Source organism: Novosphingobium sp. (assembly GCF_025351285.1).
Lineage (GTDB): Bacteria > Pseudomonadota > Alphaproteobacteria > Sphingomonadales > Sphingomonadaceae > Novosphingobium.
On sequence record NZ_JANXWG010000034.1, the window covers coordinates 1 to 54,802 of the forward strand.

Annotated in this window: 54 protein-coding genes and 1 pseudogene; 23 read left to right on the top strand and 32 right to left on the bottom strand. The window is 65.0% G+C overall.

All coding sequences use genetic code 11. From position 1 onward, the window contains the following. The 4 genes from Q0R16_RS03925 to Q0R16_RS03940 all read right to left on the bottom strand — a co-directional run. On the bottom strand, positions 1 to 585 hold a 585-nt coding region (locus Q0R16_RS03925; RefSeq protein ID WP_295632209.1), incomplete at its 3' end, for a RuBisCO large subunit C-terminal-like domain-containing protein. Between the two features lie 11 nt (positions 586 to 596). After that, a complete protein-coding gene (gene fba / locus Q0R16_RS03930; protein WP_295632212.1) occupies positions 597 to 1,676 on the bottom strand; it encodes a class II fructose-bisphosphate aldolase in 1,080 nt (359 codons plus the stop codon). A gap of 20 nt (positions 1,677 to 1,696) precedes the next feature. Then, positions 1,697 to 2,569 carry a phosphoribulokinase gene (locus Q0R16_RS03935; protein ID WP_295632215.1) on the bottom strand — a complete coding sequence of 291 codons (873 nt, stop codon included), beginning with the start codon at positions 2,567 to 2,569 and terminating at the stop codon, positions 1,697 to 1,699. 5 nt (positions 2,570 to 2,574) lie between these two features. Next, on the bottom strand, positions 2,575 to 3,624 hold the full coding sequence (locus Q0R16_RS03940; protein ID WP_295632218.1) for a class 1 fructose-bisphosphatase: 1,050 nt from the start codon (positions 3,622 to 3,624) through the stop codon (positions 2,575 to 2,577). A gap of 118 nt (positions 3,625 to 3,742) precedes the next feature. Between Q0R16_RS03940 and Q0R16_RS03945 the strand changes: the two genes are divergently transcribed. Further along, positions 3,743 to 4,663 (top strand): LysR family transcriptional regulator, encoded by a 921-nt coding sequence (locus Q0R16_RS03945; RefSeq protein WP_295632221.1) that lies wholly within the window; start codon positions 3,743 to 3,745, stop codon positions 4,661 to 4,663. 7 nt (positions 4,664 to 4,670) lie between these two features. On the opposite strand, the gene Q0R16_RS03950 is transcribed toward Q0R16_RS03945, so the two are convergent. Further along, positions 4,671 to 5,723, bottom strand: a complete 1,053-nt coding sequence (locus Q0R16_RS03950; RefSeq protein ID WP_295632224.1) for a BLUF domain-containing protein — start codon at positions 5,721 to 5,723, stop codon at positions 4,671 to 4,673. A gap of 538 nt (positions 5,724 to 6,261) precedes the next feature. Here Q0R16_RS03950 and Q0R16_RS03955 point away from each other — a divergent pair. After that, on the top strand, positions 6,262 to 6,825 hold the full coding sequence (locus Q0R16_RS03955; protein ID WP_295632227.1) for a cytochrome c family protein: 564 nt from the start codon (positions 6,262 to 6,264) through the stop codon (positions 6,823 to 6,825). A gap of 33 nt (positions 6,826 to 6,858) precedes the next feature. On the opposite strand, the gene Q0R16_RS03960 is transcribed toward Q0R16_RS03955, so the two are convergent. The 7 genes from Q0R16_RS03960 to Q0R16_RS03990 form a co-directional block, all read right to left on the bottom strand. Further along, positions 6,859 to 7,116: a hypothetical protein gene (locus Q0R16_RS03960; protein ID WP_295632228.1), complete on the bottom strand. Its 258-nt coding sequence runs from the start codon at positions 7,114 to 7,116 to the stop codon at positions 6,859 to 6,861. Positions 7,117 to 7,151: 35 nt separating this feature from the next. Next, on the bottom strand, positions 7,152 to 7,634 hold the full coding sequence (locus Q0R16_RS03965) for a TspO/MBR family protein (protein WP_295632231.1): 483 nt from the start codon (positions 7,632 to 7,634) through the stop codon (positions 7,152 to 7,154). Positions 7,635 to 7,640: 6 nt separating this feature from the next. Then, a complete protein-coding gene (locus Q0R16_RS03970) occupies positions 7,641 to 8,855 on the bottom strand; it encodes a geranylgeranyl diphosphate reductase (protein WP_295632234.1) in 1,215 nt (404 codons plus the stop codon). Beyond that, on the bottom strand, positions 8,852 to 10,201 hold the full coding sequence (locus Q0R16_RS03975; protein WP_295632237.1) for a BCD family MFS transporter: 1,350 nt from the start codon (positions 10,199 to 10,201) through the stop codon (positions 8,852 to 8,854). The genes Q0R16_RS03970 and Q0R16_RS03975 overlap by 4 nt, the downstream gene beginning before the upstream one ends. Continuing rightward, positions 10,198 to 11,106 (bottom strand): chlorophyll synthase ChlG, encoded by a 909-nt coding sequence (chlG, locus tag Q0R16_RS03980; RefSeq protein WP_295632240.1) that lies wholly within the window; start codon positions 11,104 to 11,106, stop codon positions 10,198 to 10,200. The genes Q0R16_RS03975 and chlG overlap by 4 nt, the downstream gene beginning before the upstream one ends. Before the next feature lie 80 nt (positions 11,107 to 11,186). Further along, on the bottom strand, positions 11,187 to 12,539 hold the full coding sequence (gene ppsR / locus Q0R16_RS03985) for a transcriptional regulator PpsR (RefSeq protein WP_295632243.1): 1,353 nt from the start codon (positions 12,537 to 12,539) through the stop codon (positions 11,187 to 11,189). A gap of 118 nt (positions 12,540 to 12,657) precedes the next feature. Then, positions 12,658 to 13,563, bottom strand: a complete 906-nt coding sequence (locus Q0R16_RS03990; RefSeq protein WP_295632246.1) for a cobalamin-dependent protein — start codon at positions 13,561 to 13,563, stop codon at positions 12,658 to 12,660. A 232-nt stretch (positions 13,564 to 13,795) separates the two neighbouring features. Between Q0R16_RS03990 and bchF the strand changes: the two genes are divergently transcribed. The 14 genes from bchF to hemA are packed head-to-tail and all read left to right on the top strand — an operon-like array spanning position 13,796 to position 29,224. Continuing rightward, positions 13,796 to 14,311 carry a 2-vinyl bacteriochlorophyllide hydratase gene (bchF, locus tag Q0R16_RS03995; protein ID WP_295632249.1) on the top strand — a complete coding sequence of 172 codons (516 nt, stop codon included), beginning with the start codon at positions 13,796 to 13,798 and terminating at the stop codon, positions 14,309 to 14,311. An 8-nt stretch (positions 14,312 to 14,319) separates the two neighbouring features. Further along, a complete protein-coding gene (locus tag Q0R16_RS04000; protein ID WP_295632253.1) occupies positions 14,320 to 15,585 on the top strand; it encodes a ferredoxin:protochlorophyllide reductase (ATP-dependent) subunit N in 1,266 nt (421 codons plus the stop codon). Next, positions 15,585 to 17,159: a ferredoxin:protochlorophyllide reductase (ATP-dependent) subunit B gene (gene bchB, locus Q0R16_RS04005; RefSeq protein ID WP_295632256.1), complete on the top strand. Its 1,575-nt coding sequence runs from the start codon at positions 15,585 to 15,587 to the stop codon at positions 17,157 to 17,159. The genes Q0R16_RS04000 and bchB overlap by 1 nt, the downstream gene beginning before the upstream one ends. Further along, a complete protein-coding gene (locus Q0R16_RS04010; protein WP_295632259.1) occupies positions 17,149 to 20,811 on the top strand; it encodes a magnesium chelatase subunit H in 3,663 nt (1,220 codons plus the stop codon). The genes bchB and Q0R16_RS04010 overlap by 11 nt, the downstream gene beginning before the upstream one ends. A gap of 9 nt (positions 20,812 to 20,820) precedes the next feature. Next, on the top strand, positions 20,821 to 21,726 hold the full coding sequence (bchL, locus tag Q0R16_RS04015; RefSeq protein ID WP_295632262.1) for a ferredoxin:protochlorophyllide reductase (ATP-dependent) iron-sulfur ATP-binding protein: 906 nt from the start codon (positions 20,821 to 20,823) through the stop codon (positions 21,724 to 21,726). Position 21,727: 1 nt separating this feature from the next. After that, positions 21,728 to 22,414 carry a magnesium protoporphyrin IX methyltransferase gene (gene bchM, locus Q0R16_RS04020; RefSeq protein WP_295632265.1) on the top strand — a complete coding sequence of 229 codons (687 nt, stop codon included), beginning with the start codon at positions 21,728 to 21,730 and terminating at the stop codon, positions 22,412 to 22,414. After that, positions 22,411 to 23,925, top strand: coding sequence for a BCD family MFS transporter (locus tag Q0R16_RS04025; protein WP_295632268.1), 1,515 nt, complete (start codon positions 22,411 to 22,413; stop codon positions 23,923 to 23,925). Before bchM ends, Q0R16_RS04025 begins: the two co-directional genes overlap by 4 nt. A 13-nt stretch (positions 23,926 to 23,938) precedes the next feature. After that, positions 23,939 to 24,706, top strand: a complete 768-nt coding sequence (puhA, locus tag Q0R16_RS04030) for a photosynthetic reaction center subunit H (RefSeq protein WP_295632271.1) — start codon at positions 23,939 to 23,941, stop codon at positions 24,704 to 24,706. Next, a complete protein-coding gene (gene puhB, locus Q0R16_RS04035; protein WP_295632274.1) occupies positions 24,703 to 25,341 on the top strand; it encodes a photosynthetic complex putative assembly protein PuhB in 639 nt (212 codons plus the stop codon). The genes puhA and puhB overlap by 4 nt, the downstream gene beginning before the upstream one ends. Then, entirely contained in the window at positions 25,338 to 25,847 is a 510-nt protein-coding gene (gene puhC, locus Q0R16_RS04040; RefSeq protein WP_295632277.1) for a photosynthetic complex assembly protein PuhC, read from the top strand. The genes puhB and puhC overlap by 4 nt, the downstream gene beginning before the upstream one ends. Continuing rightward, complete coding sequence (locus tag Q0R16_RS04045; RefSeq protein ID WP_295632280.1) at positions 25,844 to 26,140, top strand: hypothetical protein; 297 nt, start codon at positions 25,844 to 25,846, stop codon at positions 26,138 to 26,140. Before puhC ends, Q0R16_RS04045 begins: the two co-directional genes overlap by 4 nt. After that, the gene (gene acsF / locus Q0R16_RS04050) at positions 26,137 to 27,207 is read left to right on the top strand and encodes a magnesium-protoporphyrin IX monomethyl ester (oxidative) cyclase (RefSeq protein ID WP_295632282.1); all 1,071 of its coding nucleotides are present in this window, start codon (positions 26,137 to 26,139) and stop codon (positions 27,205 to 27,207) included. Before Q0R16_RS04045 ends, acsF begins: the two co-directional genes overlap by 4 nt. Then, positions 27,204 to 28,007 carry a putative photosynthetic complex assembly protein PuhE gene (gene puhE / locus Q0R16_RS04055; RefSeq protein ID WP_295632285.1) on the top strand — a complete coding sequence of 268 codons (804 nt, stop codon included), beginning with the start codon at positions 27,204 to 27,206 and terminating at the stop codon, positions 28,005 to 28,007. The genes acsF and puhE overlap by 4 nt, the downstream gene beginning before the upstream one ends. Then, positions 28,004 to 29,224 (top strand): 5-aminolevulinate synthase, encoded by a 1,221-nt coding sequence (gene hemA, locus Q0R16_RS04060; protein ID WP_295632288.1) that lies wholly within the window; start codon positions 28,004 to 28,006, stop codon positions 29,222 to 29,224. The genes puhE and hemA overlap by 4 nt, the downstream gene beginning before the upstream one ends. Before the next feature lie 45 nt (positions 29,225 to 29,269). Here hemA and Q0R16_RS04065 read toward each other — a convergent pair whose 3' ends face one another. From Q0R16_RS04065 to Q0R16_RS04115, 11 genes are all read right to left on the bottom strand, one after another. Then, positions 29,270 to 30,523 carry a DUF3422 domain-containing protein gene (locus Q0R16_RS04065; RefSeq protein WP_295632292.1) on the bottom strand — a complete coding sequence of 418 codons (1,254 nt, stop codon included), beginning with the start codon at positions 30,521 to 30,523 and terminating at the stop codon, positions 29,270 to 29,272. 61 nt (positions 30,524 to 30,584) lie between these two features. Continuing rightward, positions 30,585 to 31,691: a photosynthetic reaction center cytochrome PufC gene (gene pufC / locus Q0R16_RS04070; RefSeq protein WP_295632295.1), complete on the bottom strand. Its 1,107-nt coding sequence runs from the start codon at positions 31,689 to 31,691 to the stop codon at positions 30,585 to 30,587. Continuing rightward, on the bottom strand, positions 31,688 to 32,662 hold the full coding sequence (pufM, locus tag Q0R16_RS04075) for a photosynthetic reaction center subunit M (protein WP_295632298.1): 975 nt from the start codon (positions 32,660 to 32,662) through the stop codon (positions 31,688 to 31,690). Before pufM ends, pufC begins: the two co-directional genes overlap by 4 nt. 14 nt (positions 32,663 to 32,676) lie before the next feature. Next, the gene (pufL, locus tag Q0R16_RS04080; RefSeq protein ID WP_295632301.1) at positions 32,677 to 33,501 is read right to left on the bottom strand and encodes a photosynthetic reaction center subunit L; all 825 of its coding nucleotides are present in this window, start codon (positions 33,499 to 33,501) and stop codon (positions 32,677 to 32,679) included. 127 nt (positions 33,502 to 33,628) lie between these two features. Continuing rightward, a complete protein-coding gene (pufA, locus tag Q0R16_RS04085) occupies positions 33,629 to 33,808 on the bottom strand; it encodes a light-harvesting antenna LH1, alpha subunit (protein WP_295632304.1) in 180 nt (59 codons plus the stop codon). A 61-nt stretch (positions 33,809 to 33,869) separates the two neighbouring features. Further along, positions 33,870 to 34,025 carry a light-harvesting antenna LH1, beta subunit gene (pufB, locus tag Q0R16_RS04090; protein ID WP_295632307.1) on the bottom strand — a complete coding sequence of 52 codons (156 nt, stop codon included), beginning with the start codon at positions 34,023 to 34,025 and terminating at the stop codon, positions 33,870 to 33,872. Positions 34,026 to 34,161: 136 nt separating this feature from the next. Beyond that, entirely contained in the window at positions 34,162 to 35,619 is a 1,458-nt protein-coding gene (gene bchZ / locus Q0R16_RS04095; RefSeq protein ID WP_295632310.1) for a chlorophyllide a reductase subunit Z, read from the bottom strand. Further along, positions 35,616 to 37,142 carry a chlorophyllide a reductase subunit Y gene (bchY, locus tag Q0R16_RS04100; protein WP_295632314.1) on the bottom strand — a complete coding sequence of 509 codons (1,527 nt, stop codon included), beginning with the start codon at positions 37,140 to 37,142 and terminating at the stop codon, positions 35,616 to 35,618. Before bchY ends, bchZ begins: the two co-directional genes overlap by 4 nt. Beyond that, entirely contained in the window at positions 37,142 to 38,125 is a 984-nt protein-coding gene (locus Q0R16_RS04105) for a chlorophyllide a reductase iron protein subunit X (RefSeq protein ID WP_295632316.1), read from the bottom strand. The genes bchY and Q0R16_RS04105 overlap by 1 nt, the downstream gene beginning before the upstream one ends. Continuing rightward, entirely contained in the window at positions 38,122 to 39,048 is a 927-nt protein-coding gene (gene bchC, locus Q0R16_RS04110; protein ID WP_295632319.1) for a chlorophyll synthesis pathway protein BchC, read from the bottom strand. Before bchC ends, Q0R16_RS04105 begins: the two co-directional genes overlap by 4 nt. 97 nt (positions 39,049 to 39,145) lie before the next feature. Next, entirely contained in the window at positions 39,146 to 40,270 is a 1,125-nt protein-coding gene (locus tag Q0R16_RS04115; RefSeq protein WP_295632322.1) for a methyltransferase, read from the bottom strand. 67 nt (positions 40,271 to 40,337) lie between these two features. On the opposite strand from Q0R16_RS04115, the gene crtD reads away from it, so the two are divergent. Continuing rightward, a complete protein-coding gene (crtD, locus tag Q0R16_RS04120; protein WP_295632325.1) occupies positions 40,338 to 41,912 on the top strand; it encodes a 1-hydroxycarotenoid 3,4-desaturase CrtD in 1,575 nt (524 codons plus the stop codon). Further along, positions 41,798 to 42,745, top strand: coding sequence for a hydratase (locus tag Q0R16_RS04125; protein ID WP_366857084.1), 948 nt, complete (start codon positions 41,798 to 41,800; stop codon positions 42,743 to 42,745). The genes crtD and Q0R16_RS04125 overlap by 115 nt, the downstream gene beginning before the upstream one ends. Here Q0R16_RS04125 and Q0R16_RS04130 read toward each other — a convergent pair. The 4 genes from Q0R16_RS04130 to Q0R16_RS04145 are packed head-to-tail and all read right to left on the bottom strand — an operon-like array spanning position 42,692 to position 46,471. Beyond that, positions 42,692 to 42,877, bottom strand: coding sequence for a hypothetical protein (locus Q0R16_RS04130; protein ID WP_295632328.1), 186 nt, complete (start codon positions 42,875 to 42,877; stop codon positions 42,692 to 42,694). The genes Q0R16_RS04125 and Q0R16_RS04130 overlap by 54 nt on opposite strands. Further along, a complete protein-coding gene (gene bchO, locus Q0R16_RS04135) occupies positions 42,874 to 43,761 on the bottom strand; it encodes an alpha/beta fold hydrolase BchO (RefSeq protein WP_295632331.1) in 888 nt (295 codons plus the stop codon). Before bchO ends, Q0R16_RS04130 begins: the two co-directional genes overlap by 4 nt. Continuing rightward, positions 43,758 to 45,485, bottom strand: coding sequence for a magnesium chelatase subunit D (locus tag Q0R16_RS04140; RefSeq protein ID WP_295632334.1), 1,728 nt, complete (start codon positions 45,483 to 45,485; stop codon positions 43,758 to 43,760). The genes bchO and Q0R16_RS04140 overlap by 4 nt, the downstream gene beginning before the upstream one ends. Further along, on the bottom strand, positions 45,482 to 46,471 hold the full coding sequence (locus Q0R16_RS04145; protein WP_295632338.1) for an ATP-binding protein: 990 nt from the start codon (positions 46,469 to 46,471) through the stop codon (positions 45,482 to 45,484). Before Q0R16_RS04145 ends, Q0R16_RS04140 begins: the two co-directional genes overlap by 4 nt. Before the next feature lie 49 nt (positions 46,472 to 46,520). Here Q0R16_RS04145 and Q0R16_RS04150 point away from each other — a divergent pair, with 49 nt between their 5' ends. Next, positions 46,521 to 46,991 (top strand): TspO/MBR family protein, encoded by a 471-nt coding sequence (locus Q0R16_RS04150; RefSeq protein WP_295632341.1) that lies wholly within the window; start codon positions 46,521 to 46,523, stop codon positions 46,989 to 46,991. Positions 46,992 to 46,993: 2 nt separating this feature from the next. Here the strand turns inward: Q0R16_RS04150 and Q0R16_RS04155 are convergent, their stop codons facing one another. After that, entirely contained in the window at positions 46,994 to 47,686 is a 693-nt protein-coding gene (locus Q0R16_RS04155) for a sterol desaturase family protein (protein ID WP_295632344.1), read from the bottom strand. A 96-nt stretch (positions 47,687 to 47,782) separates the two neighbouring features. On the opposite strand from Q0R16_RS04155, the gene crtY reads away from it, so the two are divergent. After that, on the top strand, positions 47,783 to 48,952 hold the full coding sequence (gene crtY / locus Q0R16_RS04160) for a lycopene beta-cyclase CrtY (RefSeq protein ID WP_295632347.1): 1,170 nt from the start codon (positions 47,783 to 47,785) through the stop codon (positions 48,950 to 48,952). After that, positions 48,949 to 49,896: a phytoene/squalene synthase family protein gene (locus Q0R16_RS04165; protein ID WP_295632351.1), complete on the top strand. Its 948-nt coding sequence runs from the start codon at positions 48,949 to 48,951 to the stop codon at positions 49,894 to 49,896. Before crtY ends, Q0R16_RS04165 begins: the two co-directional genes overlap by 4 nt. Here Q0R16_RS04165 and Q0R16_RS04170 read toward each other — a convergent pair. Next, positions 49,876 to 50,379 carry a sterol desaturase family protein gene (locus Q0R16_RS04170; RefSeq protein WP_295632355.1) on the bottom strand — a complete coding sequence of 168 codons (504 nt, stop codon included), beginning with the start codon at positions 50,377 to 50,379 and terminating at the stop codon, positions 49,876 to 49,878. The genes Q0R16_RS04165 and Q0R16_RS04170 overlap by 21 nt on opposite strands. Before the next feature lie 140 nt (positions 50,380 to 50,519). On the opposite strand from Q0R16_RS04170, the gene Q0R16_RS04175 reads away from it, so the two are divergent. Next, positions 50,520 to 51,434: a polyprenyl synthetase family protein gene (locus Q0R16_RS04175; protein ID WP_295632357.1), complete on the top strand. Its 915-nt coding sequence runs from the start codon at positions 50,520 to 50,522 to the stop codon at positions 51,432 to 51,434. Positions 51,435 to 51,475: 41 nt separating this feature from the next. After that, positions 51,476 to 52,009, top strand: coding sequence for a peroxiredoxin (locus tag Q0R16_RS04180; protein WP_295632361.1), 534 nt, complete (start codon positions 51,476 to 51,478; stop codon positions 52,007 to 52,009). Between the two features lie 28 nt (positions 52,010 to 52,037). On the opposite strand, the gene crtI is transcribed toward Q0R16_RS04180, so the two are convergent. The 3 genes and pseudogenes from crtI to Q0R16_RS04195 all read right to left on the bottom strand — a co-directional run. Further along, positions 52,038 to 53,657: a phytoene desaturase family protein gene (crtI, locus tag Q0R16_RS04185; protein ID WP_295632365.1), complete on the bottom strand. Its 1,620-nt coding sequence runs from the start codon at positions 53,655 to 53,657 to the stop codon at positions 52,038 to 52,040. After that, positions 53,654 to 54,544, bottom strand: a complete 891-nt coding sequence (locus Q0R16_RS04190) for a Brp/Blh family beta-carotene 15,15'-dioxygenase (RefSeq protein WP_295632368.1) — start codon at positions 54,542 to 54,544, stop codon at positions 53,654 to 53,656. The genes crtI and Q0R16_RS04190 overlap by 4 nt, the downstream gene beginning before the upstream one ends. A gap of 70 nt (positions 54,545 to 54,614) precedes the next feature. Beyond that, a pseudogene (locus tag Q0R16_RS04195) lies at positions 54,615 to 54,802 on the bottom strand (hypothetical protein); the annotation flags it as partial.

The window sequence follows — 54,802 nt, forward strand, 5'->3', positions numbered from 1 at the left end:
CTTTAGCGCCTCATAGACCACGCGCCCGTAGTTGCGCCCCGACAGGCCGAGCTTCGGCTTCACGGTGGCGCCAAGCAGCGGACGTCCGAACTTGTCCATGCGTTCGCGCTCGACCACGATCCCGGTCGCCGGCCCCTGGAATGTCTTCACATACGCCACCGGCAGCCGCATATCCTCGAGCCGCAACGCCTTCAGCGGCTTGAATCCGAACACGTTGCCGATGATCGATGCCGAAAGATTGGCGATCGATCCGCTCTCGAACAGGTCGAGATCGTAGGCGATGTAGGCGAAATACTGCCCCGGTGAATTCGGCACGGGATCGACGCGGTAGCACTTGGCGCGATACTTTTCGGCAGCCGTCAGCCGGTCGGTCCACACCACCGTCCACGTCGCAGTCGAGCTTTCGCCTGCCACCGCCGCTGCCGCCTCGATCTCGTCCACCCCGTCCTGCGGGCTGATGCGGAACAGCGCGATGACGTCGGTGTCCTTGGGCACATAGTCGGGCTCCCAATAGCCCATCTTGGCGTATTCCATGACGCCGGCGGCATAGCGGGCCTTGGGATCGATCCTGGGTTCCATGTTCATGGGTTGGTCTCCTACGCGGCGGCTAGAGTGGCGGAGCGCGGATCGAGCGCCCCCGATGAATAGCGTTTGGCCATATCGGCCATCGGGATTGGCTTGATTTGTGAAGCCTGGCCGGCGGTGCCGAAGGCCTCGAAGCGGGCGCGGCAGATCGAAGCCATCGCGTCCATCGATGGCTTGAGGAACTTGCGCGGGTCGAACTCGTCGGGCTTCGTTACCGCGATGCGGCGGAATTCGGCGGCGGCGGCAAGGCGCAAGTCGGTGTCGATGTTGACCTTGCGCACGCCCATGCGGATGCCCTTGACGATCTCCTCGACCGGCACCCCGTAAGTCTCGCGCATTTCGCCGCCGTGGGCGTTGAATATCTCCTGCCATTCCTCGGGCACCGACGACGATCCGTGCATCACGATATGCGTGTTGGGCAGCCGCGCGTGGATGCGCTCGATCACGTCCATCGCCAGGATGTCGCCGGTGGGCTTGCGGCTGAATTTGTAGGCGCCGTGGCTGGTGCCGAGCGCGATGGCGAGCGCATCGACTTTGGTTTCTGCGACGAACCGCTCGGCCTCGTCGGGATCGGTCAGCAGCATTGCGCGATCGAGCGCGCCTTCGAAGCCGTGGCCGTCCTCGGCCTCGCCCTTTCCGGTTTCGAGGCTGCCAAGGCACCCCAGCTCGCCCTCGACCGACGCGCCGACCATATGCGCCAGCCGCGCCACTTCGGCGGTGATGCCGGCGTTGTAGGCGTAATCGGCGGGTGTTTTCGCGTCTTCCTTGAGCGACCCGTCCATCATCACGCTGGTGAAGCCGTGCTGGATTGCGGTCATGCAAGTGGCGACATTGTTGCCGTGGTCCTGGTGGATGCACAGCGGGATCGCGGGGAACATCGCCTCCAGCGCTTCCATCATCTTGGACAGCATGATGTCGCCGGCATAGCTGCGCGCGCCGCGGCTGGCCTGGAGGATCACCGGCGCATCGCACGCCTGCGCTGCCTGCAGGATCGCCAGGCCTTGCTCCATGTTGTTGATGTTGAACGCGGGCACGCCATAATCGCGCTCGGCAGCGTGATCCAGCAACTGGCGAAGCGTGATGCGAGCCATGATTCAGTTCTCCTCCACCGTTACATCATCCGCCGCTTGCGCTCGATGAGTTGCAGGATCAGCGGGGTGAGGATCAGTTGCATCGCGATGTCGAGCTTGTTGCCGGGCATCACGATCGAGTTGGGCCGCGACATGAACGACTGCGGCACCATCGACAGCAGGTACGGAAAATCGATCCCGCGCGGATTGGCAAAACGGATCACCAGCATCGATTCGTCAGGCGTCGGAATCCACCGGGCGACGAACGGATTCGACGTGTCGACGATCGGCACGCGCTGAAAATTGATATCGGTCAGCGAAAACTGCGGCGTGATGAAGCGCACGTAATCGGGCATCCGCCGCAGGATCGTGTCCATCACCGCTTCTGCCGAATAGCCCCGCGTGGCGCGATCGCGGTGGATTTTCTGGATCCACTCCAGGTTGATCACCGGCACGACGCCGATCTTCAGGTCGGCATGGCGGGCGATGTCGATCGTGTCGGTCACCGCGCAGCCGTGAAGGCCTTCGTAGAACAGCACGTCGCTTGGGCTGAAATCCTGCCAATCGGTGAAAGTTCCGGGTGGCACGCCGTGCAGCGTCGCTTCGGCGTCATCGTGAATATACGTGCGGGCCTGGCCGGTGCCGGTTTCGCCGAACTGCGCGAACACGGCTTCGAGCCGTTCCAACTCGTTCGCATCGGCATGGAAGTGCGTGAAGTTCGGATTGCCGAGCCGCTGCTCCTCCGCAACCTTCGCCGTCATCTCGGCGCGGTTGTAGCGGTGGAAGGCGTCGCCTTCGATATAGGCGGCCTCGACGCGCTCGCGCCGGAAGATCTGCTCGAAGATGCGCTTGACCGATGTGGTGCCGGCGCCGGAGGAACCGGTGATCGAGATGATGGGGTGGCGTGCGGACATCGGCGTCAGGCTCGGAACAGGCCGCGCTTGCCGAACAACGGCGCGCGTTCAGCCATCTGGCTGGGCAGCGAATGATAGCGGCCGATACGTGAGACTTCGGCAGTCGAACCGAACACCAGCGGGGTGCGCTGGTGCAGCGCGGTTGCGGCAACATCGAGGATCGGTTCGATGCCGTCTGTGGCCAAACCTCCGGCCTGTTCGACCAGCATCGCGATCGGATGCGCCTCATAAACCAGCCGCAACCGCCCATGCGCATAGCCGCGCCGCTTGTCGCCGGGATAGAGGAACACCCCGCCGCGCACGAAGATGCGGTAGGCCTCGGCCACCAGCGAGGCGATCCAGCGCATGTTGAATTCGCTTTCGCGAGGCCCGTGGCCACCCTTGATGCAATCGTCGAAATAGAGCCGCACGCTTTCATCCCAATGCCGGTAGTTGGACGCGTTGATCGCGAATTCGCGGGTCTTGCGCGAGATCGCCACTGACGGCATCGCAAGGTTGAAGCCGCCCTCCGCGCGCGAATAAACGAAGATCTGGGTGCCGTGCCCGAGCGTGAGCACCAGCGCGGTCTGCGGACCGTAGATCAGAAAACCCGCGGCGATTTGCTCACGGCCCGAGCGCAGGAACGGCGCGAGCGCATCGGCCGAGGTTTCAACGGTGATCGGCCGGATCGAAAAGATCGTGCCGATCGGCACGTTGGTATCGATATTCGATGATCCATCGAGCGGATCGATTGCCAGCGCCAGCGGGCGGTCGGTGCCGATCTTCACCGGCTCGGCCAGTTCTTCGGAGGCATAGAGCCCGACCGGCGATTCGGTAACCGCGGTCAGAAACCGTTCGTCGGCCAGCAGATCGAGCCCGCGCTGGCTATCGCCATCGCTGTTTGCGGCACCGATCGCATCGGCCAGTGCGCCACCCGTTGCACCTTCGGCGATCGTTTCGGCAATGCCGACACCGGTTTGGGCAAGCAGGGCGATCGTTGCGGCGACGGCTGCGGCGTGATCTGCGCCCGATGTGGCATGGCGAGCGAGATGCGCGTCAAGGCTTCGCTCGATCATCCGACTCTCCCACCCGGCGGCCTGTTTGACGCTCGGTTGAGTGCAGAAAGCCATCGTGCTTGAATTTGGTAAAGTTCATTATCTTGACATTGTGAATAAACTTTCCTTAGTCTGCGCGGTGCGCCAGATAACCCTCCGCCAGTTGCGCGCCGTGCTTGCGGTCAATCGGCTGGGCAAGATCAACCTGGCCGCGCGCGAACTGGGCCTGACCCCGTCGGCGGTCACCCTGCAGATCCAGCAAGCCGAAGCCGAACTGGAAAGCGCGCTGTTCGACCGCACGCGCGACGGCTTTCGCGCCACCACCGCCGGCCTTGCAGTGATCGCGGCTGCGCAAGCCATCGACGCGCGGCTCAACCAGCTTGCCGACGAACTGATCGGGGTGCGCGAGTCGGGGCGCGGCATCCTGCGGTTCGGCGCGGTGTCGACTGCCAAGTACTTCGCTCCCGCGCTGGCTGCGGCATTCATGGCCGAATTTCCCGGCATCGAAGTGCGGCTGCGGATCGGCAACCGCGCCGCGATCGTGACCGATCTTGCCGAACGCAATGTCGATGTGGCGCTGATGGGGCGCCCGCCATGGCAGGTTGCGGTGCAATCGTTCCTGATCGGCGAACATCCGCTGGTGATCATCGCTGCACCCGGCCACCCGCTGACCGCCGACCGCCACATTTCCAAGCGCCGGATTGCCGGGGAAACGTTCCTGGTGCGTGAGCACGGCTCGGGCACGCGCAGTTCGCTCGAACTGTTCTTTGCCGACGTACCCGGCCGGACCGATCGGCTGGGCCCCGAATTCGGGTCGAACGAATCGATCAAGCAGGCGGTGATGGCCGGGCTCGGCGTGGCGTTCATTTCGGCGCATACGATCGCCACCGAAGTCGAACTGGGCCGGCTGGTCATTCTCGACGTGACCGACACGCCGGTGCGGCGACAGTGGTTTACCGTCAACCTGCTCGATCGCTCATCGTCACCGGCGATGGCCGCGTTCGGTGATTTCGTATCGCGACGCGGCGCCGAATTCCTGCCGGCCGTAGCGCGGGCTTGAAGCCAGATCAGCTTCGCGTTCGGCGCTGCTCGATCAGTTTGGCCAAGGGCACGCTGGTCCCCGCAGCGCTGAGGCGTGCGTGATCGGCGCCGACCGAACGCGCCGTCGCGGCAGCTTCGGCGAACAAGCGGCCGCCGACCGACACCACCAGCATTTCATCGGGCGAAGCGGCGCGGCATTTCTCGATTGTATCGCGCAGCCTGACCAGCGCATGATGGCGTGGCAGGGCTTCGGACAAGGCAATATCCACCGCGTCGGGCCGCTGCGCAAGAAGCTGCCTGGCCAGCGATTCGTCGGTGTCCGGAAACGCGATATCGACCGACCATCCGGCATTGCCGAACACATCGCTCAGCAAGCTCGATCCCAGCATGTGCGGTTCACCCGGCGCCGTGACCAGCAGGATGCTGTAGCGGCTTTGGCGGATGCTGTCAGCCGGTCGCGAATGGACCGCGTGGCCGGCAAGTTGCAACATGCTGAGCGCAATGGTCAAGTCGACCTCGCAGCAATCGTCGGCCAGCCACGCATCGCCCAATGCGCGCGCGGTGGGTTCGAGCAGGTGGCGGACCAGTGCATCGCCAACCCAGCCTTGCGCGATCAGATCGGCAATCAGCGCGTTGAGCTTGCCGTCATCGCCATCGAGCGCGAACCGCGCGGTTGCCGGCACATGGTCGACCAGCGAAATCGACGCTTTCTTGACGGCCGGCGCGCGCTGATCGTTCCCGCCCCGGCGATCGTAAAGCTGCATGTCCCAGCCCGAAAACAGTCGTGATGGCACGATATGCTGGCTGAGCAGCTCGATCTGTCCGTGGCGCGGGTCACGCTTGATCGCCGACCACAGCCGTTCAACCGCATCGGGCGGTCCTTCGAGCGTCTGCAAATATCGCCCGCTGTCGTAAAGCAACATACCGGTGATGCCGACGTTGTGATTCCGTCCTCTGGCTTCGGCAATCAGTGATTCGAGTTCGGTTGCCGACGGCACCGGCGCGGCTTCGCTGCGGTACGTCAGGCTGGCCATCCAGTCGATCGACTCGGCTCCACCGCGTTCTGTTTGTGTCAGCAATGCACCCTCCTCGCCAAGGCGGGAATGCCGAAAGACAACTGCAATTCCGGACCGTTGTCCCCGGAACCAGGCTGTTACCCGGTGCCGGGCAAATTGCCCTGTCAGTTGACCCGGCGGACTTCCCCGCTCCACTCGCCCTTTTTTTGCGCAGCATCGATATTCGTTTGCAGGCATGCCGGTTTCAAACCGAAAGTGCTGCGCACGGCGGGCATTTTCACGTGTGAGATTGGTCAGCCCATACTCAAGAAATCCACCAAGCCTATCCCCTCGTCAAGCTCGAATCTGAACGGGCGCTGTGAATCGGGCCGTCAAGCCGTGCGCTCGTCATGCGTTTCATCGGATGACGGCGGAAAACCACGGTCGATGGCCGACGTGCCCTTAAGTGCAATCGCGCACTGGTCAGTGGTTTCGCGCCGGTGCAACGCAAATCCGGAGCGCATATTTTTCTTGGATATGTCGAACGTAACCAATATTGGACAGTCTGGAAGTGCGGGTTGTTAACGGAGCCTGGCAAGGGCTCTTCACTGGAGAGAACACGATGATGCAATCTGGAACGAAAGTGCGTTCGGCCGGAGCGAAAATGCGGTTAGGCGGATTGGCGCTCGCTATGTCGGGCCTGTTGATCGCCGGCTGTGCCAAAAAGGAAGACTCAGCCGATACGGCCGATACCACGCCTGCGGCCGCGACCACCACGCAGGCTGCAGATGCTGCTGCCGCACCCGCCGCTGCTCCAGCCGCAGCCGCTGTTGCCGCGGACAACACCGACACGGTCAGCGGCGTGAAGCTCGCCAGCTATACCGGTGACGCGGCGGCCGGCAAAACCGACTTCGCGATCTGCATGACCTGCCACGCGATCGAAGCGGGCGTAAACAAGATCGGGCCGTCGCTGCATGGCGTCGTGGGCCGCAAGGCGGGCTCGATCGCTGGTTTCACGTATTCAGCAGCCAACAAGAACAGCGGCATCACCTGGTCGCCCGAGAAGCTGTTCCAGTACCTCGAAGGTCCGCAGCGCGTCGTGCCGGGCACGAAAATGAGCTATGCCGGCCTCACCGATCCGCAAAAACGCGCGGACGTGATCGCTTACCTCAAGACCCAGAGCTGATGAGAATCGCCCGGCGGCTACGGTCGTCGGGCGTTACTTTTGCTGGCGTGACCGCCGCGCCAGATCGGCGAGATTGAGCGGGAACGACGCCAGCAGCGGCAGCGCAATCCAGCACCAATCGAGCCCCACCAGCGCCCCCCGCAACGCCAGCAGCATCAGCGCCCCCGGCCCCAGGCACAGCAGCGCATCGCTTGCCCGCCAGCGCAGCCGGCCCACCAGCCAGGCGAACTCGATCCCGATCACCAGCAGCACGAAATCCACGGCATGGCCGCTGGTGAACAACCAGGTCATCGCGTCATTGATGGCCCGAGTGTCAATTGATTTGGTCAGGGAAACGGTCCGTTCAGGTGGACGATCGTCATGTTGAGGTAGCCCGCGAAAGTCACCCACATCAGGTACGGCAGCAAAAGCACGGCCCCGCCCATCGATCGGCGCCAGATCAGCACGATCAGCGCCGCCACCGACAGCCACAGCGCGATCGATTCGATCATCGCCCAATCGGGCCGGTGCAGCCGGAAGAACAGCAGGCTCCACAGGATATTGAGGAAGCCGTTGAGCGCGAACATGCCCAGCAGCCATTCACGCTCGCGCCAATTGGCAGCAGCAAGCCAGCCGGCCACCCCGGCCAGCGCACTGAGCGCATAGATTGCGGTCCACGCCACGCCGTAAGCAGCATCGGGCGGCGCCCAGCGCGGCTGGACCAGGCCGTGATACCACGGGCCGATCTCGGTGATCGTGGCGCCCAGCACCGCGATGATCGACGCCGCAAGAAAGGCGATGACGATGGGAAACAGCCAGGCACGGCTCATCTCGGGTCAGGCCGCAGTCTGGAGCAGATGGCGCATATCCTTGACGAAAATACGCAAGTACGCGAGCGGTTTGGCATAGACGAGTTGCTTGTTCATGTAGGCCGGCCAGATCAGGTTCTGCACATCGCGGTCCTCGCACATCGTAACGAAGCGCTCACGACGCCGGTCGTTGCGATACCAGAAATATTGCATGATCCCAAGAATCCAGAACACCCGCCCATGCGCACGCATGAAGCGGCGGCGGGCCTGCGCCAGCGCCTTGGGGTTGCCCGTGACCAGGAATTTGCCCGCCGCGCCGGCCGCCTCCTGGCCGGCCACCATGGCGTAATAGATGCCTTCGCCCGAAGCCGGCGCGACCACGCCGGCGGCGTCTCCGGTGACCAGCACGTCGCGGCCGTTGTCCCACTTGCGCAACGGGCGCAGCGGGATCGGCGCGCCTTCGGAACGGATCGTCTCGCAATCGGCCAGCCCTTCGCGCGCGCGCAGGCGGCTGACCGCATCGCGCAAACCGAAGCCCTTCTGCGCGCTGCCCACGCCCACGCTGGCGGTATCGCCGTGCGGGAACACCCAGGCATAGAAATCGGGTGAGAGTTCTGCCTGGTAGAACACGTCGCATCGCCCGCGATCGAATGACGGATCGGCCAGCGCGGGGGAGCGGATGACCTCGTGGTATGCGAATACGCAAGGCATGCGTTCGGCATCGGCCAGCGTCGCGCGGGCCACGCGCGAGCGCGCGCCATCGGCGCCGATCACGCAACGCGCGGAAACGCGGTGTTCTGCGCCATCGTCTAGCGCAGTATAGACCACCACCGCGCCGCCTGCGTGGTCGCGCTCGATCCGGTCGAACCGTCCGGTGCGGCGTTCGGCGCCCGCGGTTGCTGCCCGTTCGCGCAGCCACTCGTCGAAGCTGTCACGGTCGACCATACCGACGAAGCCTTCGTGATTGCCACCGCGATTGACCGGCATGTCGACGACGTTGTCCGACGGCGCGATCATCCGCGCCGCCAACGCCCGGCCGACGATCAGATGATCGGGAATCGCGAAATCGCGGATCAGCCGGGGAGGGATGGCCCCCCCGCAGGGCTTGGTGCGGCCGGCGCGGTCGAGCAGCAGCACGCGGTGGCCGGCTTTGGCGAGTTCGGTTGCCGCCGTGGCGCCAGCGGGGCCACCGCCGACAACGACGCAATCGTAGCTGTCGAAGCTGGCGTAGCTGTCGATCATGCGAGCGACGGCACAGGCGGGGCACTTCGCGCACCGCTGCGCAGCACGAGCGAGGCGGCGACGAGGAATAGCAACGCCTCGATCCCGAACACGATCGTGAACGTCTTGGGTGCCGAGCCTGTCAATGCCCGACCGACGTCGACTCCTACCGCGCCGATCAACCCGCCAAGCCCGAACGCGATTGCTTGCGCCGCACCCCACACGCCCATGCGGATGCCTTCGCGCCCGCCGCTACCAGAGGCGTCTCCGTTGGCACCCGCGAGCCCCATCATTGCCCCGATCGCCGCGACTGCGAACACGCCATTGGCAAAGCCCAGCGTGGCGATGTTGGCGGCCAGCGGCCAGCCTGCACCGACACGCGCGGCCATTGCAAGCCCGGCCAGCGCCATTGCAGACCCGATGCAGCCGCCGATGATCCACTTTCGCATGCCTTCGGGCGTGCGTTTGCCGAAGGCGCTGCCGCCCACGCCGACCAGGATCATGCCCGCCAAGACGCCCGCATGCTGCACGCCCGAAAGCTGGGTCGACTGACCCGGCGTGAACGCGAACAGCAGGCCGGCGAACGGTTCGAGGATCAGGTCCTGCATCGAATACGCCAGCATCGAGGTAAACACGAAAATGGTGAAGCGGCGCGCTTCGTCATCGGCCATCATCTCGCGCAGCGCCACGCCGAACGACGGGCCCGGGCCAAGGGCAAGGGCGCCCTCGGGGCCGGCCGCTGCGATCGGCGAGCGGCCTTCGACACCCCACACCCCCAGCAAAGCCACCACGAACGCACCTATTGCAACGCCGCCCGCCACTCGTGCCAGGCGCGGCAACGAGAACGGATCGATCAGCGACCCGGCCACGCCGGCGGTGATCACGATGCCGGTGATCATCATGATCCATGTGATCGATGCCGCCGCCGCGCGCCGTTCGGGCACCACCCGCGTCGCCAAGAGTGCCAGCAACGAGGTGCCCGCCGCGCCAACCCCGGCGCCGATCATCGAAAACGCCAGCACCGCCAGCGCGAATCCCCAGCCCGAGCGCGCGGCAAGAAGGCCCAATGCGGCAACTGAAAGCAACGCGCCCAGCGCCAGCGTGGCCATGCCCAGCACGATCCACGGCGTCCTCCGCCGGCCGCGATCCGAACCGTGGCCCCACACCGGGCGCGAAAGCTGTACCGCATAATGCCAGGCCACTAGCCCCGCGGGCATGGCCGCGGGCAGCGCGTATTCGACCACCATTACGCGGTTTAGCAGCGATGTGGCGAGCATGACGATCGCCCCGATCGCGCTCTGCACGAGGCCCAGACGGACGATCCCGAACCAGCCGAGCCCGGAACTGACTGGCGCTGCCGGGTTCACAGGCCCAATGCTCCGCCAAGGCCAAGCGCCGATGCCAGCATCCCGAACACATAAAGCGTTGTTCCCGTGGCGTTGTACCAGGGCGTGTGCTTGCGCGGATCGCTCAGCAGCCGGCGCATCAGCACCAGTTGCCCGACCAGCAGCGCCGCCACGATCGCCGGCGCGACCCGGTGCCCCCACGAAGCCAGCAGGCCGATGACCACGAATTGCGGCGCCGCCATCACCACGCAGGCGAGGCGCGCCGCCGCGTCCACCCCCATCACCACGGGCAGCGAGCGAAGCCCAGTGGCGCGATCGCCTTCCACCGCCTTGAAATCGTTGAGCGTCATGATCCCGTGCGCGCCGAAGCTGTACAGTGCGAGCACGATCAGGACGTGCACGGCCGGCAGTGCGCCCGCCATCACGCTCGCCCCGGTGAACCAGGTCAACCCTTCATACGTGAGCGCGACCACCGCCGGACCCCATATGCCGCTGACCTTGAACCGGAACGGTGGCGCGCTGTAGCCCCAGGCGCAGACCAGCCCGAGGCATGACGCGCCCAGCACCCACGGCCCAACGGTCCACGCCACGATCAGTGACAAGCCCGTGCCGATGATCGCGATCCAGAGCCCCCACCGTCCACCGATCCGGCCCGAGGGAATCGGCCGCGCAGGTTCGTTGATCGCGTCGACATGGCGATCGAACCAGTCATTCACCGCCTGGCTGGTCCCGCACACCAGCGGCCCGGACAGCAACACACCCGCGATCAGGAACGGCCACCGATCGGCCACCATAATGCCCGATGACACGACCCCGCACATGAACGCCCACATCGGCGGGAACCAGGTGACGGGTTTGAGCAATTCCAGCACGTCGCGCGGGGCCGGCAATGGTGTTTGGGGACGGGAAGCGCTGGAGATATCCATGCGGTAAAGGCTAATGCTGACACCCGAATGCGTCAAACCGAATTTACACTTTCGGCATCGCCGGGCAGATAGTCAGCGCGTCAATTGGTGTCCGAAACCAGGTTGCCGAGGCCATGCCGGTGCAACTTCGAATACAGGCTCTGGCGGCTGAGGCCCAGGATCTCGGCGGCCGATGCGCGGTTGTCGGAGGTATAGGCCAGTGCTGCTTCGATGCAGAGCCGTTCGATCATGTCGGTGCTTTCGCGCACGATTTCCTTGAGTGAAATCCGCCCCACCAGCTCGGTCAACTGATCGACCGAGCGTGGCATGTCGCGCGTGGCCACCGGCACATCGCGCAAGCGCCGGCCAACATTGCGGATGGTGAAGCCGTAGCAATCGTTGCCGTTTATGGCGGCGATCACGCCCGAAATCTCGATCTCTTCCTGCGCGCCGGCGGCGCCCCGGAAGATCGTGGACAAGTTTCGCACCGAACCATGGTCGCGCAATTGCCCCACGATCAAATCGAGGTCGATCCCGGGACGACCGAGCCAGGTGCCAAGGCCGGCGCCAACGATCCTATCGGCCGACGGCATTTCCGCCAGTTCGACGAAAGCGGCGTTCGCGGTCAGTACCTTGAGCTCGCGATCGGCCAGCACGAACGCATCGGGCATCCTTTCGACAACGTCGGAGAGCGTCGCATCGATCCGCCGCTCGGCCGCGCCGGCGATGACCGGTTCGATGCGGACGATCAGCATCGGGGTGCGCGATTGGCGGAACAGCCGCGCCGAAAATTTTGCATCGCCACCGTGTTCGTTCAACCGCAGGATCGCGGGGTCGAGATCGTCGGCGGCTTCGGCGGCGCCCAGGTACGCGACAAAATCGTCACGCTGTTCGGGCACGACGACCATGCTGGCAAGATTGCCGACCAACGTGCCTTCGCGCGCATCGAGCACGCGGTGCGCGGCCGGATTGGCTTCGCGGATGCGGCGGCTTTGGCTGTCGACGATCAGCACCGGTTCGGACGCCATGTCGAACAGCAGCCGGTATCGCGTTTCGGCCTGGCGCAGCCGGATATAGTCGCGCTCCAGCGATTGCTGGGTTTGCAACAGACGCTGTTGCATCGCGGCGGCGACACGCATGTCGCGGCCGATGGCAATCAGCCGTTCGCTGTCACCCAGTGCCATGACCATGTAGCGCACGGGCACGTCGCCGCCCGCGGCCGGGTGATTGACCTGGCGCCAACGCGGCGGTGTTGCGGCCGCCGCGCCTTGCAGCATCTCGATCGCTTTGGGCCGGCTTTCCGGGGTCATCGTGCCGACCCAGGATTCGCCAATCCAATCGGCAAAGCCATGGTTGGCAAGATCGCCCTGAGACACCGCGACATCGATGATGGTGCCATCGCCGGTGAGGATGAAAGTGACATCGCCCACCGCGGCCAGCAATGATGCAGCCACGCTTGCAGGTAGCTGGCCCGGCACAGTGCCAGGAGCTGTAAAAGCCGTGTTCGGCGACGGGGCCACATGCTGGTTCATCGACGAACGACGCACTCCAAGCCAAAATCAGATATCAAGATTAACCGAACGCCGCCGCACCCCATTCGCGATTGCGGACGAGTTCGTCGGCAATCCCCGGAGCACCTTTGGCGTCGCGGGCGGTGCCGTCGGCGCCGACACGCACCGCGAGATCGGGATCTGCGCTTAAAATTCTGCCGCCAACCATGATGCAGACCCGCGGGTTTCTCGAAGATTTCCGCAGTGCAGCAATAACCGCAGGCAACGGGCCAATATGGCAGTCGCAGGTGACGGTCAATCCGATTATATCGAACCAGTCATCTTTGGCGCGCTGCAACAGATCGGCGAGCTCGGGTTCGCTCAGCCGATCGGTCAGCCAGCCTTCGCGCCGGAAAATGTCGTCGATCATCACCGTGCCAAAGCTGTGCTGATCACCGGGCATGGGTGAAAACAATGCACTGCGGCCACCGGGGACCAGCGGTTGTTCGCTTGGCAGGCGTCCCGAAATCTCGTGGACGACTTCCTGCAGGCGCCACAGTCCCATCGTCACGTCAACGAAATCGCAGTAATCGTCTTCCCAGAACGTGCCCAGCAGCCGCGCGGTGGGGGCCAGGAGATCGACCAGCACCGTTTCCACCGAAACGCCGCGGGCCAGGATCGCTTCGACGTGCGCGAGCAACGCGTCGGCTTCGACTTGCAGGACCAGCGGCGCAAAAATGTCGACTTCGACCGCGCCGATTGCGCTGTTTTGTCCGATCGTGGCGGGCGCTGGCGATTCGGCTGCATGCGCCACCATCAGCCGCGGGATGATCTCGCTTTCAATCAAGGTGGTCAGCGATCGGGCGTAGTTTTCATCGACGTGCAGTCGGAATGCCGCCAGACCGGACTGGCCGGCGCCGTAGCCACGATCAGCGATATAGCCTTCGCCCGCAGGCACGTGCCCCTCAAATTGGCTCCTCGATGCCACGCCCGGCCCTCCCCGCCTGATCGACCCAATAGTCTGTTCACGTCTGTGGTCTGTTCACGGGGCGTTGTTTCACGCGCCGCGACTCGCAGCGTATGCCCGTTGCCGCGAACTGGCAACAGCCAACAGGCCCATATTGCCCCATGTGTAATAAAAATTGGACGTCAAATCCGATTGACACTTCTTCCAGCCTGGCTAATCTTGGGATCGAAGCAAAAAAGGCAGGCGGGACGAGATGCAGGCGAACAAGCCTACATTTACAAAGGGAAAGGGCGGCGCAGCTCCGCTCTACACGCCTGATGAGCGTCGCCGGCGCGATTCGTCGCCCTGGACGCTGGTTCAGGGCATTCTCGCGCCGATCCAGTTTCTGATCTTCCTCGTCAGCCTGGCGCTGGTGCTGCGTTACCTGGCCACCGGGTTCGGTGCGGGCGCGGCGACTGGTTCGATCGTGGTCAAGACCTGCGCGCTTTACGCAATCATGATCACTGGCTCGATCTGGGAGAAGGAAGTTTACGGCAAGTGGCTGTTCGTGCCCGCCTTCTTCTGGGAAGACGTGTTCAGCATGCTGGTGCTGGCGCTGCACAGTGCCTACCTGGTCGCACTGATCGGCGGCTATGGCACAGAGCGCGGCCGCATGTTGCTCGCACTGGCGGCTTACGCGACGTATGCGGTCAACGCGACGCAGTTCATCCTCAAGTTGCGCGCCGCGCGGCTGCAATCTGCGTCCGCCACGGTGGCGGTGGCAGGATGAGCCCCGCGATGCCCGTTGCCAGCCTCGGGTGCTCCACCGCACCCGTTCTGCGCGAGCGCGGCCAGCGTGAAGTGTTCTGCGGGCTGACCGGGATCATCTGGCTGCACCGCAAGGTCCAGGACGCGTTCTTTCTCGTGGTCGGTTCGCGCACTTGCGCGCACCTGCTGCAATCGGCGGCGGGCGTGATGGTGTTCGCCGAACCGCGTTTCGGCACCGCGATCATCGAGGAGCGCGATCTGGCCGGCATGGCCGATTGCAACGAGGAGCTCGACCGCGTGGTCGATCGGCTGCTGACGCGGCGGCCCGACATCAAGCTGCTGTTTCTGGTCGGTTCGTGCCCTTCGGAAGTGATCAAGCTCGACCTCTCGCGCGCTGCCGCGCGGCTTTCGATCAAGCACGCCGGCAGCACCAAGATCCTCAACTATTCGGGTTCGGGCATCGAGACCACCTTCACCGAAGGTGAGGACGCCTGCCTTGCAGCGCTGGTCCCCGATCTGGCCGCCGACATATCGGACGTGCCGAGCCTTATGATCGTCGGCGCCTTGCCCGATGTGGTCGAAGACCAGTTCCTGCGGCTGTTCGCCGATCTCGGCATCAAGACTGTCCATTCGCTGCCGGCGCGGCGGGCCAATGCCATGCCGCCGGTCGGGCCGAATACGCGCTTCCTGCTGGCCCAGCCGTTCCTCGGCGAGACCGCCCGCGCGCTCGAAGATCGCGGCGCGACCCGCATCGACGCGCTGTTCCCGTTCGGCGCCGAGGGCACGACCAACTGGCTCCACGCTGCCGCACAAGCCTTCGGCATCGACGAAATGCACTTCCGCCGCCTGATTGCCCCGGGCCGCGAACGCGCCAAGCGCGCGATCGCGCACAGCCGCGCCAAGCTTGAAGGCAAGCGCATCACCTTCCTGCCCGATTCGCAGCTCGAAGTGCCGCTCGCGCGCTTCCTCGCCACCGAGCTGGGCATGATCCCGGTCGAAGTAGGCACCCCTTACCTGCATCGCAAACATCTCGCGCAGGAACTGGCGCTGCTGCCGGCGGATACACTGATCAGCGAAGGCCAGGATGTCGACTTGCAGCTCGACCGCGTCCGCGCCGCCAAGCCCGAACTCACCGTCTGCGGCCTTGGCCTCGCCAACCCGCTCGAAGCCGAAGGGCTGACCACCAAGTGGGCGATCGAACTGGTGTTCTCGCCGATCCACGGTTTCGACCAGGCGGGCGACCTCGCCGAATTGTTCGCGCGCCCGCTGCGGCGGCGTGACGTGCTGAGGGTCTGATGCAGCTCACGGTCTGGACATACGAGGGACCTCCCCATGTCGGCGCGATGCGGATCGCCACGGCCATGGAGGGCGTCCACTACGTGCTCCACGCGCCGCAGGGCGATACGTACGCGGACCTGCTGTTCACGATGATCGAGCGCCGCAACAAGCGCCCACCGGTAACATACACGACCTTCCAGGCGCGCGATCTGGGCAAGGACACCGCCGAGCTGTTCCAGAAGGCGGCGCGCGACGCTTATGCTCGGTTCCAGCCGCAGGCGATGCTGGTCGGCGCATCATGCACCGCCGAACTGATCCAGGACGATCCGGCCGGGCTGGTAGAAGCGATGGGCCTGCCGTGCCCGGTCGTCGCACTCGAACTGCCGAGCTACCAGCGCAAGGAAAACTGGGGTGCGGCGGAGACGTTCTATCAGTTGGTCCGCAAGATGTGCACCGGCACGAGCGCCGCTTCGCGCGCCGACGGTGCCAAGCCGCGCGCCAATCTCCTTGGACCGACCGCGCTCGGTTTCCGCCACCGCGACGACGTGATCGAGATCACCCGGCTGCTCGAGACGCTCGGCATCGCCGTCAACGTCACCGCCCCGCTGGGCGCAACCCCCGCCGATCTGGCGCGGCTGGCCAATGCCGATTTCAACGTATGCCTTTACCCCGAGATCGCCGACACCGCCTGCCGCTGGCTCGAACGCCAGTTCGGCCAGAAGACCGTGCGCACCGTACCGATCGGCCACGCCGCCACGCGCGAATTCATCGCCGAAGTGGCAGCGCTGGCTGGCGTTGATCCAAACGCCGCTCTCGATACCTCGAACCTGCCATGGTGGAGTCGCTCGGTCGACTCGACCTACCTGACCGGCAAGCGCGTCTTCATCTTCGGTGACGCCACTCACGCCATCGCCGCCGCCCGCGTCGCGCGTGATGAACTGGGTTTCGAAGTGGTCGGCCTGGGCTGCTACAACCGCGAATTCGCCCGCGACTTGCGCGATGCCGCCAAGCTTTACGGCGTCGATCCGCTGATCACCGACGACTACCTCGAAGTCGAAGACGCGATCCAGGCACTGCAGCCCGAACTGGTTTTGGGCACGCAGATGGAGCGCCACATTGCCAAGCGCTTGCGCATCCCTTGCGCAGTGATTTCAGCCCCGGTGCACGTGCAGGATTTCCCCGCGCGCTACAGCCCGCAAATGGGGTTCGAAGGCGCCAACGTGCTGTTCGACACTTGGGTCCATCCGCTGGTGATGGGGCTGGAGGAACACCTGCTGACCATGTTCCGCGACGATTTCGAATTCGCCGATTCGGCCGGTGCTTCGCACCTTGGTCATGGTTCGGCACCCGCACGTCACGAACCGCTGGTCGTGCCGCAGGATGACATCCTGCCGGCAACCGCTGACATCGCCGGGCCGGTCGGCGTCACCGCAACTGGCTGGTCGTCCGAAGCCGAAAAAGAATTGCTCAAGATCCCGTTCTTCGTGCGTGGAAAAGCACGGCGGAACACCGAGCGCTATGCCACCGAGCTGGGCATCGCCGCAATCACGCTCGAAACGCTCTACGATGCGAAGGCGCATTATGCCCGCTAGTTCAGCAACTCCGGTCCGCGTGGTCATCATCACGCTCGACAACCATCTCTCGGGCGCCGTCGCCCGCGCGCAGGAACTCTTCGCGCGCACCTATCCCGGCGTGACCATCGGCTTCCACGCCGCTGCCGATTGGGACGAAAAGCCCGAAACGCTCGAAGCCGCGCGCGCCGATATCGCGCGCGGAGACATCGTCCTGATGACGATGCTGTTCCTCGAAGATCACATCCGCGCGGTCCTGCCGCAACTGACCGCGCGGCGCGATGCCTGCGATGCGATGATCGGGCTGATGTCGGCCGCCGACGTGGTCAAGCTCACGCGGATGGGCGATTACCGGATGGACAAGCCGGCCAGCGGCTTGCTGGCAATGATCAAGAAGATGCGGGGCACCAACAAGCCAGGTGCCAGCGCTGGCGCCAAGCAAATGTCGGTGCTGCGCCGGCTGCCCAAGTTGCTGAAATTCGTGCCCGGCACCGCGCAGGACGTGCGCGCCTATTTCCTGACGATGCAATACTGGCTCGCCGCATCGGACGACAACGTGTTCGACATGATCCGCGCACTGGTCGATCGCTACGCCGATGGCGAACGCCGGGCCTTGCGCGGCACGATGAAGGCCGTGCTCCCGCGCGAATATCCCGAAGTCGGCGTCTATCACCCCGCGCTGGCGCAACGCATGGCTGCCACCGCCACCGAATTGCCGCGCCGCCGCGGCGCCCGCGGCACCGTCGGGCTGTTGATGCTGCGCTCGTACGTGCTGGCCAAGGATGTGGCGCATTACGATGGCGTGATTGCGGCGCTTGAAGCACGCGGTCTCGACGTGATCCCGGCGTTCGCCGGTGGGCTCGATGGTCGCCCGGCGATCGACGCGCTGTTCATGAAAGACGGTGTCGCTACGGTCGATGCGGTCGTGAACCTGACCGGGTTCAGCCTCGTCGGTGGTCCGGCCTACAATGATACCGCCGCCGCCGAAGAAGTGCTGGCGAAGCTCGATCGCCCTTACGTCGCCGCGCATCCGCTCGAATTCCAGACGTTGCAGGCCTGGGGCAACAACCGCCAGGGCCTGCTGCCGCTCGAGTCGACGATGATGATCGCGATTCCCGAACTCGACGGCGGCACCGTGCCGATGGTCTTCGGCGGGCGTTCTGATGGTTCGAGCGAGCCTTGCACCGGTTGCGGCCGGGGCTGCACATTTGCCAACACCAGCGCCGTCCGCGCGATGCAGACCTGCACCGAGCGCGCCGAAATGCTCGCCGCGCGCGTGCTCAAGCTGGTCGAGCTGCGCCGCGCCGCCAATGTCAAAAAGCGCGTTGCGGCGGTTCTGTTCAACTTCCCGCCCAACGCCGGCGCGGCGGGCACCGCGCAATTCCTCGCGGTGTTCGAATCGCTGTTCGCAACGCTCAAGCGGCTCGACCGTGAAGGCTACACAGTCGAAGTCCCCGCCACGGTCGATGCGCTGCGCGAGGCGATCCTGGGTGGCAACGCGGCGCGTTATGGCACCGAAGCCAACGTGCACGCCCGCGTCGGCGCCGATACGATCGTGGCGCGCGAAACCTGGCTCAAGGAAATCGAGGCCGCCTGGGGCCCTGCGCCGGGCAAGCTGCAATCGGATGGCACTTCGGTGCAGATCCTCGGCGCGCAATTCGGCAATGTGTTCGTCGGCGTCCAGCCCGCGCTGGGCTACGAAGGCGATCCGATGCGGCTGCTGTTCGAGGGCCGCTTCGCCCCCACCCACGCCTTCGCCGCGTTCTACCGCTGGCTCAAGGAAGATTTCCGCGCCCACGCCGTGCTGCATTTCGGCACGCACGGCAGCCTGGAATTCATGCCCGGAAAGCAGACCGGCCTCAGCGCCGAATGCTGGCCCGACCGCCTGATCGGCGATCTGCCCAACATCTATCTCTACGCCGCCAACAACCCCAGCGAGGGCGTGCTCGCCAAGCGCCGCTCGGGCGCGACGCTGGTCAGCTACCTCACCCCGGCGCTTACCAATTCAGGCGTTTACAAGGGCCTGGCCGATCTCAAGGCCTCGGTCGACCGCTGGCGCCAGGCCGCCCCTGGAAGCGACGAACTCGCCGATCTGGCCGAACTGATCGGCGATCAGGCAACTGCGCTCGACCTCGACGGCAGCGATATCGCGGTGCTGGCCGCCAACCTCTACGAGATCGAGCGCGAACTGATCCCGCAAGGCCTGCACGTCGCCGGCGCCGCCGCCAGCCGCGAAGAACGCATCAACATGATCGCAGCATCGGCCAGCGCGCGCGGCGAACTGCTTTCGCTCGACACGATCGAGGGCATCGTGGCGGGCACGATCAAGCTCGATACCCAGCTGCTCAAGGACATGGCCGCGCTCAGCACCGCGCTGTCGTCTAACGGTGAACTCGACGGTATCGTACGCGCGCTCAACGCCCAATACATCCGCCCGGTCACAGGCGGCGACTTGCTGCGCAGCCCCGAAATCCTGCCGACCGGACGCAACATCCACGGCTTCGACCCGTTTCGTCTACCGTCGGCCTTCGCGGTCAAGGACGGTGCCGAACAGGCGCAGCGGCTGATCGAACGCAGTCTCGCGGATGCCGGGCACATTCCCGAAACGGTGGCGATGGTGCTGTGGGGCACCGACAACCTGAAGAGTGAAGGCGCGCAGATCGCGCAAGCCATGGCGTTGATGGGTGCACGCCCGCGCTTCGACAGCTACAACCGGCTGGCCGGCGCCGAATTGATCGAGCTTGTTGAATTGGGCCGCCCGCGCATCGACGTGATCGCCACGCTCTCGGGCGTGTTCCGAGACCTGCTGCCGCTGCAAACGCGAATGCTGGCAGAAGCGGCCTTGCTGGCCGCGCAGGCCGATGAACCGGTCGAGCTGAATTTCATCCGCCGCCACAGCCTCGCGCATCAGGTCGAGCACAACTGCGACATGGCCACCGCCGCCTTGCGCGTATTCTCCAATGCCGAAGGGGCCTACGGCGCCAACGTCAACCTGATGATCGACAACGGCGGCTGGACCGATCCCGATGAACTGGCCGACAGCTTCGAACGCCAGAAGGGCTATGCCTACGGCGTGAAGGGCACGCCCGTCCGGCAGGCCGCGCTGCTCGCATCGGCGCTCAAGACCGTCGATTGCGCTTACCAGAACCTCGAAAGTGTGGAACTGGGCGTGACCGCGATCGACCAGTATGTCGACGCACTCGGCGGCATCAGTCGCGCCATCACCCGCGCCAAGGGCGTGGCCGCGCCAGTCTATATCGGTGATCAGACGCAAGGTTCGGGCAAGGTCCGCAGCTTGCAGGAGCAGGTCGCGCTCGAAACCCGCACGCGGATGCTCAACCCTGTGTGGACCGAAGGCCTGCTGCGCCACGGCTACGAAGGCGTGCGCCAGATCGAAGGCAGCCTGACCACCACGATGGGCTGGTCGGCCACCACCGGCGAAGTCGATCCCTGGGTCTATCAGCGGATCGGCGAGACTTACGTGCTCGACGCCGAAATGCGCGAACGGATCGCGGCGCTCAACCCCAAGGCCGCGGCGCGCGTCGCCAACCGGCTGATCGAGGCGAGCGACCGCAAATACTGGCAACCCGACGCGGCGACGCTCGCCGCTCTCCATGCCGCCAGCGATGAACTCGAGGATCGTCTCGAGGGTGTCGTCGCGGTGGCGGCATAAGGAACTGATATGGCACTACTCGATCCCCCCGTCCGCACCCGCGACCGTCTTGGCCTTGATGGCGATGGCAGCGTGCAGGTTGCGCTCGATCCCAATGACCGGATCGGAAACGCCAAGGTGTTCGCGGTTTACGGCAAAGGCGGGATCGGCAAGTCGACAACCTCGTCCAACCTCTCGGCCGCGTTTTCGCTGCTCGGCAAGCGCGTGTTGCAGATCGGCTGCGATCCCAAGCACGACAGCACGTTCACGCTCACCAAGAAGCTGATGCCGACGGTGATCGACGTGCTCGAAACCGTCGACTTCCACAGCGAGGAACTGCGCCCCGAAGACTATATGTTCGAAGGCTACAACGGCGTGATGTGCGTCGAAGCGGGCGGGCCGCCGGCGGGCACCGGTTGCGGCGGCTATGTCGTGGGGCAGACGGTCAAGCTGCTCAAGCAGCACCATTTGCTCGAAGAAACCGACGTGGTGTTGTTCGACGTGCTGGGCGATGTGGTGTGCGGGGGCTTTGCAGCACCGTTGCAGCACGCCGAGCGCGCGGTTGTGGTCGCATCCAACGATTTCGACAGCATCTTCGCGATGAACCGCATCGTTGCTGCCATCAAGGCCAAGTCCAAGAACTACGACGTGCGCATGGCCGGGGTGATTGCCAACCGCTCGGCCGCGACCGACGAGATCGACCGCTTCAACGCCGCCACGGGCCTGAAAACGCTCGCGCACTTCCCCGATCTCGATGCGATCCGCCGCAGCCGGCTGAAGAAGTGCACGCTGTTCGAAATGGAGCAGACCCCCGAAGTCGCCGCCGTTTGCGAAGAATACAAGCGACTGGCGGCCACGATGTGGGCGGGCTGCGAACCGCTCGACGCGCAGCCGATGAAGGACCGCGACATCTTCGAATTCCTGGGCTTCGAATAAGATGACGACCGCTACGTATGACCGCTTTCGGGGCAACCTCGAAACCTACTTCGACCGAACCGCGGCGAAGGCGTGGGAGCAATTGACCTCGGATGCGCCGGTCAGCGGCATCCGCGCGACCGTTCGTGCCGGCCGGACCGAAATGCGCAACACGCTCCTCTCGTGGTTGCCGGCTGACATGCGCGGAGCGCGGTTGCTTGATGCCGGTTGCGGCACCGGCGCGCTCGCGGTCGAGGCTGCACAGCGCGGCGCCGAAGTGGTGGCGATCGACGTGGCGGGCAGCCTCGTTGCGATCGGCCGCGATCGGGCGCCTGCTGGCCTCAACATCGACTGGCGCGTGGGTGACATGCTCGACCCCGCGCTGGGCACGTTCGATCATGTCGTCGCAATGGATTCGCTGATCCACTACAAGCCGACCGACATCGTCGCGGTGGTCGAGCGACTGGCCGGCAACACGCGCGGTTCGATTGCGCTGACCTTCGCGCCGCGTACGCCGCTGTTGATGGTGATGCTCGGCATGGGACGGCTGTTCCCGCGTTCGGACAAATCGCCGGCGATCCTGCCGGTGCGCGATGCGCACCTCCGCACGCTGATCCAGGCCGCCTTGCCCACGGCACGGATCGGGCGCGATCGTCGGATTTCCGCGAGCTTTTACACCAGCCATGCTCTGGAGATCGTGACCGGATGAACCGACTCGACGCCTTGAAAGCATCTTTGGCACCGCAACCACCGCGCACGGGCGAGCGTGCGGCCAGCCGGGTCGAGAGCCTAAAGTCAGGTGCGTTCTGGAACCGTCTCGGCACGCGCTTCCTGCCATTTGCCGATGCCGCGACCGACGATCTGCCGCTGGCGCGCATCCTGCGCCTGTCGCTATTCCAGGTCTCGGTCGGCATGGCAGCGGTGCTGCTGACAGGCACGCTGAACCGGGTGATGATCGTCGAACTGAACATGTCGGCCAGCCTGGTCGCGGCGATGGTGTCGCTGCCGCTGCTGTTTGCCCCGTTGCGCGCGCTGATCGGGTTCAAGTCCGATCACCACGCCTCGCTGCTCGGCTGGAAGCGCGTGCCCTACATCTGGTTCGGCACGCTGCTGCAGTTCGGCGGCCTGGCGATCCTGCCGTTCGCGCTGCTGGTGATGACCGGCGGCGGAACCGGGCCGGCGTTGGTCGGCCAATTCGGCGCGGTGGCGGCGTTCCTGCTGGTTGGCGCAGGGATGCACACAACGCAGACGGCCGGGCTGGCGCTGGCGACCGATCTCGCGCCCGATGAGGCACGGCCGCGCGTGGTCGCATTGCTCTATGTGATGCTGCTGGTCGGCACGATGATCAGCGCGATCGTGATCGGGCGGTTGCTCGCCGATTTCACCCCCACCAAGCTTGTCCAGATCGTCCAGGGCGCCGCAGCGCTGACGATGATCCTCAACGTGATTGCACTGTGGAAGCAGGAAGCGCGCAACCGCAATGCAACCGCGGCGCGCGAAGTCCAGCCGACATTCCGCGAGGTCTGGGCGGTGTTCATCGCGCGGCCCCGGACGATGCGGCTGCTGGTCGCGGTCGGCCTCGGCGCGGCGGCGTTCACGATGCAGGACGTCTTGCTCGAACCCTACGGCGGCCAGATCCTTGGCCTTTCAGTCGGGGCGACCACGTCGCTCACCGCGCTTTGGGCGGCCGGCATGCTGGCGGGCTTCGCCTATGCCGCGCGGCGGCTGGGTGAGGGCGGAGAGCCGCATCGGCTGGCCGGTTTCGGTGGCGTTATCGGGATTTGCGCGTTCCTGCTCGTGCTGTTCGCCGGGCCGCTGCACTCGGTCGCATTGCTCCAAATTGGCGCGACGCTGATCGGTCTGGGCGGCGGGCTGTTCTCGGTTGGAACGCTGACCGCGGCGATGGCGATTTCCGACGAGGAAGCTCTGGATGGCCGCACCGGCCTTGCCCTCGGCGCCTGGGGCGCGGTCCAGGCCACGTGTTCGGGCCTTGCCATCGGCCTTGGCGCATTCGCGCGCGATATCGTGTCGAGCGCTGCCCGCGCCGGCTATCTCGGCACGACGCTGGCCGATCCGTCGACCGGTTATGCCTTTGTTTACAGCATTGAAATTGGCCTGCTGCTGGTCACTCTTGTCGCTCTCGGGCCGCTGGTCCGAAGCGATGTTACCCGTCCCATCCCTGCAAACACGCGCTTCGGCCTCAGGGAATTTCCGATATGAAAGGGGAAATCTGATGCATCCCATGGTCTCAACCGGGATTGATGTCGCCCTTCTGGTTTTCTGGGCGTTCCTGCTGTTTTTCGTCTGCCTGATCTTCTACTTGCGGCGCGAGGATCGCCGCGAAGGCTATCCGCTCGAAGACGAGGCGACCGGTCGGCTCGACACTCCAGGCGGCGTGCTGCACACCGCCTCGACCAAGTCGTTCCTGCTGCCCTTCGGCCATGGCACCGTCACCGCCCCCACGCAGGGGCGTGAGTCGGTCGACATCGCTGCACGGCGGATCGAACGCTCCACGGGCGCGCCCTATGCGCCCACCGGCGATCCGCTGGCTGACGGCATCGGTCCGGCAGCCTGGGCCAATCGCGCCAAGCGCCCCGATCTCGATATGGAGGGCCATCCGCGCATCGTTCCGCTGTCGGGCGCAATCGGCTACAGCATCGCGCGCGGTGATGCCGATCTTTCGGGTTGGCCGGTGGTCGGCGCCGATGGTGCGGTGGCCGGGCACGTGAGCGAATTGTGGATCGACAAGGCCGATCGCCTGATCCGTTATATCCAGATTGAAGATGCAGGTGCGCCGTTGCTGGCACCGATGATGATGGCCAAAGTCGATCGCCGCCGGAGCCGCGTGGTGATCGATGCGCTCAATGCCGCGCAGTTCGCAGGCGTGCCTCGGCTCGAAGCCACCGACCAGATCACGCTCTACGAAGAAGAACGCGTTCAGGCCTATTTCGGCGGCGGCTATCTTTACGCCAACGCCGGCCGTCAGGAGCCATTCCTGTGACCGAATACGAAATCGAACCGCTCCGCGGCCTGCCCGGCCTGCTTCCGGCGGGTGAGGAAATCCTCTGGCAGGGTTCGCCCGATTGGCGGATGCTGGCACGGACTGCCTACAGCACGCGGATCGTGGCGGGCTATTTCCTCGTCCTCGCCGCTTGGGCACTGGTAAGCGCGCTGGTGTGGCGCGGCGGTTTTCTCGGCGTGGAAATGACCGTCGGGCTGGGCGTGATCGGGCTGGCGCTGTTGCACGTACTGGCCTGGGCCTCGGCCCGGACGACGGTCTATACGCTCACCAACCGCCGCATCGTGATGCGCATCGGCATTGCTGTGCCCAAGTGTGTCAACCTGCCGCTGCGCACGATCGGCTCGGTCGATCTGGCCTGTCATGCCGATGGCACGGGCGATATTCCGCTGGTCATCGCCGGGCCGGCCAAGCTGGGAATTCTTGCGCTGTGGCCCCACGCGCGGCCGTGGAAGATCGTCACGCCGCAACCGATGCTCCGCGCGATCCCCGATGCGCAAGCCGTCGCAGCCATGGTCGTTCAAGCCTGCCGCTCTGCCAGTCCCGAAGCTCGCGCCAGCATGGTCGAAACGCCGGCGCAGCCGGCTCCGGCGTTCGTTCAGGCTGTGGCAGCATGACCGCGCACAGCCATGCCGATATGCTGCCGCGCGGCACGTTGATCATCGCCGGCGCGCTGGTGACGTTCGCCTTCGCGGCGACGGTGGTGGTGCGCGTTGCGCATATCCCCGCGGCCGCTTCTCCTGCGGCCATGCGCGCAACCAACCATGTCGAACTGGTAGCGTCGCGCAACTTGCGCTTCATCGATCGCGCCGATGGTGCCGTGATCATCGAAGACGCCGACAAGGGCAATACCGCATCGGTGATCGAACCCGGCCAGCAGACCGGCTTCATCCGCGGCGTGATGCGCGGCCTGGCGCGCGAACGCAAAATGCGTGGGCTCGGCAACCAGCCGCCATTCAACCTTTCGCTGTGGCGCGACGGCGAATTGTCGCTGACTGACACTGTCACTGGCCGCTCGGTCGAACTGACAGCGTTCGGATCATCGAACCGCGCCTCGTTCATGGTCCTGCTGCCCAATGCCCCGAAGCTTGGGGTGTCGAAGGTTGGGGGCGCGCTCTCATGACCGCGCTGCGACGCACCCGTTTCGACACGCCCTGCACGATCGAGCTTGAACACAGCGACGAAAACTTGTGCGCGCATGTCGAACTCGCCGGCGGCGTCACGGTTGGTCCCGGTGACAGGGTGCGCGTGCATGGCGCGCCTATCAGCGTCGATTTCGGCGAGCGCCGCGTGATCGAACGCATGGCCACGGTCGAACGCGCCGGCGCCATCGAGCGGCTGTGGACCAAATTTACCAGCCACTTCGAACTGGCTGAACTCTATGAAGTCAGCTTCAGTCACGGGAACATGCCATGAATGCGATGACCCAGATCAAGCCCGCCACGAACGGCGACCTGATGGCATCGGCTTGCAAGGACACGATCCTCAGCCCCCGTTTCTACACTACCGATTTTGCGGCGATGGACCGGATCGACGTGTCGGGCGTGCGCAAGGAATGGGATGCGTTGATCGCCGAAATGGTGGCCGATCCCAACAAGCGCCATTTCAAGCGGACCGAAGCATTCGATGGCGTGATCGAAAGCCTGCCCGATGGCTTGCGTGAGGAATTCACCGATTTCCTGGTGAGCTCGCTGACCTCCGAATTTTCGGGCTGCATCCTCTACGCCGAAATCGCCAAGCGGGTGACCAACCCCGATATCAAGCAGTTGTTCAAGTTGCTCAGCCGCGATGAAAGCCGGCATGCCGGGTTCATCAATGAAACGCTGAAGGACGCCGGTATCGGCATCGACCTGGGATTTCTTACCAAGGCCAAGAAATACACGTATTTCCGGCCCAAGTTCATTTACTACGCGGTCTATCTCAGCGAGAAGATCGGGTATGCCCGCTACATCGCGATCTTCCGCCATCTGGCCAGGCATCCCGACCTGCGCTTCCATCCGATCTTCAACTGGTTCGAACAGTGGTGCAACGATGAATTCCGCCACGGCGAAGCCTTTGCAATCCTGCTGCGCACCGATCCCAAGCTGCTGACGGGCGTGAACAAGCTGTGGATCCGCTTCTTCCTCGTCTCGGTTTACGCCACGATGTACGTGCGCGATCACAACCGCCCCGCGTTCCACAAGGCGCTGGGTATCGATCCGACCGAATACGATCATCATGTCTTCAACATCTGTTCTGACATCAGCCGGCAGGTGTTCCCGGTGGTGCTCGACAGCGACAGCCCCAGCTTCGCGGCAGGGCTTGAGCGGATGCGCCGTATTGCTGGGCAAATCGATGCCGCCAAGGCGCAGGGCGGGGTGGTCGGTGCGGTCAAGCGCATCGGGCTGATCGCTGCGGCCGGGCTGACTTTCGCCAAGCTCTATCTCACCCCCGTCAAGGCAAACGTTGCGCCGGCCACCGTGCGGTTGGTCCCGGCCTGGTGACGCTGCCACCGCTCCTGTTCGCGGCGCTGATGTGGTTCATCGGCACCGCCGCGATCGTGTGGCTCGACAGCCGCCCGCGCGCGACGTTCGGCCTGAGCCTGAAGCTCGCCGGCATGGCCGCCATCGCCGCCACCGCGCTGGTATGGTTCAAGGCCGACGATGCCACCCTGGGCGGTGCCTATACTGCGTTCGCAGCGGCAATCGTGATCTGGGGCTGGCACGAAATGAGCTTCCTGATGGGCGCCGTCGCCGGGCCGAACCACGCCGAATGCCCACCCGATGCTGCCGGCTGGCAGCGGTTCAAGGCAGCCACCGCCACCGTCATCCACCACGAACTGGCGATTGCCGCGACGGCGCTTGTGCTGTTCGGGGTCACCTGGGGCCAGCCCAATCAGGCCGCCCCGCTCACCTTCCTGCTGCTGTTCGTGTTGCGGCTTTCTGCCAAGTTCAACTTGTACCTGGGCGTGCCTAATCTCAGCGACGAGGTGTTCCCCGAGCATCTTGCCTATCTCAAGAGCTATTTCCGCAAGGCGCGCTGCAACGCGTTGTTTCCGTTCTCGATCGTGCTGGGCAGCGGCATCACCGCATGGGCCTGGATGGCATCGCAAGCCGCGCCGGTCGGCAGTGGTGCTTCGGCCAGCGGTGCGTTGCTGGCCGGACTGGCCGCGCTGGGCGTGATCGAACACTTGTTTCTGGTCCTGCCGCTGCGCGACGCCAAGATGTGGCAGTGGGCCTCTTCATCCTCAACCAAAGCGGCGAAAGCAGCCGTCGTCCGAATTAAAGCGGGGGAATTCGAATGAACTACGAGGCATTTTTCGAAGCCGAATTGTCGACGCTCAAGGACGATGGGCGCTACCGCATATTCGCCGAGCTGGAACGCAAGGCGGGGTCATTTCCGGCCGCGCAGCAATTCACCGGCGATGAAACGCGCCCCGTGACGGTGTGGTGCTCGAACGACTACCTCGGCATGGGACAGCATCCCAAGGTGCTCGCCGCGATGCACGAAACGCTCGATCGCTGCGGCGCCGGTGCCGGTGGTACACGCAACATTTCGGGCACGACGCACAGCCACGTCTTGTTGGAAGCCGAACTGGCCGATCTGCACGGCAAGGAATCGGCGTTGCTGTTCACCTCGGGCTATGTGTCGAACTGGGCCGCGCTCGGCACGCTGGGCTCGCGCATTCCGGGCTGCGTGATCCTGTCGGATGCGCTCAACCACGCTTCGATGATCGAGGGCATTCGCCATAGCCGCGCCCCGGTGCATAAGTTCGCGCACAATTCGCCCGAGGATTTGGATCGCCGGCTATCGCAGCTCGATCCCGCGCTGCCCAAACTGGTCGCGTTCGAGAGCGTCTATTCGATGGACGGAGACATCGCCCCGATCGCCGAGATTCTCGACGTGTGCGAAGCGCACGGCGCGATGTCGTACCTCGATGAAGTCCACGGCGTTGGACTTTATGGTCCGCGCGGCGGCGGCGTGGCTGAGCGCGAAGGGCTGATGGATCGCGTGACGGTGATCGAAGGCACGCTCGGCAAGGCGTTCGGCGTGATGGGCGGCTATATCGCCGCATCCACTGCACTGTGTGATTTCGTGCGCAGTTTCGCCAGCGGGTTCATCTTCACCACCGCGCTGCCACCCGCGCTTGCCGCCGGTGCCACCGCCAGCATCCGCCACCTCAAGGAAAGCCAGGCCGAACGCGAACTCCACCGTGATCGCGTCGCGCAAGTCCGTCGGCGGCTCGATGCACTGGGTATTCCCATGGTCGACAACCCCAGCCACATCATCCCGATCATGGTGGGCGATGCGCACAAGTGCAAACGCATCAGCGACTGGCTGCTTGAGCATCACGGCATTTACCTGCAGCCGATCAATTACCCCACCGTACCGGTCGGGACCGAACGGCTGCGGCTCACGCCCTCGCCGGTCCACACCGACGCCGATATCGACCGGCTGATCCCGGCGCTCAGCGAGATCTGGTCGATGTGCGAACTGGCGCGCGGCAAGATGGCTGCTTGAAGGAAGCCGAGGGGAGCGGGCTGACAAGGCGCTCCCCTCACAGTGTCACTCGATGATGTGACGCCGTGTCCAGCGCAGGACGATGGCAACGCAGGCGATGACCACCGGCACGGTGATGGCCATCGCGATCTCGTGCGGGACGAGCGTCTGCGCGCCCAGCATGTAACCGATCAGCGCAACCGCGTAGTAGCTGATCACCACCACCGAGAGCCCTTCGACCGTCTGCTGCAGACGGAGCTGGAGATCGGTGCGGCGGTCCATCGATGTCAGCAGATCGCGGTTCTGCCGGGCCAGCGCGATGTCGATTCTTGTTCGCAGCAATTCGCTGGTCCAGGCCGCGCGTTGCGACAGATCATCGAGCCGCGCCGAGAATGAATTGCACGTACGCACCGCGGGCATCAGCCGGCGTTCGGTGAAATCACCCAGCGTCTGGTAACCGCGCACTACGCCGATCTTCAGGCTGGCCAGCCGGTCGACGCTCAATTGCGCGTAGGCCTGTGTCGCGCTCATCCGGTAGCGCGTTTCAGCGACAAGCCGCGCAAGTTCGGCCGACAGGAAGCTCAGCTCGTCAAGCAGGCGATCGTCTTCAGATGACCGTTCGGACACCGCCTGGGTCAGTTCGGACAAGCGCGTTTCAAGCCGGGTGACGGCCGGCGTAAGCCGTTGCGCAAGCGGCAGGCCGATCAAGGCCATGTTGCGGTAATTGCCCAGTTCCTGCAGCCGCATGATCAACTGGCCCGGCTCGTCGCGCTGCAAGCCGCGATCGTGGATCAGCAGCCGTCCATAGCTGTCGGCGTTGAGGCGAAAATCCGATGCGATCCGCGCCAGTCCGCCAGCCACGTCGCACACGATCGTCGCTTCGTCGGCGAACCACTGTTGCAAGTCCAGCGTCACGGGATCGAACGCATCGTCGGTCGCCACCGCGATCTGGGTCGAGCGGATGATCTGCCCGGGCATCCCGGCATAGACCCGGCCGCGCACTGGGTCGAAATCGGTCGGATCGAACAATTCTTCGGTCAGGCCAGGGCGCAACAAGGTGTAGGACGCGAATTCGGTGTGGCGTTCCCACACCAGCGTGATCCCGTCGATCGATAGGACGCCGTATTTGGCGGAGAGAGGGACGACCACTTCCGCACCGTTCATCAAATCTTCGATATGCGCGCGCGCGGCATCGGTCTGCGCCTCGTCCATCACGGTCAGGACTTGCATCATGCGGCAGGGCGCTGCAATTCGCGGCAGGCGCCGAACGTGCATCTCCGCCGAGAGCGAGGCGCGCAGCGGGTGGTCCTGGATGGTCATGTAGGGCCGGCCTGTGACAAGCGAAAGCCCGCGTCGCCGATGGCGGCAGCGCGGGCTTCGTTCACTTCTTGACGATCGCTGCCTGCGGACCGTTCATGGCGAGCGGCTTCACGGCGCCCGCAGCGGCGGGGGCCACGGCCGGGGCTGCGGCCATCACCAATGGCCCCTTCAGCGCGGGCGCCTGATCGATCATGCTGACCCCGCCCAGCGGCTTGTTCTGGCCCTGGTGGCAGGTGGTGCAGTTGACCTTATAGGGATCACCTTGCGGGCCCTTGCGATAGGCGGGGAACACCGATGCCAGCGAACTGATATAAGTGTTGTTGACGTCGCGAACCATGCGGATGCCGTACCAGGCGGTCACGCGCTGGGGCCGGCTTTGGCTCCACGAAGCAAACGCCTGGGTGTTGTGACAGAACGTACAATTGACCCCCAGCGCCTTGCTCATGTGCATCATCAGGCCGTAAGTCTTCTCGGCGGTCTGCACCGATGCGCCGGTCATCCTGCCCACGGGCAAGGCGGTATGCGCATTGACCCGGATGTTCTTTGCGCCGGCCAGATAATCACCAAAGCCGGTGGTCGGCAGATCGGAATAAGCCGCGTCGGCGCTCAGCTCGTTCATGCCATAGCGATTGCCCCGGATCGAGTTCGGGTTCTGCGCGCCCGGCATTGCCCACTTGTTGGTCGGGACCGCATTGCCGCGGTGGCAGGTATAGCAGGTGACGCCCACATTCTGGACGTGCGGTGACCATTGCGAATTGATGGTCTGCGTCATCTGGATCATGCGCCGCGCGACGATCTTGGTGTACTTTTCGTCCGAGGCCATGTTGGCCGGGTTGTGGCAATAGGCGCAACCCTGTTCGGGCGGTGCCACCCACTGGTTGATTTCCGCCATCAGGTGGTTGAACCGTTCGGCACTCACGCCGCCCAGGACCTTGACGTTCTGGTACGTTTGCCCGGCAGTCGGCCCGCCATCGGCCGGCAACGGGTAAGGCGCCGGCGGGATCGCCGCAGTCTTGACCATGTGGCGAACGTCGACGATCTGGTCGAGCCCGGCGCCGCGGTAACCGACTTGTGTCGATTGCTTGGGACCAGGTTCGCAGCCGCCCAGCAGTGCGATGCCCATGCCGCCGATCGAGGCGAGGACGATGTTAGTCAGCACGCGGCTCATTTCGGCGCTCCCGGCAGGGTTGCTGGATCGATGACTCCCGTGCCCGGATAGCCCGGCGCATAGTGGTGCATCACCGCCCACATATACCAGTTGTCGACCACGGTGCCCGTTAGCAGGATGCCGATGCCGCCGGTCAGCGGGGTCAGCACCGCGAACCACCAGGCCCAGCGGTGGATCGATTCCATCGTGGCGTTGAAGCCCATCGTCCAGCGCCAGAACAAGGCGGCGCGTTCGGATGCCGTGCCGCGATCGGTAATCTGTTCGATTTCGCGCTCGCCACCGTAGCGGCCGACCGAAAGGATCGTCGCGCCATGCATCGCGAACAGCAGCGTCGATCCGTAAAGGAACGCGATCGAAAGGCAGTGGAACGGGTTGTAGAACAAGTTGCCGTAACGGATCGAGAATGCCGCGGTCCAGTCAAGGTGCGGGAAGATGCCGAACGGTACAGCTTCGGCCCAACTGCCCATCAGCATCGGGCGGATGAAGCCCAGCGTGATGATCAGGAAGATACCGGCACCGAAAGCCCATGCAACGTGCGTTCCCATGCCGAGCGCGCGCGCTCGGCGGAACGTGCGCAGCCACCACAGCAGCAGCGACGCGGTCATGCAGAAGCCGGCGATCTGCCACCAGCCGCCTTGGGCGAGTGGCACGAACAGCTTGAAGCCCCACTGCGGCCCCGGCGGTTCGAGCGCGAGCCAGGGCAGTTGGCGAACGAACTGGATCGGGTTCCAGTTGACGCTTGCCCACATGTTGAGCCCGATGATCTCGAACGAAAGGAAGGCGAAGATCAGCGAGGCCATGCCCAGCGTGCCGAGATAGACCGGCCCGATCTGGGCGTTGCCGAACGTGCCCATCAGGTAGTTGTAGAAACCCTTGCCCGTGCGGGTGAAGGTGGCATCGCGCAGCGGCGGTCCGGCTTCAAGCGGTCCGCGCAACTGCACCTGGGTGAACATATTTTGATAGCGTGGCATCAGACGAGCCCCCCTTATGACCAGATCGGCAGATTGAGCCACCAGGTCCACCATTCGGGCCAGCCGCGTGTCCACAGCGGGCCAGAGATAATGATGCAGATCGCGCTCCAGAAGCCCGCCGACAGCGCGAGGAACAGGCCGAGGCGGTGAATGCCCAGCGTACCGACCGAATAGCCGATCGTGTCGCGGAAGAAGCCATCTTCGTATTCGGGCGACTTGACCGGTTCACCCGGCGCCGGGTTGACCGACGAAAGCACCAGACCGCCATGGAAGGCGAGCGCGCCACCGGTCACGAAGAAGAAGCTGACGGCGATCATGTGCGCAGGATTGTAGTGGAAGTGCAGGTACTGATACCCGGTGTTCGACACCCAATCGAGATGGCTGAAGATGCCATAAGGGAAGGCAAAGCCCCAGGCGCCGAGCAGGAACGGGCGGATCACCTCAAGCGAAACATACGCGAAGATCGCGAAGCCGTAAGCGAACGGGACATGATAGCCGATGCCCAGTTTTCGGCAGATCTCCACTTCGCGCAAGGCCCAGGACACGAAGGCCCCGATCGCGCAGATCGTGATGACTTGCCAGAACCCGCCTTCGCGCAGCGGTGCGAAGCCCAGCCCGTATTTGAGATCGGGCGGCGCGATGCTGATCAGCCACGGGTTCCACGTCGGCCCGAGCGATGCCGCGTAGAAAATCAACGCGGTGCCCAGCGATGCGGTGATCGCGGTGATGACTCCGAAGAAGCCGACATAGAAGGGGCCAACCCAGAAGTCGAACAGGTCGCCGCCGATCAGCGTGCCTCCCCGCACCCGGTATTTTCGCTCGAAGCTCAGCAGCGCCATCGCTTTTCTCCGTCCCCCGTCAAATGCTGGGGATCGTTTAGTTAAATCAGTAGTGGTGAGCGACGAGGCCGGCCTTGGCGTCCGGCCTCGTCTGCCTGTAATCGCGTAATGCGATTACGCTGCCCGGTCAGGGTCCCGCTGGTGTCGCTGGAGCTGCCACAGCCGCCGCCTTGTGCGGACCATCGAGCCAGTTGAACCGATCGGTGCTGAGCAGGATGAAATGAATCAACAGCGCCAGCACGAACAGGAAGATAAACAACGCGACCAGCGCACGGCGCGGGTCGAAGATCAGCCAAACTCTCCACATAACGTGGCTCCTTCTAATTTACCGTCTGGATATCCCAGCCTTTGAACCCGAAATCATGGGTTCAAAGCCAAGGACGCCAGTTCCAGACCAGTACGTGAGCGATGATCGCCACGACCGTGAAGATCATGAAGCTGGTAATGAACAGCTTGTGAAATTCCTTGGCCTCTTCGGGGGTCAGGTAAGTACCTGGTCCCATCTTGTCGTTTGGATCGTTCATACTTGCGTCTCCATTTTTCCCGGCGAGGGCGGGAGCGTGAAACGCGCTCCCCGACGGAATCCACCCGGGCCCATCGCCCGTGAGGATTTGTGTGCCCGCTGGTTCGACGGATCGACGCGGGAAAGAGGGGCCGCGATCATGTGTCGCGGCTTTCGGTGATGGCGAGCGCCAGGCGCTCGGGCGTAATGGATGCTTCTCCGGCGCGGCGCGCGGCGCGTTCGGCGGCATCGCGGATGCGCTTGGCCATCGAGATGCGCACCAGCACCGGCGCGCGTTCGACCACGGCGTCGAGTTCGGTCTTGGCCGCTTCCTCCCAGGCCAGTTCGCGCTCGATCCGGGCGAGCGTGGGCTCGGCCTTGTCGAGCTGGCTGGCCAGCGGCAGGATGTTGAACAGCGCGTCGAACAACGCATTGCACACTTCCTGGATCAGGTACGTCGCGCCCGAATAGCCCATGAACGGCGTGCCGGTATGCCTCCGGATCACCGCGCCTGGGAAGCTGGCGGGAATGTAGACGCTGCGAGGACCATAGCCGGCCGGCGCATCGGCCAGATACATCCGTTCGTTGAAACTACCGAACAGCACCAGCGGCGGATTGGTCGCGATCATGTCCTTGACCGACTGGTTGTCCGATTTGGTGCCCGCACACCGCGACACCGCGAAGTTGCAGGGCAAGCCCATGTCGTCTTCGAGGAACTTGCGGATGCCGCGGGCATAAGTGTCGGTGGCGACGATGCCGAAGCTGGCGGTGCCGAAGAAATCCTGTGTGACCGAACGCCACAAGTCCCACAGCGGCTTAATCGTGGTGTGCTTTTCGCGGGTGATGAACGGTTCGGGATCGAGCCCGGTCAACTCGCCCAGCTTGCGCAGGAACAGCGTGGTCGATTCAAGGCCGATCGGCGCCTGAAGGTATGGCCGCTCGAGCACTTCGCACAAGCCGCGGCCGAATTCGCGATACATGCACACGTTGACATGCGCGTCGGCCAGCTTGCGCACATCGGCGAGGTGGCTGCCGAGCGGGAAGACCATGTTGATCTGGGCGCCAATGCCTTCGACCAGCCGGCGGATTTCAGCCAGATCCGACGGCATGTTGAACGTGCCGTACATCGGGCCGATCAGGTTGACGCGTGGCTTCTCGCCATCCTTGGGCGGTTTTGCGGCAGGCACCTTCTTCGGGCCGAACTGGGTCCACAGCCAGGTCAGCGCGCGGTCACCCGACTGCCACTGGTCCTCGTCGATCGTCCGCGGCAGGAAGCGCTGGATATTGGTGCCTTCGGGCGTGACGCCGCCGCCGATCATCTCGGCGATCGATCCGGTCACCACCACCGAGGGCAGATCGGGATCGAGCGTGGCCCAGGCGCGCTTCATCGCGCCCTCGGTGCCGTCGCGGCCGAGTTCCTGTTCACCCAGGCCAGTAACCACGATCGGCAATTCGTGCGGCGGCAGGCCATCGGTGTAGTGCAGCACCGAGGTGACGGGTAGATTCTCGCAGCCCACCGGGCCATCGATGATGACTTGCAGGCCCTTGATAGCGGTAAACGCGTAAACCGCGCCCCAGTAGCCACCGGCCCGATCATGATCGAGGATCAGCGTCATGTGCCGATGTGCTCCTCGGCCTTGCCGGCCGCGATGCGCTTGGCGGCGTACTTCGCCTTGAATTCGGGGCGATCGACCGGGGTATTTTCCCAGACACCGGCGGTCGGGCCTGATCCGACGCCCTCGAAAAAGGCGGTCATCCGGTCGAAGCGATGCTGGTTGGCAAGCGCGGCGTTCACCACCATTGCCAGGCTGCCCGCGCCCGCCGGACCCATCAGCGGCCGCGCCGAGATCAGGTTGGTGAAATAAAGTGAAGGGGTGGACTTCTGCTTGGCGTACTGCACCACCGGTGTCGTGCCGATTGCAAGATCTGGGCCGAATTCCTCGAACGCGGCGATGTCCTGCTCAAGGCTGGCGCGAAACTGCACCCGCGCGCCGTGCGCCTCCAGCCATTCGCGGTCGGGATCGGACCACACCGTCCGCGGGCAGGCGGTGCCGACATAGGGCACATCGGCGCCGCTTTCGATCAGCAGCCGCGCCACCAGCAGTTCGGAGCCTTCGTAGCCCGAAACCGTGATGCGGCCCTTGATCGGTTTGGCGGCGAGCGCGGCGGCGATTGCGGGCAGGAACTTGTTCTTCGAGGCGTCGATCTTGTCCTGCGCGACTCCGCAAGCCTGCCCGATCGCGTCGAGCCAGGCCGCAGTGCCGTCGCGACCGACCGGCGCCGATCCGACCACGGTACGCCCCGCTGCCTGGAATTCACGCACGCTGGCGGTGTAGAACGGGTGGATCGCGCCGACGACAGCGCAATCGAGCGCCGAATAAAGCTCGCGCCATTCACGCGTGGGTACGACCGGTCCAGCAGCAAGGCCAAGCGGCGCCAGCATCAGGCCGATGCCCGGAGGATCGGCGGGGAACATCTCGCCCAGCAATGTCACGGTCGGGCGGTCGGGGCGCTCTTTCGGCGCGGCGACGGGGCCGGCTTCGGCCTCCTTGCGCGCATAGGACAGCATCGCGCCGGCGAGCACATCCTTGGCTTCGGCATGAGTCGGCACGCCGAAGCCGGGCACGTCGATGCCGATTACGCGGACGCCGTTGATCTGGTTGGGCAACAGTTGCAGCGGCACGCCCGAGGCGGTGGGCACGCACAAGTTGGTGACGATGATCGTATCGTAAAGCGCCGGATCGGCCAGGCCTTCGACGGCTTCCTTGATGTCTTCGAACAGTTTGCCCGTCACCAGCGTTTCGGAGCTGAACGGCACGTAGCCGACGCTGCGCTTGGCGCCGTAGAAGTGCGAGGTGAAGGTCAGCCCGTATACGCAACAGGCCGAACCCGACAGCACACTGGCGGTGCGGCGCATCCGCAAGCCGACGCGCAAGGAACCGAACGCCGGGCACATCGATTGCGGCTGATCGTGCGGACCCTGCGGGTAATCGGCGGCGTAGCGATCGAGCACTTTGGACTTGCCAGCCGCGACGGCCGCAGTGCGCATCGTGTCCTTCGAAGCGCAGCCACCTTCCACCGGTGCCGCCGCGAGATCGAGGCGGTCGCGTGCGCGGGGAAGGGTGGTTGCGTCCCCCATCAGACGGTGTCGTACACGACTTCGAGGCTTGGCTTGGTCACGTAAGCCGCGCCGCGCATGTCGGCCTGCGTCGCGGGCTTGAGCGAGTAATCGGCACCGGTCACGTCGGCGCTGAACAGCCCGAGCAAACCGTCCTGGTCGAGCGGGGTTGGGCGCAGCGGCGGCGCGCTGGCGACGTTGAGCGCCAGTTCCTCGAACAGCGATGCCCATTGCCCACCGGGCTTGCCGATGATCTGATAATTGGCGCTTTTCTTGCGGATATCCTCGTTGGCGGGGATCGCGCACAGCACCGGGATGCCGACGGCTTCGGCGAAGGCGTTCGCTTCGCCGGTGCCGTCATCCTTGTTAAGGATCATGCCGGCCACGCCGACATTGCCGCCCATCTTGCGGAAGTATTCGACCGCCTTGCAGACGTTGTTGGCGACGTAGAGCGATTGCAGGTCGTTCGACGCGACCACGATCACCTTCTGGCACATGTCGCGTGCGATCGGCAGGCCGAAGCCGCCGCAGACCACGTCGCCCAGGAAATCGAGCAGGACGTAATCGAAGCCCCATTCGTGGAAGCCCAGCTTTTCGAGTGTCTCGAAGCCGTGGATGATCCCGCGCCCGCCACAACCACGGCCCACTTCGGGCCCGCCCAGTTCCATCGCGAACACACCGTCGCGCTGGAAGCAAACGTCCTCGATGCCGATTTCCTCGCCCGCCAGCTTCTTTTTCGACGATGTTTCGATGATCGTGGGAGTCGATTTGCCGCCGAACAGCAGGCTGGTGGTATCGGACTTGGGGTCGCAGCCGATCAGCAGCACGCGCTTGCCCTGCTGCGCCATCATGTAGCTGAGGTTGGCGAGCGCGAACGACTTGCCGCTACCGCCCTTGCCGTAGATCGCGATGATCTGCGTTTCCTTGGTCACCGGGCCGGTGTGAACCGGATCGGGTTCTTCGCTTGCTTCGTGCCGCAACGGGCCTGGATCGAGCATACTCATATCGCGTTCCAGTCCAGGACCATCTTGAGGCAATCGGGGTCGGTAAATGCTTGCGGATAGGCTTCCGCCGCTTCCGTTGCCGGGCGAACGTGGCTGATCAGTCCGTCGAGCCGAAGCGCGCCGCTGGCGACCAGCGCCAGGACCGCGGCGGTGTCGGTCGGCGTAAATTCGGCGGCGATGCGCAGCTTGGCTTCGCGCATGAACGCGGGCGGAAAGGCGAACGACAGCCGGTCGTAGAATCCGGCCAGCACGATCTCGCCGCCCTTGCCGATGCGCGGGATCAGCGTGTCGAGAATGTCTGTCGCGCCGCTGGCATCGCAGATCGTGCGGTAATCCCGGCGTTCGTCGGTCTCAGGGTCGATCGCGGCATAGCCCGCGCCATCGCGGCGAGCGGCGTTGGTTTCCCACACCGCAGGCACCGGAGCGCCCAATGCGACTGTAATACGGGCGAGCAACCGACCGAGAATGCCGTGCCCGACGATAAGATCGGGAGCCGCACCGCCGGCAATGGCATGGTGCGCAGTCGCCGCAAGCGCGACCAGGATACCTTCGCGGCCAAGCGAATCGCTGATCGGCACGGCGCGCGCAGCCGGCAGGATGACCGTCCTCGCGGTTCCACCGAACAACCCGCGTGCATCGCGGTAGCAATTGGCGCCCGGAACGAACACCCATTCACCGATCCGCGACCGGGCATTGATGCCGGCATCGACCACGCGGCCAACCGATTCGTAGCCCGGCACCAGCGGATAGCCCATGCCGGGAAAATTCGGCATCCGGCCGGTCCACAACAGCTTCTCGGTGCCCGAGGAAATGCCGCTCCATTCGATTTCGACGCGGACGTCGGCGGTGTCCATCGCGGTGAGCGCGAGCGGCCGCAGAGCCAGCCTTTCCGGCGCTTCCATGATAACCGCTAGCGCGTTCATGCGCATCCCCCGCGACATGAAGTTCGGATCGAACCCCGTTTATGAGTGTAGTCTGGGCTGGACAGATTTATTTGTCAATCAGATTGGACAGTTCATGTCACCGCTTTGCAACGATGATCCGTGCAGTCAGCGGCATGGCGGTTGCGATCACGCGCGAGTGGGTGAACCCAGCCAATCGTAGCCTCTCCCTGATCTCGTCGGGACTGCGCGGGCGGCCAGAGCCCATCGCCAGGAGATAGAACCCGAAATAGGCGTCGCCCGCCGGTTCGGCGCCGGGCGTCTGCGCCATCGGCTCGGCAATGACCAAGGTTCCGCCGGGGGGTAGGGCCGAATGAATGTTGCGCAGCAAGGTCAGCGCCGGTGCGTCGTCATGATCGTGGAGAACGCGGATCAACGAGACGATGTCATGCCCTGGCGGCAGCGAATCGGTTAGGAAATTGCCGCCGAATGTTGTTGTTCTCGTCGATAGCCCGGCCTCTGCGAATCGGGCCTGCGCCCGGGTGCAAACGGCGGGAAGATCGAACAGCGAAAGTTCGAGCGCAGGCGCACGTGCGCCGACTGCGGACAGGAACGCACCTTCGCCGCCGCCCACGTCGAGCAGCCGCCGATGGCGATGAAACGGATAAGCATCAATGGCTTGGGCAGCGACCATCGGCTGCGATGCGGCCATCAACGCCGAATAAGCCGCAACGTCCGCGCTCTCGCCGCTGCCAGGCGACTCGGCATAGGCCCACAGCGCCGACAACGCACCGCCACCGCCACCGCGCCGCAACAGCGCCACCGGATCGGCCAGGTCCGCGTATAGCAAGTGGTGGTGCGCGACCATTTCAGCGATGCCGCGGTTGCCCAGCAACGCCGCGCCGTCGCTGCCCAGCGCCCATGCCTCGCCCAGCGGCTGCACCAGCCCGAGCGCGGCCGCAGCGCGCAGCAAACGTTGCGCGCCATCGGGTGGAAGATCGATTCGAGCGGCAATCGCAGCGGTGTCGAGCGGGCCTTCGGCGAGCAGCTCGAACAGACGTAGTTCGACACACGCGGCTAGGATTTGCGAATAGGTAAACCCCGCAACGAGATCGAACAGGGCCCGCGCACGCCGTCGCGCCACCGGACGGGTCAGTGGAAATCGTGTCGCGAAGTTTTGGAATCGGGGCGAGGCCAGCACGCGGTTGCGCCAGGCGATCCAGCGACCGCGCCACCCGAAATTGATCGTGCTGGACGAAACCATGTGTCAAATGGTGTGGACACATGATAGCCCTGCGTCAATGGCGGGTCGCCATGGGAGTGGGAACTGAATGTCCGGCGAGCGCGTGGTCGTGATCGGAGCAGGAGTGGGCGGGCTGGTCAGCGCCGCCCTGCTCGCTGCGCGCGGTTGCGACGTCACGTTGATCGAGGCGGCGGCGGGCCCGGGTGGAAAGCTGCGCTCGATTCTGGTCGACGGCGATGCCATCGATGGCGGGCCGACCGTGTTTACGATGCGCGACGTATTTGCGGACATCTTTGCGGCCTGTGGCGCCGATCTCGACGATCACCTCCAGATGCGGTCCGCAACGATCCTGGCGCGGCACGCCTGGGGGCAGGACCGGCTCGACCTGTTCGCCGATCCCGCCGCCAGCGAGGCCGCGATCGGTGATTTTGCCGGCGCCTCCGCCGCGCATGGCTATCGGGCATTCCGTGCCGAAGCTGCGCGCATCTTCAACGCGCTCGACCGGCCGTTCCTGCGGCGGACCAATACTGATCCGATCACGCTGGGCTGGCGCATGGGGCTGCGCGGTTTTGCCGATTACTGTACGCTGCGACCCTATACCTCGCTGTGGCGCGCACTGGGCGGCTATTTCCCGGACCCACGGTTGCAGCAGTTGTTCGGCCGCTATGCGACATATTGCGGTTCATCGCCGTTCGATTGTCCGGCCACGCTGATGCTGATCGCGCATGTCGAAGCCAGCGGCGTGTGGCTGATCGAAGGTGGCATGCACCGGCTGGCGATCGCGCTGGAGGACCTCGGGCGATCGCTGGGCGTGACCTTCCGTTATGGTGCGGCGGTGCGCGAGGTCTTGGTCGAACGCGGGCGCACGAGCGGTGTTGTCCTGCAAAATGGCGAGCGGATCGGCGCGACCTCGGTCATCTGCAACGCCGATCCCGCGGCGATCGGCGCCGGGCGTTTCGGCAGCGCGGTCCAGCGCGCCACCTCCCGGATTCCGCAACGCCGGCGTTCGCTGGGCGCGATGGTGTGGACGGGGCGCGCGAAGACAACGGGCTTTCCGCTGCAGCGCCACAACGTGTTCTTTTCCCAAGACTACGCGGCGGAGTTCACTGCGCTGGCCAAGGGTCGGCTGGCGGATTCGCCCAGCGTGTACCTCTGCGCGCAAGACCGCGATGCCGCCCATCAAGCGGCCGGCCAGCCCGACAGCGAGCGGGTCCAGATCATCGTCAACGCGCCGCCGATCGGCGACGGGCGCGGCTTCACTTCAGCGGAGATCGAGACATGCACACGGCAGATGCTGGACAGGGTTTCGCAAGCGGGGCTTTTGCTCGATCTGGCGCCTTCGACGGTGCTGACCACGCCGGCCGGGTTCGAGAGCCTGTGTCCGTCGACGGGTGGAGCCCTTTATGGACCGGCCTCGCACGGGTGGGCGGCCTCCTTCCGCCGGCAAGGCAGCCGGACGCGGATCCCTGGGCTCTATTGCGCGGGCGGGAGCACACACCCGGGCGCGGGCGTCCCGATGGCCGCGCTTTCCGGCCGACTAGCCGCCGATTGCCTGCTGCAGGACCGCGCTTCGATGTCGCGGTCGCGCCCAGTGGCTATGCCTGGTGGTACATCGACGCGACCAGCGACGCCAAAGGACCAGATGGCGGCCAGTACGGGCTGACGATCATCGCCTTTATCGGCAGCGTTTTCTCGCCGTATTACAAGCTTAGCGGTCGGCAGAGGCCCGAAAATCACTGCGCGATCAACGTCTCGCTCAACGGCCCGCGTGGGAGTGCCTGGGCGATGACCGAGCGCGGCGCTGCACGGGTCGATCGTTCGGCCGATCATTTCAGCGTCGGGCCGAGCGGCTTGAGCTGGGATGGCGATACGCTGGTGATCGACATCGCCGAAATCTCGGCGCCGCTGCCTTACAAAGTGCGCGGCACGGTGCGGGTGCGGCCCGAGATGATCGGCACGACCGCGTTTGCGCTCGATCCGGCGCGGCGGCATCGCTGGCACCCGGTGGCACCGCGCGCGCATGTCGAAGTGGAGATGTCGCATCCGGGCGTACGCTGGTCGGGATCGGGCTATTTCGATTCGAACTTCGGCGATGAGCCATTGGAGGATGGATTTGACGATTGGCACTGGTCGCGCGCGCATATGAAGAACGATGTGGCGGTGCTGTATGAAGGGCGCCGCCGCGATGGCACGCCGTTCGACCTCGCGGTCAAGCTCGATCGGCAGGGGCGTTGGCACGATGTGGTGCAGCCCGCAAAAGCTAGGCTGCCGCGCACCGGCTGGCTGGTCAAACGCGCGACGCGGGCCGACGAGGGATCGACCCCGCGCGTAATCAAGACCTGGATCGATGCGCCGTTCTATGCGCGATCGAAGCTGGCGACGCGGCTGTTCGGCGAGGATGTCGAGGCGGTGCACGAAAGCCTGTCGCTCGCGCGTTTCCGCTCACCGATCGTCCAGTCGATGCTCCCCTACCGGATGCCGCGCGCCTTCTGGTGATGGCGCGGCATCCTTCGCGGCCTTATCCTTGGCAATCTCGCGGTTGACCGAGATGAGCTGCCACACCGCAAAGCCGAGCGCGGGCACGCCGCAGATCGCCATGTCGAACAAGCTGAAGTACGACGAATTCATCGGGAAACCTCCGCAGCAAATTCCGTGATGAGCGCAGCAATGTCGCCCGATTTCTCCTCGTGCGCAAGATGGCCGAGACCGGGCAGCGCGATCAGCCGTGCGTTGGCAACCATCGCGGCAGCCTCGCGCGCGTTCGATAGCGGAATCGCGGCGTCGGCCTCGCCGTGGATCATCAGCAGCGGGACGGACAAGCGCGGCAGTTCGCGCTTGAGTGCGGGCAAGTCCCAATCGGCCATCATCGTGATCGCGCCCGAGCAATGGCCGGATGTTGCGAACAGCTTCTGGTAGCAGTCGATGCCTGCCGCATCGATCCGTGAACCCGTGCTGCGCGCCAGGAACCGCCCGGTCTCGCCCCGAATGCGGCCGAGTCGCGCGAACAGATGCGGCGCCAGCGGGTTGACGAACAGCAGCCGCGCCAGCGTTGGAAACAGTTTGGCGGCAAGCCCGGGGAAGGGCAGCAGCGCGGCCGATAGCCCGACGATCGCAGCAGGTTTTGCATGACCGTCGATCACCATGCGGATCGCGATCGCGGCCCCGGCGGAATGGCCGACGATGAGGGCAGGTTCGAGTGCGAACGCCACCATCAGGTCGCTCACCTCACGCGCCATTGCCGGCATGGCCAGTCCGTTGGCGGGGCGGCCGCTGGTAAATCCGTGCCCTGGCAAATCGAGCGCAACCACCCTGAACTGCGCGGCAAGCAGGGGCGCCAGATCGCGCCAACTGTGTGTCGCGGCCCCGGTGCCGTGGAGCAGGAGCACTACGGGCGCACCCTCTGGCCCCATGACCTGTACATGCCAGCGCTGCCGCCCGACATCGACGAAGCGGCTGCTCGCCCGGTTGGGCCAAGTGCGGCCCTCCACCGTCCAGCTAGGAGCATTTGTCACGCCTGCTGCGCCTGCCGGATCGCGGTGTGCATGGCGGCTGAATCGGCGCGCGGCAGTGGCAGGTAGCGTGCGCGCATGGCGGCGGCGAGCGCTGCACCTTCGGGCCGGGGGCGTGCCGAGATATCCACGAAGGCAGCGCCGATACCGGCCGCGGCGATGGCCTTTGCAGCGGCGATTGCATCGGCCTCGGCGTTGATACGCACGGCACGGCCATCGGCGGCGATGTTGGCTCGACCGTCGGTGAGGATCACCAGGAACGGCGTGCGGCCACGTGCGCGCGCCGCTTCGGCCAGGTCGCGCGCGGCGTTGAGGCCGGCGGCGAGCGGCGTTCCTCCACCACCGGGCAATTGTGCGAGCATCTTCCGCGCGCGAGCGAGCGAGCGCGTGGGCGGCAGCAGCAGTTCGGCAGCGATGCCGCGGAACGCCACCAGCGCGACCGACGCGCGCTTCACGTAGGCTTCGGCAAGCAGAAGTTCGACCGCGCCTTTCGCCTCGGCCAGCCGCGCCAGCGCCGATGATCCCGAGGCATCGACCGCGAAAATCGTCACGACTTCGGCGCGGGTTTCGAACCGGCGGACGCGAAGATCGTCGCGCCGGATGGCGATGCGGCCATCGGCGTTACGCAACTTCTGCCACGGCGCGGCAGCGCGTAGCGTGTCGATCAGGCTCAGCCGCCGGCCGCCACCCGGTACGCCTGCCACGGTGCCCTTGGGCCGGCCACGCGCCCCCGATTTGCGCCGCTCGCCGGCGCCGCGCGCATCGGCAGTGCGCGCACGTCGGCCACCGCCTTCGGCAATCCGCGCCAGCACATCGCGCGGGATCGCCGCCATCGCTGCGGCGAGAACGATGTCCTGCACCGGGTCGGGCACACCCCCGTTTTCTTCGTCGCCGTCCTGGTTTTCGGTATCGGGGGGAGGGGGCGGCGTATCGTGTTCGGGCTCGTCCGCCGCCGTGGCCGGCACGCGCGTTGCGCGCGGCGCCAGCACCAGCCGGGCGGCGAACGCGACGTCCTCGCTTGTGATAGCCTCGCGCCCGGCAAGTTTCGCCCGGCCCCGCGCGGCCCGAAGTGCGAACAATGGTGCACGCGCCGAGTCGATGCCGAGCGCGGCGGCGGTGGCTGCGAGCGCGGTCAGCACATCGTGCAACGGCAGCGGGTCACCTTGTGGCGTATCGGCGTCGTCCAACGCGGCGGAATCGCGATAGCCGTGCGGCAACTGCGATAAGTCGATCGAAAATGCCATCCGCTCGACCAGCCCCGCCGCTGGCCGCTCGTCGGGTTCGACCCCATCATCGAGCGCCACGATCACGAACCGCGCAGCCCCGCGCAACGCCATTCCATCGCGTTCGACCACCAGTTCGCCGGTGTCCATCACCGCCGCAATCCGGCCGGCGACAGCATCGGATAGCCGTTCGGCCATCGGCACGATCACCAACCCGCCATCGGCCTCGGCAAGCAGGCCGATCCGCGAAACCGCCTCGCCGCGCGACAGCGTAGCGGTCAGGTCGATCCCGCCGAGCAGCCTCTCGTCATCGATGTGCGATGGGATGCGGCGAACCGGCGCGCCCGGCGGCAAATGTTCGCGCAGTTCGCTGATCACGGCATCGCGCAAATCCCAGCCGCCGCGCAGGATCAGACCGCCCAGCCCCGGATCGGCCGCGCACAGCCGGGCTGCAATCAGGGCATCGCTAAAGGGATCTGGTATACCGGCGCCGGGCGCGCTCAAGACACCAGTTCCTCCGCGAGTTCCTCCAGCGCGCGCTCGATCCGCACGGTCGAGCCGGTTTCATCGAGCACGTTGCGGCGCAAGCGGTGGCGCAGGGCCATCGGCGCGACGGTGCGGATATGCCTGGCCGTGACCACGTCCGCGCCATCGAGCGCGGCCAGCGCACGCCCCGATCGCATCAGCGTAAGCTCGCCGCGCAACCCGTCGGCGCCCATCGCGATGCACAGCCGCGAAGCCAGCACCAGCACGTCATCGGGCACCACCACGTCCGCCAGCGCCGCGCGGCCGCGCGCGATCTGCTTCAGCGTCTTGCGTTCGGCCTTGCGCCAGGTTTCGGCAAAGCTCTCGGGCGTGCGCTCGAACGCGTCGCAGCGCTTGAGGATCTCGACGCGCTGCTTCAGGTCCTGCGGCGTGCGCACTTCGACCGACAGCCCGAAGCGGTCGAGCAATTGCGGGCGCAGTTCGCCCTCCTCGGGATTGCCGCTGCCGACCAGCACGAACTTGGCCGGATGCCGCACGCTCAACCCCTCGCGCTCGACCACGTTTTCGCCCGATGCGGCCACGTCGAGCAGTAGATCGACGATATGGTCCTCGAGCAGGTTGACCTCGTCGATGTACAGGAAACCGCCATGTGCGCGTGCCAGCAGCCCGGGCTCGAACGCCTTGACCCCGGCGCTGAGTGCGCGTTCGAGATCTAGCGCGCCGACCACGCGATCCTCGGTTGCGCCCAGCGGCAGATCCACGAACGGCACGGGCATCGTCGCGCCGGGTTTGCCTTGCGGCGGGCTGCCGTCCTGATAGCCGCCTTGCGAAACAGGGATCGGCGGCAGCAACGCCGCCAGCGCGCGCACCGCGGTCGATTTGCCGGTGCCGCGATCGCCGAACACCATCACCCCGCCGATCCGCGCATCGACCGCGGCGATCAGCAGCGCGCGTTTCATCTCGTCCTGGCCGACGATTGCGGAAAATGGGAAGGACACACGCATGGCGGGTGTGTAACACGCGCTGGACACTCCGCAAGATGGGCTTAGCAAGATGTCGGTACCGATTATAGTAGCCGTGGGTGTCGCGGTGGCCCTCGGCGGCTTCGGTGGGCTGATGACGCCGATCGGGCCGTGGTATGCCAATCTGCGCAAGCCGCGGTTGCAGCCACCCAACTGGCTGTTCGGTCCGGCCTGGACGGTGATCCTGGGCCTTGCCGCGTGGTCGGCGGTGATCGCCTGGAACGCCGCATCCGATCCGGCGGCGCGGACGAGCGTGATCATCCTGTTCGCCACCAACGCGGTGTTTCATGCGCTGTGGAGCCCGCTGTTTTTCCGCGCTCGCCGGCCCGATTGGGCGCTGATCGAGGTGGTGTTCCTGTGGGGCTCGCTGGTGGCGCTGGTGGCGGGCTTGTGGCCGATCTCGCATCAGGCGAGCCTGCTGATCGTGCCTTACCTCGCGTGGGTCAGCTTTGCGGCCTGGCTCAATTCGGCGATCGTGCGGCTGAACAAGCCGTTCGCCTGAACCTATTTCGGCTCAGGAAACTTGCCCAACCCGGCATCGGTGCCCATCATGCGATCCCACAGCCGGAAATAGAGCCCGTAATTGCAATTGTACTTGTCGTGGTGAAGCTGGTGGTGCGTCGCGGTGATGATCCAGCGGCCGGACGCACCATTGACGAAGGCGCGCGGGAACAGTTCCCACCCCATGTGATTGGTCACGCCCATCACCGTCATCACCGACAGCAACGCGATCAGCACGCCCACGTGGATCGGCAACAGCAGCGTCAGCGCCGGGATGATCAACGCGCCGCTCAGCGCTTCCCACGGGTGAAAGCTCATCGCTGCCCACGCGGTCGGCGGACGGCTGGCATGATGAACCGCATGCGCCGCGCGGAACCATGCGGGGCGGTGGAGCAGGCGGTGCGTCCAGTAGAACCACGTATCGTGCAGCAGCAGGCACAGCACGAACGACAGCGGCAGCCACCACAGCGGCCATTCGTGGACATTCTCGTAAAGCCGCGTCCATCCGCGTGCGCGCCAGCCCCAGGCAACGATGCCAGCCGGGATGCCATACACAGCGGCGCTGGCCAGCGACCATGCGATCTCGCGGCGAACCTGGCCGCCCAGCCGTGCATGAAGCCCCGGCATCCGGCGCTCGCTCGCCCAGGCAAAAGCGCCGCTGCTCAACAGATAGCGCACTGCGACGATCGCCGACATGGCTAGCGCGCTGCCCAGCACGGCCGGCCACGGAAATGAAACTGCACCAAGAGGCATGGCTTGGATTAGCAGCCCGGCAGCACTAAGACCATGGCAATGCAAGAGTCCGTAAATCAAGATCCGCTGATCATCGTCGGAGGCGGGCTGGCCGGATCGCTCGCCGCGCTGGTGCTGTCGCGGCGGCAGCCCGATCGTCCGCTGCTGCTGCTCGAAGCGGGCAGCGTGTTCGGCGGCAACCATACCTGGTCGTTCTTCGATAGCGACATCCCGCCCGGCGGGGAGGAATGGGTGCGCGCGTTGGAGCCAAGGGTCTGGCCACGTTATCAGGTCGCCTTCCCAGGGCATGAGCGAATGATCGAACATCGGTACAACGCGGTCGCTTCGCCCCGGCTCGATGCACTGGTGCGCGAACGCCTGCCGCGCGATCAATGGCGCTGCGATTGCATGGTGGCACGGATCGAGCCCCAGCGTGTGGTGCTGGACAGCGGCGATGCAATCAGCGCCTGCGCGGTGATCGATGCGCGTGGGCCGGATGGACCCATGCCCGGGCTGGAACTGGGCTGGCAGAAATTCGTCGGGATCGAATTCGCGGCGAAAGTGCTGGACCCGGAATGCGTCACGATCATGGATGCCAGCGTACCGCAAATCGATGGCTATCGGTTCGTCTATACCCTGCCGCTGGCCGCCGATCGCGTGCTGGTGGAGGACACCTATTACAGCGACAAGCCGGTGCTCGATGTCGAGCAGGTTTCGACCCGGGTGCGCGCCGCGGCGCTGGCCCAAGGTATCGACGCGCCCGAAATCCGGCGCGAAACCGGCGTGCTGCCGATCTGCATCGGCGGTGATCCCGATGTGTTCTGGCCGGCGGACGATCCGGTGGCGCGGCTGGGAATCAAGGGCGGGTTCTTCCAGGCCACCACCGGCTATTCGTTCGCGCTGGCACTGCGCACCGCGCTGGAACTGGCGCAATGCGATGACTTTTCGGCGCCCGCGCTGGCGGCGTGGAGCCGGCAGCAATTCATCTCGCACTGGCAGCAATCGGCCTACTATCGCCTGCTCAACAGCATGATTTTCCACGCTGCGGCACCGCACGAACGCTATCGCATTTTCGAGCGGTTTTATCGCTTGTCCGAACCGCTGATCGCGCGGTTTTACAGTGGTGATCTGACGATGTTCGACAAGGCGCGCATTCTCACCGGCAAGCCACCGGTGCCGATCGGCGCGGCATTGCGCTCGCTGCGCTATTCGGCGACGGGTCTGCGATGATGGCTGAAGGCATCGCGCGGGCCGCGCTGGTGAAGCAGGCCCATGCCAGCATCACGCAAGGGTCGCACAGCTTCGCGGTGGCGAGCCGGCTGTTCGGGCGCGAAGCGCGTGAGCGGGCGTGGCTGCTTTATTGCTGGTGTCGCGCGGCCGACGATCTCACCGACGGCCAGGAAGCGGGCCATGCCGGGCGTGCGTCCGAACCGGTGGCAGGCAATCCGCTGGTGCAGCAAGCGCGGCTGGTCGAATTGACCCGAACGGCATTGGACGAAGAAGCGACGGTGCCGTTGCCGTTCGCCGCGCTGCGGCAGTTGTCGCGCGAAGTCGATATTCCGCGCCAGTGGATCGACGATCTGCTCGAAGGCTTTGCGTTGGATGCGCAAGGCTGGAGTCCGCAATCGACCGATGATTTGTTGCGCTATTGCTATCATGTTGCAGGCTCGGTCGGTCGGATGATGGCGGTGGTGATGGGCGTCGATCCGGCCGATACCGACACGCTGGACCGCGCCTGCGATCTGGGCATTGCATTCCAGCTTGCCAATATCGCGCGCGATATCGTGCCCGATGCAGCAACCGGCCGGGTTTATCTGCCGGCGGAGTGGTTGGACGAAGCGAACCTCGGTCCCGAAACGCTCGGACTTGCGGCGAACCGCGAATCGCTGGCCGGCGTCGCGGGGCGGCTGGTGCATCTGGCGCGTGCTTATCGCGCATCGGCGCGGGTGGGTGCGGCACGGTTGCCGCTGCGTTCGCGGCTGGCTGTGCTGGCGGCCGAGGCGATCTATGGCGAGATCGGTGAGCGGGTCATCCGCAAGGGCCCGGCGGCGTGGGATACCCGCGTGCGCATCATCGGCTCGCAGAAACTGGCGCTGCTGGCGGTGGCTGCCGCGCGATCGGCCCGACCGTCACCAGCGGCATCGCGCCACGGGCTATGGACGGCGCCGGTCTAGGACGGGTGCGCGCAGTTCGCCGTCCTGGCTCTCGCGCAACTGCTGTTTCAACAGGTCGACCGGCGGTGCGTAAAGAAAGCCGAAGCTGACCGTGCCGTGCTTGCTTTCCACCACATGGTGGATGCGGTGCGCCTGGACGATGCGCTTGAAATAGGCCGAGCGCGGCACGATCCGGTGCGGCAGCCGGCGGTGGACGATCCAGTCGTGAAAGCCGAAATAGATCGCGCCATAGCCTGCGATCCCGGCGCCGACTGCGGTCACCCCGCTGCCCCAGCCGTAGGCGACGCCAAGGTCGATCAGCACGATCGATGGGACTGCGAAGATCACCGCGTAAAGGTCGTTCAGCTCGAACCAGCCGCTCCGCGCGCGGTGGTGGCTGGCGTGAAGAAACCAGCCCGGCCCGTGCATCACCCAGCGGTGCATGACATAGGCAAAAAGTTCCATGCCCGCGACGGTTGCCAGAAAGATTGCGACTTCACTCATTACTGCCGCCGATTATCGCGCAGCGCGCCAACAAGCAAACGCCCCTTGGTGCCGGTGGTGCCTGCGCTCTGGCAATCCGGCTTTTGCTGTGGTTTATAGAAGGACATACGCAGGTCGCTCTCGATACCTCACGGGGAAATATGCAGTCCTCCACTCCGTCGCTGCCACAGATCGAGAAACTGCGACTTCACACCCAGCGGCTGACCAACGATCTCGATCGGCTGATGTTCGAGGCGATTCCGGTCGGCACCGGCAGCCCGATGCGGTTGGCCCAGGCGATGCGCTATGCGGTGGTCCCAGGGGGCAAGCGGTTCCGCGCTCTGCTGACCGTTGCGGTGGCTGACCTCGTCGGCGGAGCTTACGACCATGCGCTGCGGGTCGGTGCGGCGATCGAATGCGTGCACGCGCAGTCGCTGATCCACGATGACCTGCCGTGCATGGACAACGACGATTTTCGGCGCGGCAAGCCCACCGTGCACAAGGCCTTCGACGAAGCGACCGCGGTGCTGGCCGGCGATTCGCTGCTGGCGCTGGCGTTCGAACTGCTCGGCCACGAAGCCACGCATCCTGACGCCGGCGTGCGCATCAAGCTGGTGCTGACGTTGGCGCGCGCGATGGGGCAGGATGGCCTCGCCGGCGGGCAGATGATGGATTTGTACCCGCCGCCCGACGCGTCGGTCGATGAGGTGGCGATGTGCGAAACGCTCAAGACGGGCGCGCTGATCAGCTACTGCGTCGAAGCAGGCGCGATGCTGGGCCATTGTACCCCCGAACAGTCCGCGGAGTTGACGCGATTCGCGCGGGCGCTGGGGCGTGCGTTCCAGATCCGCGACGATGTGCTCGACCGGATCGGGGACGAGATCATCGTCGGCAAAGCGGTCGGCAAGGACCAGGGCAAGGGCCGCAAAACCACGCTGAGCGTGATGGGGCTCGACAAGACCCGCACCGAAGTGGCCCGGCTGGCGCGCGAATGCGAAGAGGCGCTCGCAGGGTTCGGGCAGGAAGCCTCGATCCTGCGTGACCTGACCCGGCTGGCGATCAACCGATTGAATTGAAATCTGGCATCCCCGCCATCACGACCGACAGGAACCGAGTCATGATCCGAATCAAGCATCTGCTGGCCTTGGCTGCGCTCGTCACCGCCAGCCCGTCGCTGGCTGCACTGAAACTCGGCGCGCAGGCTCCCGATTTCACCACACAGGCCTCGCTCGCGGGCAAGCCCTTCACGTTCCACCTGGCCGATGCGCTGCGCAAGGGCCCGGTCGTGCTCTATTTCTTCCCCGCCGCCTTCACCAGCGGCTGCACGATCGAAGCGCATGACTTCGCCGAAGCCACCGCGACGTTCAACGCGCTGGGCGCCACCGTAGTGGGCGTTTCGGCCGATCCAATCGACAAGCTCAACAAGTTTTCGGTGTCCGAATGCCGCAACAAGTTCGCCGTCGCCTCGGCCAGCGGAAAGTTGATTTCGGCGTACAAGGTCACGCTGCCGCTGATGGGCGTGTCGAACCGCACATCGTACGTGATCGCGCCCGGCGGCCGCGTGCTGCTGGCTTACAGTGCGCTCAGCCCCGCCGGCCATGTTGGCAGGACGATGGATGCGGTCAAGGCGTGGCGGGCCACCAAGCGCTAAGCGGACATTTTTTCGAAGTTGGCCAGCGTTACGCCGGCAGGCCCTCGACAATCCGCTGATCGACCTTGAAATCGCGAGCAATTTCGCGCGCGGTCATCTTGGCGGACATCATCACCGAGGGCGTGCCCCCGCCGGGCTGCGTGCCTTGGCCGACCAGATACAGCCCGGTCACGTCCTCGCTGCGGTTGTGTGGCCGGAAGAACGCGGTCTGCGTCAGCCGTGGCTCCACGCCGAAGCCGTTGCCGGCATACGAGCCCAGCACCTGCTCGAAATATTCGGGCGTCACGAAGCTGCGATAGACCATCCGTTCGCGCAACCCGGGGATATAGCCGCGATCATCGAGGAAGCCGATTACCTTGTCGGCAAACTGTTCGCCGGTCACGCCCCAGTCGGTCTGGCCCAGCGTGTTGGGCACCGGGATCAACGTATAGGCCGCGTGATGGCCCTCCGGCGCCATGCTCGGATCGGTGAGCGTGGGGATGTGCAGGTATTGCGAGAAGTCTTCGGCCAGGATCTTGCGTTCGAAGATGTCGGTGAGCAATTCCTCGTAACGCGGCCCGAGGATGATGTTGTGGTGCCGCAGATCGGGATCGCCATCGCGCTTGGCATAGCCGAAATAGATCACCATCAGCGACATGCTCTGCTTGCGAAACTTGACCACCGCATCGCGATTGATCTTGCGGTGCACCTTGTCGACGAGGCGCAAATAGGTGGTGGCGTAATCGGCGTTCGAGACCACCAGATCGGCCGCAAGGAGCTCGCCTGACGCCAGCGTCACGCCTGCGGCCACGTGGCTGCGCCCGCGCTTTTCGACGTCGATCTTCGCCACCGCGGCGTTCAACCGCAATGTCCCGCCCAGTTCCTCGAACTTGCGCACCAGCGCCGCCACCAGCGCGCCGGTGCCGCCCATCGCGTAGTGGATGCCCCAGGTCTTCTCGACGAAATGGATCATCGCGTAGATCGCCGGCACTTTGAGCGGGTTACCGCCCACCAGCAGCGGCTCGAAGCTGAACACCTGCCGCATCTTGTCGCTTTTGAAGTACTTCGAAACGAGCGAAAACAGCGGCTGGATCGCTCCCAGCTTGAGCAGATCGGGCAAGACCCCGAACATCGAACCCAGGCTGCCGAAATAGGTATAGCCCAGTTCCAGAAACCCGCGCTCGAAGATCGCGCGCGCGGCTTCGTGGAAGCGTTCGTACCCCTCCACATCCTCGGGCGCGAGCCGCGCGATCTGCGCGCGCACATGCGCCTGGTCGGCGTTGTAATCGAAGAATGTGCCGTCATCGAAATAGATGCGATAGAACGGCAGGATCGGCACGATATCGACATAGCGCCGCGTGTTCGGCCCGCCGGTCTTGCCATCGCTCCCGACGGGGTTGTCGGATAGCACATCGGGCGGGAAATCGGGCGCCGCCAGCATCGCCACATCGCGTTCGAGCGCGAACAGCTCCTCGATGAAGTGCGGCACGGTCAGCACCGTTGGCCCCATGTCGAAGGTAAAGCCCTGTTCGCGCCGCACGTAAGCGCGCCCGCCGGGCTGGTCGAGCTGCTCGACGATCGTGGTGTCGAACCCCAGGCTCTGCAACCGGATCGCGCAAGCGATGCCGCCGATGCCCGATCCGATCACGATGGCGCTACGACGGGTCATGCACTGGCCTTTGCAAACGAGCATTCTGATCTGGATGAATGCGGTCGCTCTAGCCGTTTTTCCAGCCAGCGCGACAGCGCAAGGTGCGGCACGGCCACCGATGCCAGCAACTGGAACGCCTGCGCTGCCCAGCTCCCGCCGATTTGCCCTGGCACCACTCTTTGCTGCGCCCACCAGCCGATCAGCGTGGCCGCCGAAAACAGTGTTCCGGTCGCCAGCCAGCGTGTTTGGGACATGTCACGCAGCGAGGCTCGCGATTGCGCCAGGTGCCGCGGCGCGTGCAGGAACACGAAAAACAGCGTGAACCCTGCAACCGGCGGCAGCGCCACAAGCATGGCGAGACAGACCACCATTGCAGCAGCCCACTGGCGATTGCCGTTGCGCCAGGCGGTTGCCACGCCCACCGACGTGACCAGCAACGCCACCGGCGCCGCCGCAATGACCACTTTCGCGACAATCGCGGCCCGCGCGTCGCTCATGGCCACGAACAACGCGGCCACGCCCGTCGGATGCCCGATCGCGGCCGCCGCGATCACCGCCGCTCCTGCAGCAAACCGCAGCAGCGCCACATCGAGCATCGCCCAGTCCTCGCCGAAATGGAATGCCGACACCGCCAGGAACAGGACGAGCGTCAGCAGCGGCGCCGCGATCCACAGGAGCGCCATGAGCGCGACGATCGCCGCATAGCTGCTCACCGCCAGCGCCATGGCAGACCGATCGAGCGAAGCCGCACGACGCAGCAGCGCCATGTCGTAGGCCCCATGCGGCAACCCGCCACCGATCATCACGATCGTTGCCGTGGCGATTGCCGCCGGCTGCGACAGCGGCGCGCGCAGCATCAGCCCGACCGCGAGCGCGACCGCCGCCAGCCAGAACAATGGATGCACGAATGCTCCGCGCCCGGTGGGAACGCGGAGCTTCGCTGCGGCCAGGGTATGGGCCAGCACAGGCATCGGATCAGGCAGTCAGGCCTTTCGGCTCCGTCCCGCCGTGTGCGCCCGCTTCGACTTCGGACTTGCGCGCGGCGATGAGGAAAATCAGCACACCGAGCCCGGCCTTGGCGAGAATGTCGGCAATCGTGTAACCGATCTGGATTGTCGTGGTTACCGTTCCCCCGGTCAAACCGACATAAGGTGCCATGTAGA

Excerpts from the sequence above, each read along its gene's own strand:
- Q0R16_RS04180 (WP_295632361.1), top strand. The coding sequence starts at position 51,476 with ATGATCCGAATCAAGCATCTGCTGGCCTTGGCTGCGCTCGTCACCGCC.
- bchC (WP_295632319.1), bottom strand. The coding sequence starts at position 39,048 with ATGAACGCGCTAGCGGTTATCATGGAAGCGCCGGAAAGGCTGGCTCTG.
- Q0R16_RS04105 (WP_295632316.1), bottom strand. The coding sequence starts at position 38,125 with ATGAGTATGCTCGATCCAGGCCCGTTGCGGCACGAAGCAAGCGAAGAA.
- puhC (WP_295632277.1), top strand. The coding sequence starts at position 25,338 with ATGACCGCGCACAGCCATGCCGATATGCTGCCGCGCGGCACGTTGATC.
- pufB (WP_295632307.1), bottom strand. The coding sequence starts at position 34,025 with ATGAACGATCCAAACGACAAGATGGGACCAGGTACTTACCTGACCCCC.
- Q0R16_RS04175 (WP_295632357.1), top strand. The coding sequence starts at position 50,520 with ATGCAGTCCTCCACTCCGTCGCTGCCACAGATCGAGAAACTGCGACTT.
- Q0R16_RS04170 (WP_295632355.1), bottom strand. The coding sequence starts at position 50,379 with ATGAGTGAAGTCGCAATCTTTCTGGCAACCGTCGCGGGCATGGAACTT.
- pufM (WP_295632298.1), bottom strand. The coding sequence starts at position 32,662 with ATGCCACGCTATCAAAATATGTTCACCCAGGTGCAGTTGCGCGGACCG.
- Q0R16_RS03940 (WP_295632218.1), bottom strand. The coding sequence starts at position 3,624 with ATGATCGAGCGAAGCCTTGACGCGCATCTCGCTCGCCATGCCACATCG.
- bchL (WP_295632262.1), top strand. The coding sequence starts at position 20,821 with ATGGCACTACTCGATCCCCCCGTCCGCACCCGCGACCGTCTTGGCCTT.
- puhA (WP_295632271.1), top strand. The coding sequence starts at position 23,939 with ATGCATCCCATGGTCTCAACCGGGATTGATGTCGCCCTTCTGGTTTTC.
- bchY (WP_295632314.1), bottom strand. The coding sequence starts at position 37,142 with ATGGGGGACGCAACCACCCTTCCCCGCGCACGCGACCGCCTCGATCTC.
- bchZ (WP_295632310.1), bottom strand. The coding sequence starts at position 35,619 with ATGACGCTGATCCTCGATCATGATCGGGCCGGTGGCTACTGGGGCGCG.
- Q0R16_RS04115 (WP_295632322.1), bottom strand. The coding sequence starts at position 40,270 with ATGGTTTCGTCCAGCACGATCAATTTCGGGTGGCGCGGTCGCTGGATC.
- Q0R16_RS03955 (WP_295632227.1), top strand. The coding sequence starts at position 6,262 with ATGATGCAATCTGGAACGAAAGTGCGTTCGGCCGGAGCGAAAATGCGG.
- acsF (WP_295632282.1), top strand. The coding sequence starts at position 26,137 with ATGAATGCGATGACCCAGATCAAGCCCGCCACGAACGGCGACCTGATG.
- bchF (WP_295632249.1), top strand. The coding sequence starts at position 13,796 with ATGCAGGCGAACAAGCCTACATTTACAAAGGGAAAGGGCGGCGCAGCT.
- Q0R16_RS03965 (WP_295632231.1), bottom strand. The coding sequence starts at position 7,634 with ATGAGCCGTGCCTGGCTGTTTCCCATCGTCATCGCCTTTCTTGCGGCG.
- hemA (WP_295632288.1), top strand. The coding sequence starts at position 28,004 with ATGAACTACGAGGCATTTTTCGAAGCCGAATTGTCGACGCTCAAGGAC.
- Q0R16_RS04010 (WP_295632259.1), top strand. The coding sequence starts at position 17,149 with ATGCCCGCTAGTTCAGCAACTCCGGTCCGCGTGGTCATCATCACGCTC.
- Q0R16_RS04155 (WP_295632344.1), bottom strand. The coding sequence starts at position 47,686 with ATGTCGGCGATCGTCGCAGTGCGCTATCTGTTGAGCAGCGGCGCTTTT.
- Q0R16_RS04165 (WP_295632351.1), top strand. The coding sequence starts at position 48,949 with ATGATGGCTGAAGGCATCGCGCGGGCCGCGCTGGTGAAGCAGGCCCAT.
- Q0R16_RS04150 (WP_295632341.1), top strand. The coding sequence starts at position 46,521 with ATGTCGGTACCGATTATAGTAGCCGTGGGTGTCGCGGTGGCCCTCGGC.
- Q0R16_RS03935 (WP_295632215.1), bottom strand. The coding sequence starts at position 2,569 with ATGTCCGCACGCCACCCCATCATCTCGATCACCGGTTCCTCCGGCGCC.
- Q0R16_RS04065 (WP_295632292.1), bottom strand. The coding sequence starts at position 30,523 with ATGACCATCCAGGACCACCCGCTGCGCGCCTCGCTCTCGGCGGAGATG.
- fba (WP_295632212.1), bottom strand. The coding sequence starts at position 1,676 with ATGGCTCGCATCACGCTTCGCCAGTTGCTGGATCACGCTGCCGAGCGC.
- crtY (WP_295632347.1), top strand. The coding sequence starts at position 47,783 with ATGCAAGAGTCCGTAAATCAAGATCCGCTGATCATCGTCGGAGGCGGG.
- Q0R16_RS04130 (WP_295632328.1), bottom strand. The coding sequence starts at position 42,877 with ATGAATTCGTCGTACTTCAGCTTGTTCGACATGGCGATCTGCGGCGTG.
- Q0R16_RS04045 (WP_295632280.1), top strand. The coding sequence starts at position 25,844 with ATGACCGCGCTGCGACGCACCCGTTTCGACACGCCCTGCACGATCGAG.
- Q0R16_RS03960 (WP_295632228.1), bottom strand. The coding sequence starts at position 7,116 with ATGACCTGGTTGTTCACCAGCGGCCATGCCGTGGATTTCGTGCTGCTG.
- Q0R16_RS04000 (WP_295632253.1), top strand. The coding sequence starts at position 14,320 with ATGCCCGTTGCCAGCCTCGGGTGCTCCACCGCACCCGTTCTGCGCGAG.
- chlG (WP_295632240.1), bottom strand. The coding sequence starts at position 11,106 with ATGGATATCTCCAGCGCTTCCCGTCCCCAAACACCATTGCCGGCCCCG.
- crtI (WP_295632365.1), bottom strand. The coding sequence starts at position 53,657 with ATGACCCGTCGTAGCGCCATCGTGATCGGATCGGGCATCGGCGGCATC.
- bchB (WP_295632256.1), top strand. The coding sequence starts at position 15,585 with ATGCAGCTCACGGTCTGGACATACGAGGGACCTCCCCATGTCGGCGCG.
- pufA (WP_295632304.1), bottom strand. The coding sequence starts at position 33,808 with ATGTGGAGAGTTTGGCTGATCTTCGACCCGCGCCGTGCGCTGGTCGCG.
- bchM (WP_295632265.1), top strand. The coding sequence starts at position 21,728 with ATGACGACCGCTACGTATGACCGCTTTCGGGGCAACCTCGAAACCTAC.
- Q0R16_RS04145 (WP_295632338.1), bottom strand. The coding sequence starts at position 46,471 with ATGCGTGTGTCCTTCCCATTTTCCGCAATCGTCGGCCAGGACGAGATG.
- pufC (WP_295632295.1), bottom strand. The coding sequence starts at position 31,691 with ATGAGCCGCGTGCTGACTAACATCGTCCTCGCCTCGATCGGCGGCATG.
- Q0R16_RS03970 (WP_295632234.1), bottom strand. The coding sequence starts at position 8,855 with ATGATCGACAGCTACGCCAGCTTCGACAGCTACGATTGCGTCGTTGTC.
- pufL (WP_295632301.1), bottom strand. The coding sequence starts at position 33,501 with ATGGCGCTGCTGAGCTTCGAGCGAAAATACCGGGTGCGGGGAGGCACG.
- Q0R16_RS04025 (WP_295632268.1), top strand. The coding sequence starts at position 22,411 with ATGAACCGACTCGACGCCTTGAAAGCATCTTTGGCACCGCAACCACCG.
- crtD (WP_295632325.1), top strand. The coding sequence starts at position 40,338 with ATGTCCGGCGAGCGCGTGGTCGTGATCGGAGCAGGAGTGGGCGGGCTG.